Origin of the sequence: Rhizobium sp. AB2/73, from assembly GCF_020871915.1 — a bacterium.
GTDB lineage: Bacteria > Pseudomonadota > Alphaproteobacteria > Rhizobiales > Rhizobiaceae > Rhizobium > Rhizobium dioscoreae.
The window spans coordinates 562,079-618,472 of the sequence record NZ_CP067071.1 but is presented as its reverse complement, the minus strand read 5'-3'; the positions used below and the strand labels follow the sequence as shown (position 1 = coordinate 618,472).

Here is a 56,394-nt window from a genome sequence, read left to right as displayed (position 1 = left end):
CGCCCAGACGCCGAAGGTGAAATCGGAATAGTAGCTGGAGCGCTTGCCGTGGCCGCGCTGGGCGTACATCAGCACGGCATCGACATTATAGGGATCGCGCTTCCACTTGAACCATGGGCCTTTGGCGCGGCCTGCGAGATAGGCGCTGTCCCTGCGCTTGATCATCACGCCTTCGATCACCGGATCGGGCGGCGAGGAACGAAGGCGGTCGAGCTCCTCCCAGGAAGAGAAATCGACGAGTGGCGACAGATCGAAACGGTCGTGCGGTGCTGCTTCGATAATCTCCGTCAGCCGCTCGCGCCGATCGAGGAAACCGCGGGCGCGCACGTCCTCCGCGCCATCGAACAAAAGATCGTAGGCGCGGATGAAGGCCGGAAACTCGTCCAGCATCTTTGCCGTCACGGTCTTTCGGTTGAGGCGCTGCTGCAGATCGGAGAAGCTGCGTGTCGGGCTGTTGGAGCGAACGGTGCCGCCAACCAGCAACTCACCGTCCATGACGCCCTCGAAATTCATGGCGTCCACAACGTCGGGAAAGGCACCGGATATGTCATCGCCGGAACGCGAATAGAGCTTGCTCGTCTCCCCTGAGCGCGAAAGCTGGACGCGGATGCCATCCCATTTCCATTCGGCGGCGAAATCCCGTGGATCGAGCCCATCAAGATCGCCTGTTTCAACGGGATTGGCGAGCATGACGGAATGGAAGATTGCCGGTGTTGCCAATACCGGTTTGTCCGCCTTGCCTTCCAGCCAGCGGAAGAGGCTTTCATAGGGCGGCTGCAGTCCATGCCACAGCGTTTCGATTTCTGTGACATCCTTGCCGCTGAGTTCGGCCAGCGCTTGTTTGGCAAGCCGGGCCGAAACACCGATGCGCATGGCGCCGGTCGCGAGCTTCAGGAAGGCAAAGCGGCCCGACGTATCCAACCGATCCAACAGGTCGCGGACGAAGCTCCGCACTTCGGTCCGCCCAAGCGCATTCATGCGCCTGATAACCTCGCCGAGCTTCGGCTGCTCGCCGGCGGGACGCTCGATATCGCTCTCCTTGTCCCAGACCAGCGAGATCGTTTCGGCAAGATCGCCGACATAATCGTAGGAATAGCGGAACAGCACCTCGTCCATGCGCTCGAGAACGAGCTCGCGCAGCATCGCGGGCTTGACGTTGCGCACCTCGAGCGTGCCGGCGATGGCGGCCAGACCATAGCCGCGATCAGGATCGGGCGTATCGCGGAAATAATCGGTCAGCAGCTTCAGCTTGCCGTTGCGGCTCGGCGTCAGCACCAGGCGATCGAGAAGGTCGGCAAAGGCTTTCATCAATCGCCCTCGTCTTCATAGCCGATGAGATGCAACGGCTTGGCGGCGATGCCCTGCAGCTCGCACCAGCGCACCAGCGCCTCTTCGCGGCCGTGGGTGACCCAGACTTCGCTCGGCTTCAGATCGGAGATCGTCTCGGTCAATTCGGGCCAGTCGCAATGATCGGAGATTACAAGCGGCAGCTCGACACCGAGCTGCTTGGCGCGCTGACGCACCATCATCCAGCCGGAGGCGAAAGCCGGCAGAGGATCGTGAAAGCGCCGCGCCCAGCGATCCTGAAACGCGGAGGGCGGACCGACGACGACGGCGCCCTGAAAGATCGACTGATCGCGGGTTTCGATAGTGGCCGGCTTGAGTTCGCCGAGCGCGATGCCCTGACTGACATAATAGTTGCACAGGGTTTCGAGCGCACCGTGAATATAGATCGGCTTGTCATAGCTCGCATCGCGTAGCAGACGGATGACACGCTGCGCCTTGCCGAGCGCATAGGCGCCGATAAGATGCGTTCGCTCCGGAAACTGGCGAAGGGAGGCCAGGAGCTTGCGCGTTTCGGACATCGGATCGGGATGATGGAAGACCGGCAGCCCGAAAGTGGCCTCGGTGATGAACACATCGCAGGGAACCGGCACATAGGCTTCACAGGTCGGATCGGGCCGGCGCTTGTAATCGCCTGAGACCACGATGCGCAGTCCATCCTTCTCCACTGCGATCTGAGCCGAACCCAAGACGTGACCAGCGGGATGGAACTGCACCTTGACGCCATTGATCGTCACTTCCTCGCCGAAGGCAACCGCCTGCTCAGAGCCGGCAAAATCATCGCCATAGCGAATGCGCATGATATCGAGTGTCTGGCGGGTGGCGAGCACATGCGCGTGGCCGGAACGAGCGTGGTCCGAATGGCCATGCGTGATGAGTGCGCGAGCGACCGGCTGCACGGGGTCGATATGGAAGCCGCCGATCGGGCAGAACAAGCCCTCGGGCGCCGGATAAAGCAGTTGATCGGGTCTCATGACTTAGAAGGATAGCGCGATTTGCACGATTAGGTAGCGACGACAGCAGCTTTTTGATCGAATCCGCGCGTCAGTTGCCGATCCGGCAGATCGAAAACGAGGACATCCTCACAGTAGGGCTTCGCCTTTGCGACGACGACGCCGTTCGGAGCGACGATGGCGGTGCTGCCGTAGCTCACCCACCCATCCTCGTTGCTGCCAATCACATCCGATGCCATGACCCAGCATCCCGTATGCCTGGCGCATATCTGCAGGCTCGAAATGCACGGCCTATGCCATTTCTCCGCCTTATGGGGCCGAAGCATCAGGTTGACGGGATTGCAGATGAGGCCCGCTCCCTTTCGGGCCAAACGAGCTGCGGTATAGGGATATCGGAGATCGGCGCAGATATTGATGCCAAAGCGCCAATGGCCCTCCTGCCAGATCGGAAAATCCTTTCCCGGCGTGCAGCCGCTTTCGAGCGGGTGAGCCTTGGCATAGACGCCGGCTATCCGGTCGGACTTGACGACCATGGCGCTGTTGTAGAGCGCATCGCCTCTCTTCTCGAAGAGGCCAATAACCGCCGTCGTCCTGCTCGAGGCGAAACGAGCGACAAGCGCGTCCAAGCCGGGATCGTCGAGGGGAAGCGCGCGGCGTCTGGCGATGGCTTCGTTGTAGCTGTGTCCCTGCAGATAGCATTCTGGAAAGAGGGCGAGATCGATGCCCTGCCTTTCCGCCCAGGCGAGATCGCGCGCCAAAACCGCGGCCGCCTGCTCGACGGCGTCGAAAAGTGCCAGACGTTGAAAGGCCGCGATCCGCATGCGACAGGCGTAACATGCGCGGCGAGTCGCCCCTAGCGCAAATGGATCAGGTGCGGGTCATCGCCTCTACCGGACTGGTAAATGAAACAAAAAGAGGTCGAGGCTCTTGGCCGATCGAAAGCGTTTGAAGAACAGCTTCTGTATCAAAACGGCACAGATGGGCCTGGCATGATTTCTGCTTCGTAAGTGACGTTCCAGGAGTTCATAATGATCCAACGCCGCGCCTTTATCGCTTCCCTCGCCGCCTCGACAGCGGCTGGCGTGCTTGCGCCGCGCGTTTTCGCGACACCACTTGCCAAGATGGCCGGTGCTGAGCTGCGCGGTCCGATCGATGCCATTGCGCTGAAGACGACACCGGGCGCCAGCGATTTCAAGAGCGGCAAGCTGCAGGCGATGATCGACAATGCGGCGCGAAGCAACATGCCGCTTTTCCTACCACCGGGCACCTACAACATCTCAAATCTGACACTCCCCAATAATACGCGCATCACAGGCGTTCCCGGCGCCTCGCGGCTCATCTATAGCGGCGACGGCCATCTGATGAATGCGGACAAGGCCAGGCGTATCGAGCTTTCCGGCCTGGTTTTCGATGGCGGCAATCGCTGGCTCGCCGATTATGCGGGTGGCCTCCTGCAATTTACCGGCGTCGACGAAGTACTGATCGACAATTGCGAAATAACCGGGAGCCGCAAGCACGGACTGCAGCTGGAGCGCTGTGCCGGTCGGATCGAACGCAGCCGCATTTCCGGCGCCGCCGAGGCCGGCATCTATTCCGTCCAGTCAACCGGATTGACGGTGACAGGCAATCGCGTCGAGGATTGCGGCAATGGCGGCATCCTGATCCATCGTTGGGACAAGGCCGAGGATGGCAGCAGCGTCATCAACAACCGCATTGCCCGCATTCGCGCCAATGGCGGCGGCACCGGTCAGAACGGCAACGGCATCAATGTCTTCCGCGCCGATGGCGTGACGGTTTCCGACAATCAGATCGCCGAGTGTGCCTTCACCGCCATCCGCGCCAACTCGGCATCGAATGTGCAGATCTCGAACAATCAGTGTCTGCGCTCCGGCGAAACGGCTATCTACTGCGAATTCGAGTTCGTCGGCGCCACGATCAGCAACAATCTGGTCGACGGTGCTGCCAACGGCATTTCAGTCACCAATTTCGACAAGGGCGGAAGGCTCGCTTCGGTGACGGGCAACGTCATCCGCAATCTGTCGCTCATCGCCCCTTATGCGCAGGATGGCGGTTTCGGCATCGGTATCTCGGCCGAGGCCGATACGCTTGTCGCCGACAACGTCATCGAGAACGCGCCGCTCTGGGGCATGCGGCTCGGATGGGGTCCATATCTCCGCAATGTCGTTGCGACCGGCAACATCGTCAGACACGCCAGCATCGGTTGCGTCGTCTCCGTCGCCGACGGTGCCGGCTCGGCGGTGATTGCGGGCAATCTCTTCCAGGAAATGCGGCAAGCTGCGATCATGGGCTTTCGCTGGGACAAGCCGGCATCGGGCGACCTCATCAAAGGAAGCGCGCAGTTGCCGCAATTGACCATTGAGAACAACAGATTGGTTTAAACCGTTCGCCAGTTCGGCTGCCGCTTTTCGAAGAAGGCGGTGATGCCTTCCTTCGCCTCGTCGGTCTCCCAGGCATCTGCCAATTGCTCGACGACGTGATCGATCATGCTATCGGTAATCGGCTTGCCGACGGAGCGCGCCAAGGCCTTGGCACGAGCGGCAGCCTGCGGTGACGCTCCCAGGAAATGGCGGACCTCGGCTTCTACAGCCTCGTCCAGCGCCTCCTCCGCCACCACTCGTGACAGAAGGCCGGCAGCATGCGCCTGCCAGGCATCGATGATTTTGCCAGAGAGAAACAACGGGCGCGCATTCGCTTCGCCGATGCGCGCGACGACATAGGGACTGATCGTGGCCGGAATGATGCCGAGGCGCACCTCCGTCAGGCCGAAACGGGCCGTCGATGCCGATATCACCATGTCGCAGACGCTGAGGATGCCGATACCGCCGCCGAAAGCATTGCCCTGGACGCGGGCGATCAGCGGCTTCGGCAATTCGTTCAGCGCCTTGAACAGCATGGCAAGTCGCCGCGCCTCGGCCATGCGCCCATCCCGCGTAGCATCGAACTGGGCACGCATCCAACCGAGATCGCCGCCAGCGCAGAAACTTGCGCCCTCACCCGTGAGCACGACGACCCGGACCGCGCTGTCGTGGGCAAGGTCGTCCATTGCCGCTGTCAAGTCATCGATCATCTCCGCCGAAAGGGCATTGTGCTTTTCCGGGCGCGCCAGCGTCACATGGGCAACACCGCGCTCGTCGGTGGCGATGCGGATCGTCTGCGATATCATGAGGCACTCCTGAGGCTGCGGGCAAAGGCGGCGGCGCGGGCAAGCCTGTCCTCGTCGAGACCGGTCTCGAAACCCCGCGCCGATAAATAATCTTGAACAGAAACGGTATCGACATTGCCCTTGGCGCCGGGAGCGAAGGGACAACCGCCAAGGCCGCCGGCCGACGCATCGAATACCCTCAAGCCGCGCTCCAACGCGACGCCGATATTGTCGAGTGCGCGGCCGGACGTGTCATGAAAATGGCCGGCAAGGACTGCAGCGGGGAGTTCTCCGAGCACTGCGCCAAGCATCCGGTCGACGGCCTCGGGCGTGCCTTTGCCGATCGTGTCGCCAAGGCTGATCTCATAGCAACCAAGCGCACGCAACTGCCACGCGACGCTGACAACATTTTGCGGCGGCACCGCGCCCTCATAGGGGCACTCGACGACGCAGCTGACATAGCCGCGCAACGGAACGCCGCGATCCCGACTGGCGGCCGCCACCGGCCGAAAGCGCTCGATGCTCTCTGCGATCGAGCAGTTGATGTTGCGCATTGAGAAGGTTTCCGAGGCGGAGGCGAAGATCGCCACTTCATCGGCGCCAGCCGCAAGGGCCGCCTCGAAGCCCTGCATGTTGGGCACCAGCGCTGCGTAACGAACGCCTGGACGCCGCTCTATGCCGGCCATGACCGAAGTGGCATCCCCAAGCTGCGGCACCCATTTCGGGCTGACGAAGCTGGTGACTTCAATTCGCTCGAAACCACAATCCGAAAGCAGATTGACCAGCTCGATCTTGTGTTCGGTATCAACCTGCCGCTTCTCGTTCTGCAGCCCGTCACGCGGTGCCATCTCGACGATGGTGACGTGGTTGGAAGGCTTGTCGCTCATGCCGCATCCTCCGGGCGGAGTGACAGAAGCACGGCGCTTTCGCTGGTCTGATCCCCCTCGCCGACATACAGACCTTCGACGATGCCGTCGCGTGCCGCCGTCAGCGTCAGCTCCATCTTCATGGCCTCCATGACGATCAGCGCCTGGCCCCTCGCCACCGCGTCGCCCTCGCGCACACGTACGATCTTGACGAGGCCTGGCATCGGCGCAATGACGCGATCGCCTCCGCCGGCCGCCTCTTCTCCACCGTCGAGCAGATCGAGTCGATGGAAATGATGCGTCTGTCCATCGAGGAATAAAGTCACGCCTGACGATGTCTCGAAGATATCGACATGGGACTGCCGGCCGTCGATCTCGACGTGGCGGGAAAGGCCCTCGCCTGCGAGCAAGCGAACGAGAATGATGCGATCGTCAAAGGTGACGCTGAACAGCGACCGACTCTTTGCAGCCACGCGGCAATTCTGATGACCACCGGCAAAATGCAGCGTGACGGGACGGCTTGCTTCGCCCCAGAGCTGCCAAGGACCGAGCGACAGCCAAGGATCACTGCCATTGGCTTCTGCGAACCCACCCGCCTCCACAATGGCAGCAATGGCGAGGGCGGCATCGTCTGGCGGTTGCGCCGAGGTCAGCGCCTCCACGTCACGATCGATCAATCCCGTGTCCGGATGGCCGGCGGCGAAATCCGGCTGGCGGCTCAACCGGATAAGGAAATCGAGATTGGTGGTGGTTCCGGCAACCTGTGTCTGCTCGAGACCGTGCGTGAGCTTGGCAAGCGCCGCCGCCCGATCGGCCGCATGCACGGTCAGCTTGGCGATCAGTGGGTCGTAATGCGGGGTGATGCTGTCGCCCTCGCGCACGCCGGCATCGATGCGGACATCGCCTTCGGGAAACCGCAGATGGGAAAGCGTGCCGGTTGCCGGCAGGAAGCCGCGCGATGGGTCTTCGGCATAGATGCGGGCTTCGAAGGCCCAGCCGTTTATGGTGAGCTCAGCTTGCGTTTTCGGCAGCGGCTCGCCGCTCGCAACACGCAATTGCCATTCGACAAGATCGACTCCGGCGATTGCCTCTGTGACGGGATGCTCGACCTGTAGGCGGGTGTTCATCTCCATGAAGAAGAAGCGATCCGGCGACAGGCCGTCGGAGACATCGGCGATGAACTCAACGGTGCCGGCGCCGCGATAATCGATGGCGCGGGCGGCGCGAACCGCCGCTTCGCCCATGGCGCTGCGCATCTCCTCCGTCATGCCGGGCGCCGGTGCCTCCTCGATCACCTTCTGGTGCCGGCGCTGCAGGGAGCAATCGCGCTCGAAGAGGTGCACGGCATTGCCCTGGCTGTCTCCGAAGACCTGGATCTCGATATGGCGCGGCTTGACGAGATATTTTTCGATGAGCACGGCATCGTCGCCGAAAGCGGATTTCGCCTCGCGCTTCGCCGCCCCCAGCGAAGCCTCGAAATCCTCTGGCCGGTCGACGCGGCGCATGCCCTTGCCGCCGCCGCCGGCCCTCGCCTTGATAAGAACGGGAAAGCCGATGCCGTCGGCCTGCTCGGCAAGAAAGCCGGGCTCTTGCCTATCGCCATGATGGCCGGGAACAACGGGCACGCCGGCCCGCTCCATCAGCGCCTTGGCCGCATCCTTGAGCCCCATGGCCCGGATGGAGGCCGGCGACGGGCCGATGAAGACCAGACCGGCAGCTTCGACGGCCTCGGCAAAAGCTGCATTTTCCGAGAGAAAGCCGTAGCCCGGATGGATGGCCTCCGCGCCGGTTCGCTTTGCGGCTGCGATGATCTTTTCCTTCGAAAGATAGCTTTCGCTCGCTGCCGCCGGGCCGATATGGACGGCTTCGTCGGCCAGCACCACATGCAGCGCATCCCGATCGGCGTCGGAATAGATGGCGACCGTGCGGATGCCGAGGCGCCTCGCCGTGCGGATGACGCGGCAGGCGATTTCACCGCGATTGGCGATCAGTATCTTCGAAAACATCGGCGGACCCTATTGCGCGGCAATGACTTCGACTTCGAGCAGCCAGGCCGTATCGAAAATACCGGCGATCACGACAGTCATGGCCGGCGTGAGCGAGCCCAGATATTCGCTGCGGATCTCGCGGTTCTCCATCGTATGATGTCGATCGGCGAGAAAGGTGGTGACCTTGACGATATCGTCCTTCGTCATGCCGGCCGCCTTCAGCTGCGCATCGATGTTGTGCCAGACCTGGCGAGCCTGCGCCTTAAAACCCTCCGGCAAGGCATCGTCGACGTCGGTCGGTATCTGTCCGCTGATAAAAAGCAATCGTTCGAAATTCTCGAGCTTTACGGCTTGAGCATAGCCGCCGCGGGGCTGCGGCGCATTCTTGGCATTGATGGCATCGCGTTTCATCTCCGTCTCCTCACATCCTGAACAGACCGAAGCGTGTGTCTTCGATCGGCGCGTTGAGTGCTGCTGAAAGCGCAAGAGCCAGCACGTCGCGGCTCTTGCGCGGATCGATGATGCCATCGTCCCATAAGCGGGCCGAGGCATAGAGCGGATGGCTCTGGGTTTCGAACATCTTGAGTGTCGGCGCCTTGAAGGCGGCCTCTTCTTCCAGCGTCCAAGGCTTGCCGGCACGCGCCAGCGCCTCGCCGCGTACGGTGGCGAGCACGCCTGCCGCCTGCTCTCCGCCCATGACCGATATGCGGCTGTTGGGCCAGGTCCAGAGGAAACGCGGCGAATAGGCCCGACCCGCCATGCCGTAATTGCCGGCGCCGAAGGAGCCGCCGATCAGCATGGTGATCTTCGGAACCTTGGTCGTCGCCACAGCCGTCACCAGCTTGGCGCCATTCTTGGCGATCCCTTCCGTCTCGTATTTGCGGCCGACCATGAAGCCGGTGATGTTTTGCAGGAAGATCAGCGGGATCTTGCGCTGCGAGCAAAGCTCGACGAAATGCGCGCCCTTCAGCGCCGATTCCGAGAAGAGAACACCGTTGTTGGCGATGATGCCGACTGGGATGCCATGGATATGGGCGAAGCCGCAGACCAGCGTCGTGCCGTAGCGCGCCTTGAACTCATCCAGCCGGGAGCCGTCCACCATGCGGGCGATGACCTCGCGCACGTCATAGGGCGTGCGCAGATCCGAGGGGACGATGCCGAGAATATCCTCCGGATCGTAGAGCGGCGCCTCGGGCGTGCGACGCTCGACACTCTCGGGCTTGCGGCAATTGAGGTTGGCGACCGCTTGCCGGGCGAGTGCGAGCGCATGGGCATCGTCGCGCGCCAGATGATCGGCAACACCGGAAAGGCGCGTGTGGACATCACCGCCGCCTAGATCTTCGGCCGAGACAACCTCCCCCGTCGCCGCCTTGACGAGCGGCGGACCGGCGAGAAAGATCGTCCCCTGCTTTTCGACGATGATGGTTTCATCCGACATGGCCGGCACATAGGCGCCGCCCGCCGTGCAGGAGCCCATGACGACGGCGATCTGCGGGATGCCGGCCGCCGACATATTGGCTTGATTGTAGAAGATGCGGCCGAAATGATCGCGGTCGGGAAATACCTCGTCCTGGTTCGGCAAGTTGGCACCACCGGAATCGACGAGGTAGATGCAGGGGAGATTGTTTTCCGCCGCAATCTCCTGCGCGCGCAGATGCTTCTTCACCGTGATCGGATAATAAGTGCCACCTTTGACGGTGGCATCATTGCAGACGATCATGCAATCGCGACCGGAAACGCGGCCGATACCGGCGATCAACCCGGCTCCCGGTGCTTCGCCACCATAGAGACCGTGGGCTGCCGTCGCACCGATTTCCAAAAACGGGGTGGCAGGATCGATCAGGCCGGCGACACGATCGCGCGGCAGCATCTTGCCGCGGCTGACATGGCGCTCGCGCGCCTGCGCGCCGCCGCCTTCCGCCGCCTGCGACGCCGCAGCCTCAGCGACGCCGATCGCCTCCAGCATGGCGGCGCGATTGTCGCGGAAGCGATCCGTATGCGTCGATATCTCTGATTTCAGGACGGTCATTGACTTGGCCTATTTGCTACCATATTTTGATACCACTTGTTTGCCGTTGCGGAACAATCCATGAATTCAAAGCAGCGGCAGACGCTGGAAGCCATTTTCAGCAACCCGGTGAAGGCCACGATTAAATGGCAAGACATTGAGGCCCTGCTGGTGGCAATTGGCTGCGAGATGTCGGAAGGAAGCGGCTCGCGCGTTCGTTTTACGCTAAGCGGCCGAACATTGTTCATCCATCGGCCACATCCGAAGCCTGATACGAAGCAATATGTGGTGCGCACGGTCAGGGAGTTTCTGACAGATTTGGGAATAAAGCCATGAGATCTTACAAGGGATATACCGGTTCGGTGGAATTCGATGAGGATGACATGGTTTTTCATGGCAGAATCGTCGGCATCAGAGACATCGTGACTTTTGAAGCGGAAACGGCGCAAGAACTGGTGCAGGCCTTCCGCGACAGCGTCGATGACTACCTCGCATTCTGCGCGAAAAGATCGCAGGAACCCGATCGACCATTTTCGGGGAATCTTTCCCTGCGCATGACTCCGCGCCTGCATGAACAGGTCGTTCGCGCCGCAGGAAACAAGGCTCAGTCCGTCAATCAATGGATCACCGATACTTTGACGGAAGCCGCCTCTCGAGATGCAGAGTCGGCTTCCATGGTTGTGAAGGCATAGGCACGCGTCTTTAAATTCGTTGATGTCTCGATCTCGCAGTCAGGCCGTTTCGCCGAACAGCTCGCGGCCGATCAGCATGCGCCGGATTTCGGATGTGCCGGCACCGATCTCATAGAGCTTGGCGTCGCGCAGCAGCCGTCCAGCGGGATAATCATTGGTATAGCCGTTACCGCCGAGCGCCTGGATGCATTCGAGCGCCAGCGCCGTTGCCTTCTCGGCGGAATAGAGGATGCAGCCGGCCGCATCCTTGCGGGTCGTCTCGCCGCGATCACAGGCGGCGGCCACGGCATAGACATAGGCGCGGCAGGCATTCATGGTGACATACATATCGGCCAGCTTGCCCTGCATCAGCTGGAACTCGCCGATCGACTGACCGAACTGCTTACGCTCATGCATGTAAGGCAGCACCACATCCATGCAGGCCGCCATGATGCCGACGGGGCCACCGGAGAGGACCACGCGCTCGTAATCGAGACCCGACATCAGCACGCGCACGCCGCCATCGATGTGGCCGAGAACATTCTCCTCCGGAACCTCGCAATCGAGGAAGATCAGCTCCGAGGTGTTCGAGCCGCGCATGCCGAGCTTGTCGAGCTTCTGGCCGACTGAGAAGCCGGGAAAGCCTTTTTCGACGAGGAAGGCGGTAATCCCGCGCGGACCGGCATCCGGAGAGGTCTTGGCGTAGACGACGAGGACATCGGCATCCGGGCCATTGGTGATCCACATCTTGCTGCCGTTCAGCACATAGCGATGGCCGCGCTTTTCGGCATGCAGCTTCATGGAAACGACATCGGAGCCTGCACTCGGCTCCGACATGGCAAGAGCCCCCACATGCTCGCCGGATATCAGCTTCGGCAGGTAGCGCTCCTTCTGTGCCGCCGTGCCGTTGCGGTAGATCTGGTTGACGCAGAGGTTGGAATGAGCGCCGTAGCTCAGACCCACGGAAGCCGAAGCACGGCTGATCTCTTCCATGGCAACCGTGTGGGCGAGATAGCCGAGGCCGGCGCCGCCATAGGCTTCGTCAACCGTGATCCCGAGCACGCCGAGATCGCCCATCTCCCGCCACAGATGCATCGGGAAGCTGTTGTTGCGATCGATCTCGTCTGCAAAGGGTGCAATGCGATTGCTGGCAAAGCGGCGCACCTGCTCGCGCAGCGCATCGATGTCCTCACCCAGTGCGAAGTTCAATCCCCCAGAAAACATCCGGCTTCTCCTCCCGACCTTCCCGAACGTCCAATTTCTTTGAACGTATGTCTCGTTATGCCTGCTTCAAGTTTCCGCCGCCGGCGTCATGCCGCATCTGCGGGTACATGCTGCGCCTCCCGCGGCATTTCATAGGCTTTCAGTCTGTCCGCTATCCTCACCATGATCTTCCGGCGAGCCTCCTCCTTGACCGGGCCGAAGCCTCTTATCTCATCAAACAGCGAGAGAATGGCAAGGGCTTCTGCCTCGTTGTCGTGGCGCAGACCGGAAAGCACACGCCCGGCGATCTCTTCGTATTCGGCAATCAGGCGGCGTTCCGTTTGCCGCTCCGCCATGTAGCCGAAGGGATCGAAAGCGGTGCCTCGCAGCCGTTTCATCGGTGCAAGCATCCGCAGCAGCGGCAGGATCCAGGCGCCGAACTCGCGCTTTCTTGGTCGGCCGTTCGGATCCTTGCCGCCGAGGACGGGTGGGGCAAGATTAAGGGCCAGCTTGAAATCTCCCTCCATCTCCTCGCGCAATTGCGCTTCGAAAACAGGATCGGTGAGCAGCCGGGCAACCTCATATTCATCCTTGTAGGCCAGGACCCGCGCATAAGTGACGGCGACGGCAAAGGGCACCTTGTCCGAAAGCCGCTCTTTCGTCGCCAGAGCATTGGCCTGGGCGACGAAAGCACCATAGCGCTCGGCAAGGGCCGCATTCTGATAGGCGGTCAGATGCGCCTTGCGATGCCTGATGAGATCATCGAGACTCATGTCAGCCAGCGTCTTGCCGGCATCGGGCGCGATCATCAAGGCATGCACGGCCTGCGGATCATGCGCGAGAAGCCGGCCCCAATGAAACGCGGAGAGGCTCGCCTTGACGGCGACGCCGTTGAGCTCGATCGCCTTTTCGATCGCCTCCAACGACAACGGCAGCAGACCGCGCTGCCAGGCAAAACCGGTCAGCAGGATATTGGTCGAGATCGCATCGCCGGTGACCTCGGCCGCGACACGACCAAAATCGAGGAAGACGGACTTATCGCTGACAGTCTTTGCAATCGTATGCTGGATCGAACCGGTCCTGAAGTCGAAATCACGGTTGCGAACGAAATCGGCGACCGGCATGAGCCCGGTGTTGACGATGGCGGTCGTACGCGTCGTTGAGCAGAGCGTGACCGCATCCTTGGAGGCCCCAACCACTTCGTCCGCCGACAACAGCAAGTCCGCGCCGCCATTGACGATGCGCGAGGACGTGACGTCTGCCTGGTTGAGACCGATGCGCAGATGGCTCATGACGGCGCCGCCCTTCTGGGCGAGGCCTGCCATGTCAAGGATCATCGGCACCTTGCCATCCAGATGCGCGGCCATGCCAAGGATGGCTCCGATGGTCAGGATGCCCGTGCCGCCGACGCCGGCTATCGCGATGTTCCAGGGACGATCGGCGATGGCAGGAATTTCCGGCATCGGCACGTCGATGTCGGCATGATCAAGCGCCTTCCGCTTGCGGCGCTTGCCGCCATGAACCGTGACGAAGGAAGGACAAAAGCCTTTGACGCAGGAGAAATCCTTGTTGCAGCTCGACTGGTTGATCTGGCGCTTGCGGCCGAATTCCGTTTCCAGCGGCTCGACGGAGATGCAGTTCGACTGTACCGAGCAATCGCCGCACCCCTCGCAGACAGCCTTGTTGATGAAGACGCGCTTGGCCGGGTCCTCCATCAGTCCACGGCTGCGGCGACGGCGCTTCTCGGCGGCGCAGGTCTGGACATAGACGATCGCCGAACAGCCTTCGGTCTCGCGCAGCGTCAGCATCACCTGATCGATGTGGTCGCGATGCAGGACCTTGACGCCGGGCGCCAGCTCCGAAGCGCGATAGGCATCGGGATTGTCCGACAGCAGATAGATCGGCTTGACGCCCTCGTCATGCAGCTGCTTGGTGACCAGCTGCGGCGTCAGATGGCCGTCGATCTGCTGCCCGCCGGTCATCGCTACGGCATCGTTGTAGAGCAGCTTGTAGGTGACGTTGACCTTGGCGGCGACAGACTGGCGGACGGCAAGAATGCCGGAGTGGAAATAGGTACCGTCACCGAGATTGACGAACATATGCTTTTCGTCGGTGTAGCGGGCGATCGCCGTCCACGGCACGCCTTCACCGCCCATCTGGGTGAAAGTCTCGGTGTTGCGGTCCATCCAGGTGGCCATGTAATGGCAGCCGATGCCGGCGATGGCGCGGCTGCCTTCGGGAACGCGGGTGGACGTATTGTGCGGACAGCCCGAGCAGAAGAAGGGCGTCCGGTTCAGCGGCGCCACATAGCTGCGGCTGATCTGGCCGCGCTCGGCGAGATAGGCAAGCTTGGCGGCAATGCGATCGTGCAGGCCCTGATCGAGATCGAGCTTGACGATGCGCCCGGCGATGGCTCTCGCAACCGCGCCGACGGTCAGCGCCGAAGACAGGCTGAGATAGGGTTTGTCATGCTCGTCGAACTTGCCGACGATGCGCGGGCGTACATCGGCGCGCCAGTTGAAGAGCTGCTGTTTGATCTGGTTTTCGATGATTTCGCGACGCTCCTCGACGACAAGAACTTCGTCCAGCCCTTCCGAGAAATGACGCACGGCCTCCGGCTCCAACGGCCAGGGCATACGCACCTTCAAGATACGCAGGCCGATATCGGCCATTTCCCGCGGGCCGATCTCCAGCTCGCGCAGCGCCTGCAGCACATCCTCATAGGCCTTGCCAGAGGAGATGATGCCGAAGCGGGCATTGGGAACATCATGCGTGATTTCGTCGACGCGATTGGCGCGGGCGAAAGCGATGGCCGCATAGGCCTTGTAATTCTGCAGGCGATCGTCCTGCACCAGCGGCGGATCGGGCCAGCGCAGGTTGAGGCCGCCGGGAGGCAGTTCGAAATCCGTCGGCAAGACGAACTGCCGCTTTTCTCCCGATAGATCGACGGCCGCCGTCGTCTCGACTGTATCGGCAATGAATTTCATGCCGATCCAGCAGCCGGAATAACGCGACATGGCGATGCCGAGCAGGCCGTATTCGAGGAATTCGTGGATCGAAGAAGGATAGATGACCGGCATGACCGCCGACATGAACTCATGGTCGGTCTGGTGCGGAATGGTCGAGGATTTGGCGGAATGATCGTCGCCGGCAAAACAGAGGACCCCACCATGCCTGGAGGTGCCGGCGGCATTGCCGTGCTTCAGCACGTCACCGGAGCGGTCAACGCCGGGGCCTTTGCCGTACCAGATGCCGAGCACGCCGTCCTTGCGGGCGCCAGGAGAAAGGCCGACCTGCTGCGAACCCCAGACGGCCGTGGCTGCAAGGTCTTCATTGATTCCGGGCTGGAAGGTGACGTCATGCGCGTCGAGGTAAGTCCGGGCCTTCAGAAGCTGCTGGTCGTAGCCGCCGAGCGGCGAGCCGCGATAGCCTGAAATGAAGGTTGCCGTATTGAGCCCGGCGGCGCGGTCACGCCGCATCTGCGTCATGGGAAGCCGCACCAGCGCCTGCAGGCCGGTCATGAAAACGCGGCCATCCTCAGCGGTATATTTGTCGTCTAGCGAAACGCCGGTCGCAAGCATCTGCTCTCCTCCCGAGATCGCAGTTACCGATTGCCCATGTACCTTTCATCGGATGCCTCCTACCGCATCCGATGAAAGCCGTAACCGAACGGTAACATGCAGCGACGCTAATTTCTGAACGAAGGCTAGGCCTCGGCAGCATGATTTGCAAAGATTTAGACGGGCTGGCGGATATTTTCGTGCTTGCTCGGCGCTAGCCATCCGCCATCCATCACGAGCTTTCATCGCAGATATCAGCGGCAGGGTCTTTTACTCGCCCAAGCTGCCCAATAAGGTCGCGCCGACTCGAATCTGGGAGACCCATATGCTGACGATCTACGGTGTCTATCGCTCGCGCGCCTCGCGCAATTACTGGATGGCCGAGGAGCTCGGCCTTGAGTTCAAATCCGTGCCTGTCATCCAGGCCAGCCGGCTTGCCAATCCGCTCGCTGCCGATGCGCCAATCAACACGATGTCGCCGGAGTTTCTGGCGGTCAATCCGATGGGCATGATCCCCTGCATCAAGGATGGCGATCTCGCGATGCATGAGTCGCTCGCCATCAACCTCTATCTCGCACGCAAATATGGCGGCCCGCTGGCTGGCAAGACGGTAGAGGAAGAAGGACTGATGTCTATGTGGACGATGTGGGCGGCGACGGAAGTCGAACCCTATAGCGTCGCGCTGGTTCGCATCTATGACAATGCGCAGGAAAATAGCGACGCAGGCAAGGCCGGGATCGCAGTCGCCTGCCGCTCGCTGAAGAAACCACTCGACGTGCTCGAAAAGCACCTGCAAAACCAGGACTATCTCGTCGGCAATCGCTTTACCGCCGCCGACCTCAACCTGGCCGAAGTGCTGCGCTATGCTCAGACCGAGCAGGACTTGTTCGACGCTCGCCCGAAGATGAAGGCCTGGATCGAGCGTTGCCAGTCGCGCGACGCCTACAAGGCCATGCAGGCGACCCGCGGCAAGGAGCCGGTCTGACATTATTGGAAGAGACGCATGCTCTCTTCCATTTCCTCACGGATCCAGGCCTTGAAGGCGGTGACCTTCTTCGGCTCACGCACGCCTTCGGCCGTGACGAAATAATGGCCGAAGCCCGTCTTTACGCGGATGCCGAAGGGATCGACGAGGCATTTCTGCTGGAGGGCATAGGCAGCCAGCGTCTGCCAGGCGAGCATCACCCCTTGCCCCGCTATGGCCGCATCCAGACAGAGCGACGCGTCGTTGAAGATGTGACGCTCTTCCATGCAATGGCCCGGGAGCCCGGCCTCGCGCAGCCACACCTCCCAGCCGAACATCGCATGTCCGTCGATGACGGCGGGGACTTTCAGTATATCGGCAGGCTCCCGAAGCATGGCGGCAATCTGCGGCGTAACGACCGGGAACACCTCCTGGGCCAGTAGCAGCTCGGCCTTGACGCCGGGCCATTGCCCATTGCCGACCCGAATGCCGATATCGACATCCGACGTCGCGGGATTGATGAGCCGCGTGGTGGCATCGATGCGCAGCCGAATATCGGGATGACGGCTGGCGAAGCGATCGAGCCGGTGCACTAGCCAGCGCGCCGCAAAGACCGGTGCCACCGAAATGGTGAGGATGTTCTCATCCTTATGCTGCGCAAGCGCGATTGCCGCCGAAAGCGCCTGAAATCCCTCGCCCAGCCTTGCCAGCACCGCCAGTCCCGATGCCGTCACCGTCATCCCCTTAGGCGTCCGCTCGAACAGCGGCCGACCGAGTTGCGCCTCGGCCTTGATGACCTGCTGGCTGACCGCACCGACCGTCACGCCGAGTTCATCGGCGGCTGCCTGCAGCGAACCGAGGCGCCCGACCGCCTCCAGCGCGCGCAAGCCATTCAAGTGAACGTTGTTGAGGTTTCTCATTGTAGAATATCTATATCAGCATCCCCGCATTCTCAATTGCATCGCGCGCATATTCGCGCGATTATTGCACCATGAAATTGAAGACCGCCGTCGCTCGCTCGGCTGATTCCCTCATGGTTGCATCGATGCGAGCACCCAGGGAGGCATGCCATGTCGATCTTGAAGCTTTTCTTCAATCATCATCTCGAAGAAGATCGCAAATCGGACAGCGATCCGTTGCAGCATCCCATGCTTGCGGCCATGTCGCTGGAAGAATTGGCCGATCTGCCGCTGATGCCGGAAAACCTGGGGCGGCCTCTGGACAAGCGGACCATTCAGCCCAAGGAATGCGCATAAGAGAGTTAATCATGGCACTCAAACGCGCATGACATCGAACGTAGGTATGGACGCCATAGCAGAACGATTGCAGCGGCTGGTGGCGCAAGCCAGGCTGCTCGAGGTCGAACCTGGCCTTCATTATGACTGCCGGCCTTCAAAGTCGGCGGCAAGGCGTTCGTGACCGTCAAGAATAACGAGACCATCGTGCTGTCGCTGCCGGTCGACCGTAAGGAACAGCTGATGGAAATGGCGCCGGAGATCTATTTCCAGACGGATCACTATGTCGGCTGGCCATCACTACCGTTGCGCATCGCCGCGATCGGCGACGAGGAACTGGAGCTGCGCTTAGTCGAGGCGTGGCGATACCGCGCCCCGAAAAAACTTCTGGCAATGTTCGGCTGATCGATCAGCCCTGTTCGACGGCAAGCGCCTTCTGAACGGCCGGGCGCTCGAGCATACGCTGATAATGCGCGCTGACCTTGGGGAACTGCTTGATATCGACATTGTCTCCCGGCAGCCACTTCTCCATGGTAAAGAGATAGCCGTCTGCGACGGTATATTGCTCGCCCATCACCCAGGGGCCCTTCAGCATCTTATCCTCGATCAAGGCGAAGCTTTCGGTCATGGTCTGCGGCACCTTGGCCTTCATTGTCTCGATGGCGGCGGCATCGTCGGTCCAGCGGTAGCCACGTCCCTTGTGCGAATGATTCACATGAACGGTGGAGACGATGTAACTGTTGAAGGATTGCATCTGCGCGAATTCGAAGGGGTCGTCGAGCGGTGCCAGCTTCGCGGCCGGTGCGATCTGGGCGATATAGGCCATGATCGCGATATTCTCGGTAAGGACGCCACGATCGGTCACCAGGGCCGGAACGCGACCTTTGGGATTGATGGCCAGATAATCCGGCTGGCGCTGATCGCCGTTGGCGAGGTTGAGGCGTCGGGGCTCGTAGGCGAGGCCGGATTCTTCCAGGGCGATGAGACTGGCGAGCGCGCAGCTTCCGGGCGCATAATAGAATGTCAGCATGTTCCGTTCCTTAATTGAATTCTGCAAGGAAGCTAAAGCGAACCGGGCCGATACGGAAGTGGTTGATGCTGATGGGCGCTACAAAAGGTTTTGATCGATCACGCCGATATCCCCATCCCCATTGGCTGGCTCAATGGGGATGGGCGGTTGATCTCAGGCGCAGCCCGGCACGTCTTCCAGCCCGTACCAAACGGGAATGCCGCGCTCGCGGGCAATGCGGACATCATTATCGGCGCCCTTGGAATCACCCGGCAACCTGAGAACACCCTCGCAAAGCTGCAGCAGGCGGCCGGCTGTCGGATGGAAGATCTCTTCATAGAGATCGTCGCCGATGCTCTTGCCGCCGGCGGCATGCCAGACCGGCAGGGCGACCCATTCGCCGATCATCGGGAGATGGCCTGCCTTGAACAGGGCATAGGACGGCTCCTCAAGGCGCTTGAGGTTTTCGGCCATCTTCTTCGGATCATCGCCGGTGCCGGAGCGATAGGGTCCCGCAATCAGAATCAACATGTCATGCCTCCATTCTGAATACCTGCTTCCTGCAGGAATTTGCACGAATATGCGCATATTTTCTTGAATGTCGAATCGATTCTGATAAATTCATGATTATTCGTGATATATCGTGCAGAGCATCGACATGCTGACCAGCCAACGCAAAGCCCTCATCCTCGACAGATTGCGCCGGGACGGCCAAGTGATCGCCAAGGTTCTGGCCGACGAACTGGATCTGTCCGAAGACACGATCCGCCGGGATCTGCGGGAAATGGCAACGGAGAAGCTGCTGAAGCGCGTGCACGGCGGCGCATTGCCGCTGTCACCTGAGTTACCCGATTTCACCGCGCGGCAGGCGGTTTCATCCGATGCGAAGCGCCGGCTTGGTGCCTATGCAACCAAGATGATCCAGCCGGGCCAGACCGTATTTCTCGACGGCGGCACCACCAATGCCGAGATCGCCCGGCAGCTTCCGAAAGACCTTGCCGTCACCATCGTCACGCACAGCCCTACGATTGCTGGCGAGCTGGAGCATCATCCTTTGGCCGAGGTGATCCTGATCGGTGGTAAGCTCTATAAGCATTCGATGGTTGCGACGGGTGCTGCCGCCATGGCGGCCATCGCATCGATAAGGACCGACATCTTCTTTCTGGGCGTCACCGCCATCCATCCCGCCCGCGGCTTTTCGACCGGCGATTTCGAGGAGGCGGCCATCAAGCGGCATATCGCCCATTGCTCGGCAGACACCTACGTACTGGTGACAACCGAGAAGCTCGATGCGGCCTCTCCATGCCAGATCCTTCCATTGACAGGCGTCTCCGGCGTGGTCGTGCCGTCCGATATTCCGGAGGAGAGCCTGACACCCTATCGAGATATGGACGTGCCGATCTTCCTGGCCTGACCGGCGACCGGAGATCGGTATGTCTTGTCGTCGCCGCCGATCAAGCCTACCTGAATAGGCCCCAGAGGTTGTGATCGCCCATGAACGAACGACGCATTCATCAGCTCTTCGAAATCAGCGTCCTGTTGAAGGGCGCACATGCCCTGATCGAATGCCTCGGCGGCCTTGTGCTCGCGCTCGTCAGTACCGAGTCGATCCTTCGGCTGGCTAACCGGATCACTCAGCCCGAGCTGCTCGACGACCCGCATGATTTCATCGCGACCCATCTGCTCACATGGGCACAGGATTTCTCGGTCAGCACCAAGAATTTCTATGCCTATTACCTCTTGAGTCATGGGCTGGTGAAGGTACTGCTGGTCATCGGCCTGCTCCGGGGCAAGATGTGGGCCTATCCGGCATCGCTGGTCGCCCTGGGCGTTTTCATCGTCTACCAGCTTTATCGCTTCACCGACACGCATGGCATCGGGCTCATCATCCTGACCATCTTCGACCTCGTCGTCATGGTTCTCATCTGGCAGGAATACAAGGTCGTCCGACACCATGTACCAGCTCAGAAAATGAGCGGCTGAAGCGAAGAGTAACCTATGCCGTCAACGCCGCTGCCGGCCTGATATCGCCGACATGAATGCCGTTCCAGTTCTTGAAGGATCGGTCGGCCATCGCCATCAGGCCGGCATGAACCGCGCCGTCCTTCTCGAAGAAGCGGGCCAAGGTTGCGGCCACCATGACTTCGGCGGCACGGCTGTTGCCATCGTCGCATTTGAGCGCGATAGCAATGCCCTCCTCGGGGATAGCGGCGCAAAATACGCCCTCGGCGCCGGTCTTGGCGAAGATGCGGCCGGGGGCAATCTGCATCAGCCTGGTGCAGGCGCGGTCGGTGCCGGCAACGTAGAAGGGTTCGGCCATGCATGCCTCGAACAACCGGTGTGACGCCTTGGCGCGCAGCGGCTCCAGGCCAATGCCGGTCGCCATCTTGGCAAAGCCATGCGCCAGTCCCTTGAGCGGCACGGCATAGGTCGGTATCGAGCAGCCATCCGTGCCGCAATTGTCGTGCGCCAGAATAGCGCCGGTCAGGCTCTGCATCATCTCGCGGATCTGCTGCTGCAGCGGATGGTCATAGCCGACATAGCCCTTGGGATCGATGTCCTGATGACAGCAGGCGCAGACGAAGCCGGCATGCTTGCCGGAACAATTGTTATGCAGCGCCGTCGGCGTCTCAATGGTGCGGGCCTGACGGATTGTTGTTTTCAGGTCGGAGGACCAGTGCGCGCCGCATTCGAGCGTGCCGACATCGCGGCCGGCGCGGGCCAGCATCAAGGCGGCAAGTGCTACATGTTCATCCTCGCCATTGTGGGAGGAGCAGGCGAGCGCCAATTCCTTGTCACCGAAGCCATAAGCGTCGGCAGCACCGCTTTCGACCAGCGGCAGGGCCTGCATCGCCTTGCAGGCAGAGCGCGGAAAGACGCCGCTTTCGATATCGCCGAGCGAGAAGACCAACTTGCCACCGCCATCGACCGCAACGATGGAACCGCGATGGCGGCTCTCAACCAGATTGCCACGGGTGACTTCGACGCAGACGGGATTGGACATGAGGGACGCAGCCTTTGATTTTGCTAGACGGCCAGTGATAGCCGCTGCATTCTGCATTGCCAATCGCCGATGCCGGCGGGCAGCATCGAAAAGCGATCTCTCAGGCCGCGTCGCGGATCCTGTAGGCGCAACGCCGGGCGCCGAGCAGAATATGCTCCTCCCGTTCGACATCAGCGCCGAGCACCATGCGAAAAGTCTCCAGCTCCGATCGACAGAAGCCGGCACAGGCAGATGCGGCGGCGCAGATGGGACAATGGTTCTCCACCAGCACCAGCGAACCGTCATCGTCCTGCCAGTGATCGGCCATATAGCCTTCCTGGGTGCGGATGGCAGCAAGGCTCGCGACTCGTGAGGGCAGATCGGCCGTCAAATCGATTTCGCTGCGATAGCGCCGAAGCGTCTCCGTTTCGCGTGCCGAGATGACAGCATCGACGGCCCCCTGCCCCAGTTGGCTGGCCATGGTGGCAAGGAGGGTGGCGGTCAGATCTGCATGGCCATCGGGAAACTGCCGATTGCCGACCGCCGTCAGATGCCAGAACTGGCGCGGTCTGCCTCTGCCGACGGAAGCTTCCGCTACAGGCTCGACCAACCCTTCCTCCGCCATCTTCGTCAGCTGCTGACGGGCTGCTTCCGACGATATGCCGAGCGCATCGCCGACGGCCGCTGCCAGCTGCGGCCCGTCGGTTTTCAACAGGATCAGAATTCGATTGGCAGGTGACTGACGCATTTTTCCAAGTTTTCTCTTGTTTTAATCCGACAAGGATGTAATTTTCCAAATTATAACTTGGAAAATAATCAAGCGCTAGGGAAAATACCGAGGATTGCCCGATGTCCAGCATCGAAACCACCGCTCCCCTCAAATCAGTCTCAATCTTCACGCTGTTCTCGCCAAAACTTCTGCCCGCGACACTGATGCTGGGCGGAGGCGTCACGCTTTATGCCGTCGAATCCTACATCACCGCCACGATTGCGCCCTCGATCGTCCGCGATATCGGCGGCCTCGAATTGTTCTCGTGGATGACGACGCTTTTCGTCGCCGCAGGCGTGCTCGGCTCGATCACGGTTGCGACCCGGCCGAAGGGAATAGGCTTGCGTGCCGTCTATGTTGCAGCGGCGCTCATCTTCGGCGTCGGCAGCCTCGCTTGCGCCATCGCACCGACCATGCCGGTGCTGCTGATCGGTCGCGCCGTTCAGGGATACGGCTCCGGCATGCTGTCCGGCCTCGCCTATGCCTTCATTCGTTTCATCTATCCGGAACCCCTGTGGCGCAGGGCCTCTACGCTCTACGCTGCCATCTGGGGTGTAGCGACCGTGCTCGGGCCGACGCTCGGCGGCCTCTTCGCCGCAGGGAGCGCCTGGCGGGAGGCCTTTCTCATCCTCGTCCCGGTGGCTGTCCTCATGGCGCTCTCGGGGCGCTGGCTGCTGCCCGATGTCGCGGACGATCGGATCGACACCAGAACGCCGCTGATCCAGATCATACTTCTGATTGCCGCAGTTCTATTCGTGAGCATTGCCGGCACGATCGAAGATGGATCCTACAAGATGATGCTGATCGCAGCTTCGATCGTGCTCGTCGCAACGATGGCGCTGATCGAGCGCAAGAGCGAAGTGCGCCTCCTGCCCTATGGCGCCGTCATGCTCAGCAACCCCATCGCGCGGCTCTACCTGACGATATTCACGATGATGCTGGTGCTGACGAGCGACATCTATATCCCCTATTTCCTGCAGACGCTCCATGGCGTAACGCCGCTAGTCTCAGGCTATCTCGTGGCGCTGGTAGCGCTCGGCTGGACCATCGCGGCCTTCTTCAGCAACTCTTTCTCAGGTCGGCCAGCGGCCATCGCCATCGTCAGTGGCTGCATTCTGGAAACGGCCGCAACCGCATCGCTGATCCCGTTCCTGGCAACGAATACGCCCTTCGACACCATCGTCAGGTTCGCGCCGGCCGTGATCGCCATGTTCCTGATGGGATTCGGCGTCGGTCTCGGCTGGGCGCATCTTGTAACCAGGATCATTGGCATCGCCCGCAGGACCGAACAAGACAAGGCCTCGGCGGCGATCTCGATGACACAGTCGCTGGGCGGCGCATTCGGTGCAGCGCTCGCCGGCGTCATCGTCAATGGAGCGGGCCTGACCCATCCGGGTGGCATTGCCGGCGGCCTCTCTGCCGCAACATGGCTCTATGCGCTGATGGCCATACCCGGCCTTATCGCCGTCGTCCTGTCGCTGACGATCAAGCCAGCTGCAGCATGATCTTGCCGATGTGATCGCTGGTTTCCATCAATCGATGCGCCTCGACTACATCGTCGAAAGAAAAGGTCCGATAGATAACGGGGGCAACCGTGCCCTCGTCAAACAGCGGCCAGACTTGGGACAGGAGGTCGTCGCGGATGGCCCGCTTTTCCTCAGCCGTGCGCGGGCGCATAGTCGAACCGGTCACGGTCAGCCGCTTGACCATGATCGGCGCAAGGTTGGCCTTTTCCGCAACCGCGCCGCCAAGGAAAGCAATGATGGAAAGGCAGCCATCGCGGGCAAGCGAAGCGAGGTTCTTTTCCAGATAGGCGGCGCCGATCATGTCGAGGATGATATCGACGCCATGTTCCGTCTCGGCCTTGATGACCTCGGCGAAATCCTCTTCTTTATAATTGATCGCCCGCTTGGCGCCGAGCTTCTCGCAAGCCTCGCATTTTTCTTTCGATCCGGCGGTCGCATAAACGGTCGCGCCGAAAGCGCGGGCAAGCTGGATCGCCGTCGTGCCGATGCCGCTGGAGCCGCCGTGGATCAGCACGCTTTCGCCTTCGGTGAGGCCCGCCATTTGGAAGAGATTGGCCCAGACCGTAAAGAACGTCTCAGGGATGGCCGCAGCACGCACGGCGTCATAGCCGTTCGGGAAGCGCAACGCCTGGCCAGCGGGAAGAGCGCAATATTCGGCATAGCCGCCGCCATTGGCGAGGCCGCAAACCTTGTTGCCGATCGAAAACTCCGTCACGCCGGGCGCGACATCGACCACTTCGCCCGATATCTCAAGGCCCAGGATCGGGCTTGCATCCTTCGGCGGAGGATAGGTGCCCTGCCGTTGCGCCACATCCGGCCGATTGACGCCGGCGGCCTCGACACGGACCAGGATCTCGCCCGGCTTCAAGACCGGCAGAGGCTTTCGGGCGATTGTCATGACCTCTGGTCCGCCAAAGGACGGCAAATCCACGAAACGCATTTCAGACGGCAAGGGCATGGCGCTATCTCCTCTCCCAGCAAAGCAGTGGAGATAGTTTAGCGCAAAGCGCTTGAAAAGGACCGAGTGCCGGAGGGCGTCAATTCGTCTCGGCCAAGCCGAGGAATGCCACGCCCATGGCGCTTTCCTTTGCCTTCGCCTTGATACCCGCAATGGAGGTGCTGACCCGGCTGATATTGTCGATCACCAGCCCCTCCGGCAGTTGCAGGATGCCGATCGAGCAGCGCATCAGCGGGAACTCGGTCTCGGCGCCACTGCGGTCGTGGCCGCGAATGCGACCCGCGGCACGATCCTCCACCGAATAGAGCTCGCGGACGTCGGCGTGGAAATCGGCAAGCAGCCGGTCCAGAACCTCGCGAAGCTCCTGCATATTCCAGCCGGTGACACCGATGAAGAAATCGTCGCCGCCGACATGACCGAGGAAATGGCGCTCCGCAAAGAAATAGCGGCGCATCAGGGCCGCAAACAACGAGATGGCATGGTCGCCGAGATGGAAGCCATAGGCATCGTTGAACGGCTTGAAATTATCGAAGTCGCAATAACAGAAATGCCTGATTTCATCGCCATCTCGGCCGGCGCTCTGCATGAAGTCGTGGATCGCCCTGTTGCCGGGAAGGCCAGTCAGCGGGTTCTGGTCCTGCGCGATCTTGAGTTGCTTCTCGTTGATGACCTTGATGAGCGAGGCAGCGGAGACGATGCCGGCATAATGCGTGCCTTCGGTGACGATCAGGCAATCGCTGCTTTCCATGTTGGCGAAGATCGTCATCAGCGTGTCGGCATCGGAATCGAGCCCGACGATCGGCGCCATTTCGACGAAATGCGAGATCGACCGTTTATAGACCTTGTTCTTCAACAGGTCGCGGCCGAAAGGCTGATAGATATATTCCTTCAGCTGATACTCGTGGATGATGCCGCGCGGCTCGTCATTGGCATTGACGACCGGGAAATAGGCCCGGCGCGGATTGCGGCGAAAGAGCTCGAAGACACTGTCGATGCTGTCGCTTTCGCGGATGGTCGGCAGCACTTCGATCTGCTTGCGGATGAGGATTTCATCGAGCGACTGGCTGTTGCGGGCGACCTTACCGAGATCCTGCAGATGCGGAAAGCTCTGCTTCAGCTCGTTGACCAGCACCGTCGGACGGGCGATGAACCAGCCCTGGACGAGGTCGACGCCGAATTCGCGGCAGGTCACGAACTCCGCCTCAGTTTCGATGCCCTCCGCGATCACGCGCGTCCCGAGGACATGGGCGATATTGACGAGGTTCCTCAGGATATGGCGCTTGCGGGCGCTGCGGTCGATATCGACGATGAAATGCCGGTCGATCTTGAGATAGTCGACCGGATAATCGGACAACAACTTCATCTCGCCACGGCCGACGCCGAAATCATCGATCGCGAGCTTGAAGCCGGCATTGCGCATCTTGGCAACCAGCGCCGAAAACTCCGGCACGATGGTATTGTCGAAACGTTCGGAGAATTCGAAGCAGACGGAGGACGGCGCGATGCCGGCCTTTCTCATGTGCTGCAACAGGCCGTCGACCAAAGCCGTGCCCTGCGCAATCAGCCGGACATCCAGATTGAGGAAAAGTGTCGTGGTAGCAATATTGGGCAGGGTGGCAAACTTCGCCAGCGCGCGGCTCGTGACCATCTGCTCCAGCCCGAGAAGCTGGCCGGTGCGCTCGGCCTCATCGAGAATGTCGACCGGGCTGTCGAAACCGATGCGTTCCTGGCCGCGCATCAGGGATTCATAGCCGAAAACGGCGCCCGTACCGGCCTCCACGATCGGCTGGAATGCATTTTCGATGACGAGTTTGGCGAGAGTGACGATCTGGTCGCTGGCATATCGGCGCAATACGCCCGGTTCGACTGCGGCAGTCACGGACATGCCCATCTCCACTTGCGGATTCTAATCTAATTTATTTAAGTAAAACTTTGGATTTACCGCGTTTTCGACCCAAGATTGCGCCATAAAGCGTCAACGAAACCTTTCCCCTATGTGAAAGTTTCATGAATGGTAAAGCAATATTAACCATTCGCCGGGACGCGGACCCGGCGCACGGCAGCCGAGGGCTGCCGTGACGAGCGGGGCTCAGTGCTGATTGCTCGAGTGCCGCTCTGCTTCGTAATCGGCAAACATATCGGCGACGCAACGGCCGCTCTTTGCCGTCTCGCCGCCATCGTTGGCGGCACGTGGCACCTCGCAAATGTCACCGCGCTTGCGCGCCGCATCCCACATGCGAAGAGCTTCCCGCACGACTTCGCTGCTCGAGGCATAGGTGCCGGTGTCGACCGCTGCCCGGATGCCGGCAGCCTGAAGCGGAGAGATGGAAACCGTTACCATCGGCATGATATTCCTCCCTTGACGTTATCTAGCGGAAATTTGTCTGGAATCATGTTCCGCGGCTTCGACCAGTTTCTTCGAGCATGTCCCTCGACATGCGGACTTCCAGATGAAGATACTGCCGTTACATCAACGCAACGCCGTTCTGCCTGATATGGCAGAGGCGCAAAGAGTAACGCCGCTCACGCTTCTTGTCAAAAAGTAGCAGTGCGTTACCCCTTTTGGGAGATGCACTACCGCCTGAGCACGAGACCGAAGACCACCAGCGTCCAGCCCTGGAAGATCAGATCGAAAGCCAGGAAAAGGCCGAGGATCCAAAGGCTGTTGACCGGCCAGCCGAGAGCGATGGCGATGCCTGCAACGGCAGTCGCAAGACCGCTGATGACGATCCAAACCCAGCCGCGCTCAGGTTTCAGCTTGCGGCCGACCCAGACGCGGAACGTGCCGGCGATGAGGAGCGCGATGGCAAGGAACAGCGTCAATGCCTCGGAAGTCAACAGCGGATTGGCGAAGGCAAGGATACCGGCAACCGTATAGAGCAGGCCGCTCAACACCCAGAACAAGATATGCTCCCAACCCCTCACCTGAAAGGCATGGGCCAAATGCACGATACCGCCGATCAGCATCAGCATGCCGACATAATAGACGGAAGCCACCGTGGCGATGAACAGATTGCCAAGGGCGATGCCACCACAGATCAGCAGCAATATGCCAAGTCCGACAAACCAACCCCATTTGCCGCGCATCGCGGATGGGGGAACTTCATCAAGAATATCAACCATGACTGCACCTCCTCCTCTTCGGAAGTATGGCACAGAAATGCTGTGCGGAAAGAGGTTGCGGATTTTTCGCCAGGGAATGCCGGTCCCGTGATTTTTTTATTGATTGATCAGTCAATCAAAAATACACTCATCTTTAATCTTGGGGATTGACGCAATGCCGAAAGTCGGAATGGAGCCTGTGCGCCGCAAGGCGCTGGTGGATGCTGCGATGCGCGTGATCGGCGATCACGGCTCGCTTACGGTCACCATGTCCGAAATCGCCAAGCAGGCGGGCGTTTCCCCCGCCCTTGCGCATCATTACTTCGGCAGCAAGGAACAGCTGCTGATCGAAACCGTCCGCGTGCATCTACAGCGGCTGCGCGACAGCGTCGTGACGGCGCTCCGAGAGGCGAAAACGCCGCGCGAAAAGCTCTCCGCCGTGATCCGCGTCAGCTTCCAGGCCGATCAGTTCGCGCCGGAAACGATCGCCGCCTGGCTCGCCTTCTACGCCGAAGCGCAACGCTCGGAAGAGACGCGGCGCTTTCTCGTCATCTACGCACGCCGCCTGCACTCAAATCTCGTTGCCAATCTCAAGGCTCTGTGCCCGGCCGGCGACGCCGGGCGGATCGCCGAGGGTGCAGCTGCCATGATCGACGGGCTTTATATCCGCCAGGGCCTCAGATCCGCGCCGATCAGCACCGAGGCGTCGATCGCGCTGACGGAAGATTATCTGACGACCCACCTCAACGCGCTGAAAGGCTGAGACCATGCTGACCGTATGGGGCCGCAAATCGTCATCCAACGTGCAGGCGCTGATGTGGTGCATCGGCGAGCTCGGCCTTGCCTATGAGCGCATCGATGCCGGCTTTACCTATGGCGTCAATGACACGCCCGAATTCCTGGCGATGAACCCGAATGGCACCGTTCCGGTGCTGCGCGATGGTGATGACGAGCCGCTTTGGGAAACGGGCGCCATCCTGCGCTATCTCGCGACGCAATATGGCGAGGATGCCTTCTGGCCGAAGAGTGCGCGCCATCGCGCCCAGATCGATAAATGGGCCGAATGGGCGAAGATCAATATCGCCTTGAATTTCACTGGCCCGGTGTTCTGGCGCGCGGTGCGGACTGCCCCTGCCCTGCGTGATGAGAAGGCGATTGTTGCGGCTGTCGCAGCACTCGCTGCGAAGCTAGACATCGCCGAGTCGCAGTTCGGACGGCACCGCTTCCTTGCGGGCGATAATCTGACGCTCGCGGACATACAATTCGGGCACGTTCTCTATCGCTATTTCGACATCGACATCCAGCGCCCTGCCCATCCGCGGCTGCAGCGCTACTACGAAAACCTCACCGAGCGGCCTGCTTTCCAAGAGCATGTCATGGTGTCCTACGAAGAATTGAGGGTTCTATAATGCGCGCACAACCGAAAGCCTCGCATTTCATCGACGGAGAATATGTCGAGGACACCGACGGCACCCTTATCGAAAGCATCTATCCGGGGACCGGCGAAGTCATCGCCCGCCTGCACGCAGCGACGCCTGCCATCGTAGAAAAGGCGATCGCCAGTGCCAAGCGTGCGCAGCCGGAATGGGCGGCCATGAGCCCGACGGCGCGCGGTCGCATCCTGAAGCGGGCCGCCGAGATCATGCGCGAACGTAACCGCGAGCTTTCGGAACTGGAAACGCTGGATACCGGCAAGCCGATCCAGGAAACCATCGTCGCCGACCCCACGTCCGGCGCCGACAGTTTCGAATTCTTCGGCGGCATCGCGGCAGCCGGCCTCAACGGCTCCTATATCCCGCTCGGCGGCGATTTCGCCTATACCAAGCGGGTGCCGCTCGGCGTGTGCGTCGGCATCGGCGCATGGAACTACCCGCAGCAGATCGCTTGCTGGAAGGGTGCGCCGGCCCTCGTCGCCGGCAACGCCATGGTGTTCAAGCCTTCGGAAAACACGCCGCTCGGCGCGCTTAAGATCGCCGAAATCCTTATTGAGGCAGGCCTGCCGAAGGGCCTTTACAATGTCATCCAGGGCGACCGCGAAACCGGGCCTCTGCTCGTCAATCATCCTGATGTGGCGAAGGTTTCGCTGACCGGCTCGGTGCCGACGGGCCGCAAGGTGGCGGCTTCGGCGGCCGGTAACCTCAAACATGTCACCATGGAACTCGGCGGCAAGTCGCCGCTGATCGTCTTCGACGATGCCGATATCGACAGCGCCATCGGCGGCGCGATGCTCGGCAATTTCTATTCGACTGGCCAGGTCTGCTCGAACGGCACGCGCGTCTTCGTCTCCAGTAAGATCAAGTCCGAATTCCTGAAGCGCCTGAAGAGCCGTACAGACGCCATGCTCATCGGTGACCCGATGGACGAGGCGACGCAGATCGGCCCTATGGTCTCCTGGGCGCAGCGCGAAAAGGTGCTGTCCTACATCGAAAAAGGCAAGGCCGAAGGCGCAACGCTGCTGACCGGCGGCGGCATCCCGAACAATGTCTCCGGCGAAGGCTATTACATTCAGCCAACCGTGTTTGCCGACGTCACCGACGATATGACGATCGCCCGCGAGGAGATTTTCGGGCCAGTCATGTGCGTGCTCGACTTCGATGACGAGGCCGAGGTGATTGCCCGCGCCAACGCCACCGAATTCGGGCTTTCCGGCGGCGTCTTTACCGCCGACCTCACGCGCGCCCACCGCGTCGTCGACCAGCTCGAAGCCGGCACGCTCTGGATCAACACCTACAATCTCTGCCCGGTCGAAATTCCCTTCGGCGGCTCCAAGCAATCCGGCTTCGGCCGCGAGAATTCACTGGCCGCATTGGAGCATTATTCGGAACTGAAGACAGTCTATGTCGGCATGGGGCCGGTGCAGGCGCCTTATTGATCCACCTCCCCCTTGAGGGGAGAGGTCGCCGCATAGCGGCGGGTGGGGGTGACCAGCCGCAGCGCGTATAGCAGCAATCACCCCACCCCGGCCTGCGGCCGCCCCTCCTCCTCAAGGGGAGGGTGCATATCCTTCGATTTACGCCTGTTGCCACTTGGAGCATATCGTCATGCAAGCAGATTTCGTCATCGTTGGCTCAGGCTCAGCCGGCTCCGCCATGGCTTACCGCCTGTCGGAAGACGGCAAGCATTCGGTCATCGTTCTGGAATTCGGCGGCAGCGACTTCGGCCCATTCATCCAGATGCCGGCAGCCCTTGCCTGGCCGATGAGCATGGACCGTTACAATTGGGGCTATCTCTCCGAGCCGGAACCGCAGCTCAACAACCGACGCATCACCGCCCCGCGCGGCAAGGTGATCGGCGGCTCCTCCTCGATCAACGGCATGGTCTATGTGCGCGGCCATGCGGAAGACTTCAATCGCTGGGAGGAGCTGGGCGCGCAAGGCTGGGCCTATGCTGACGTGCTGCCCTACTTCAAGCGGATGGAGCATTCTCACGGCGGCGAAGAGGGGTGGCGCGGCACGGATGGCCCACTGCATGTGCGCCGGGGCGATGCCCGCAACCCATTGTTCCACGCCTTCATCGAAGCCGGCAAGCAGGCGGGCTTCGAGACGACGGAAGATTATAACGGCAGCAAGCAGGAAGGCTTCGGCCTAATGGAGCAGACGACGTGGATGGGCCGGCGCTGGTCTGCGGCGACAGCCTATCTCAAGCCTGCGCTGAAGCGGCCGAACGCGACGCTCATCCGCTGCTTCGCCCGCAAGATCGTCATCGAAAATGGCCGTGCGACGGGTGTCGAAGTCGAGCGGGACGGCAAGATCGAGATCATTAAGGCAAACCGCGAGGTGATCGTCTCCGCCTCCTCGTTCAATTCTCCGAAGCTGCTGATGCTATCCGGCATCGGGCCTGGGCAGCATCTGCGCGACATGGGGATCGAGGTGAAGGCCGACCGGCCGGGCGTCGGCGCCAACCTGCAGGACCATATGGAATTCTATTTCCAGCAGACCAGCCTGAAGCCGGTGTCGCTCTATTCCTGGCTTCCCTGGTACATGCAGGGGATTGCCGGCGCGCAATGGCTGTTCTTCAAGAAGGGCCTCGGCACCTCAAACCAGTTCGAGGCCTGCGCCTTCCTGCGCTCCGCGCCCGGCGTCAAACAGCCCGACATCCAGTATCACTTCCTTCCCGTCGCCATCAGCTATGACGGCAAGGCGGCCGCCAAGAGCCACGGCTTCCAGGTGCATGTCGGCTACAACTTATCGAAATCGCGCGGCAACGTCACGCTGCGCTCTTCCGACCCGAAGGCGGATCCCGTTATCCGCTTCAACTATATGAGCCATCCGGAAGACTGGGAGAAGTTCCGCCACTGCGTGCGCCTTACCCGCGAGATCTTCGGGCAGAAGGCCTTCGACGAATATCGTGGACCGGAAATCCAGCCCGGACCGAACGTTCAGACCGACGACGAGATCGACGCCTTCCTGCGCGAACATCTGGAAAGCGCCTATCACCCCTGCGGCACCTGCAAGATGGGTTCGAAAGACGATCCGATGGCGGTGGTCGATCCCGACACGCGCGTCATCGGCGTCGACGGCCTGCGTGTCGCCGACAGCTCGATCTTCCCGCATGTGACATATGGCAACCTGAACGGGCCTTCGATCATGACCGGCGAGAAGGCGGCCGACCACATTCTCGGCAAGCCGAGGCTGGCACGCTCGAACCAGGAGCCCTGGATCAATCCGCGGTGGGAGACCAGCGATCGGTAGGATGGGCGGGCATCAGTGGTAATCCTCCTCTCGCTGATGCCTGATCGCCAGTATTGTCACCGTCTCGCTGTCCTCGATTTCGAATAGAGCGACATAACCGGACGAGCCGAAAGGAATGAGGAGTTCGCGGAGAAATGCATTGTCCGCTGACGCTTTGCGGCAACTGAACGGAAAATTCTCCAGAAATTCCGTTGCCTTGGCGATCGCCTGACAGGCTTTTTCCGCAAGCTCGATGTCTCTTACCAGAAGATAGTCATAGAGTCGTTCGAGATCATCAAGCGCGCCTTTGGAGTAACGCACGGCAAAGGTCATTTTTGTCTAGACGCTTTTGCGGCTTCAAGTTTGCCCTTCAGCATTCCCAGCACGTCGTCAGCGCTGTGATACACGCCAGTTTTCCTCGCATCCTCCCGCGCAGCAAGACCGCGAGCGATGAATTCGGCCTTCGTTTGGCGGTGTTCAATCTGCGCACGCAGCGAGCTTTCCACAAATGCCGACAAGGTCTCGCCCTCTCGCAGCACGCTTTCAGCAGCGGCGCGCAAGGCGGGATCAACCCTCAAGGGCGGTATGGAAGCGGATTTCATTCATCGGCTCCTTTGCATTGCAACTGCAATACATTTTATTCGATCACTCGAAACGGTCAACACGTGGATTAAACCTTGGCCGCAAAGGGAAATTCTGTAAGAAAGATCGATATCGCAATTCTCCCTACGAGGTGTGCGGCCCGGAAAATGCCTCCAAAGGGCATGCGGGCCAGCATAACGGTACACGTCCCATGCCCCCTATCTACCGCAAGTCCAAGCTGCTCCGCCGTTCCCGCGTCATCTGGGGCTCATTCAATCTCTGGCGACCGCGTTTGGTGTTCTGGACGGGTGCTCTAGCGATCGGTGTTATCAGTGTCGGCTTTGCCAAGCTCGCCGATGTGGCGCAGCGGGCTTTTACCGGTGTGACGCAATCGGGCGAATGGATGTGGCTGCTGCCGCTCGCGCTGACGCCGCTCGGTTTCGTTTTATCGGCGTATCTGGCTGCGACGCTGTTTCCCAATTCGCAAGGGAGCGGCATTCCGCAGGCGATTGCCGCGCGACATCTGCATCATGAAGAGGATCGCACCAAGCTGTTGTCGCTGCGGCTCGCCTTCGGCAAGATCGTGCTGACTATATTGGGCCTTTTGAGCGGCGCCTCGATTGGCCGTGAGGGGCCGACGGTGCAGGTCGGCGCGTCCTTCATGCTGGCCGTTGCCCGCTTCGGCGGCATGGCGCAGGCGAAGGGGCTGATCCTTGCCGGCTCCGCCGCCGGCATCGCGGCCGCCTTCAACACGCCGCTTGCAGGTATCGTCTTTGCCATCGAGGAAATGAGCCGCACCTATGAGTCGCGCGCCAACGGTCTGGTTCTGACCGCCGTCATTCTTTCCGGCCTTGCCGCACTCGGCCTTTCCGGCAGCTATAATTATTTCGGCACGGCCGATGCGGCGCCGACGATGCTTCGGGACTGGATTGTCATGCTGATCTGCGGTGTCGGCGGTGGCGCACTCGGCGCCACCTTCAGCGGGCTGGCGCTTTATGCCGGCATTCGCATCCGTCGCTGGGCACAACCGCAGCCGCTGAAACGCATGCTGATCCTTGCCGGCCTCTGTGGTTTTATCGTTGCCGCCGTCGGCGTGCTCTCCGGCGGCCAAACCTTCGGCACCGGTTACGAGCAAGCCCGCGGCGCGGTGGAAGGACATGCCCTGCCCCTGCTCTTCTTCGTCGAGAAGCTGCTGGCAAGCTTCCTGTCGATGATATCAGGCATTCCCGGCGGCATCTTCGCCCCCTCACTTGCCGTCGGCGCCGGCTTCGGCAGCACGGTCGGCACGCTGATAGGCGGCGGCGTGGCGCTTGCGGCGATCCTCGGCATGGCCGGCTATTTCGCCGGCGTGGTGCAGGCGCCGATGACCGCCTTCGTCATCATCCTGGAAATGACGGGCGATCATCAGGCCGTTATCCCGATCATGGCTGTATCGATGATCGGCTATGTCACGTCACGGCTACTGTCGCGCGAGCCCTTGTATCATGGGCTGTCCCGTGTCTTCATCGCAGCAGCAATCCGCGCCCGGCGTGCCATGGAAAAGGAAGGCGGCGAGGAACATGCCACCCACTGAATGCCGAAGCTCTGCCGATGCCGGAGAAAGGCACATGGTAGGCCTTCCCGGCCTTGACCTGCCGGAGCATTTCCGCTTTCCTTCGAATCGCGAAAACGCTCTATCTTCTTATTTTTACGCAGTTCCGGACGCAAAACCGCTTCGCACTTTTGCTGGAACTGCTCTAAGCCATCAGCCTGGCGACTTCCGCGCCATCAGGCTGAGCGATGGCATCGGCTATGGTCGTAGAGAAGAGAACCTTGCGGGTCGCATCCGCCACCCGGGCAAAGACGTGGCGGATCTCGCAGTTCTGCTCACCGTCGCAGTCGTCGCAGCGACGATAGGCGGTGAGCGAGAGACAGGGTAGCGGCGCCAGCGGCCCATCGATGACCCGCAGGATTTCGCCGAAGGTGATCTCATCCGCCGGCTTGCGCAGGAGATAACCGCCCTGCTTGCCGCGACGGCTGATGACAATGCCCTGATGCTTCAGGTCGAGAAGGATCTGTTCGAGGAATTTCTTCGGGATCTTCTGCTGGGCGGCGATGTCGGAAATCATCATCGGCTCGCCCGCCTCGGATTGGGCCAAGGCAGACAGCGCCCGCAGCGCATATTTTGCTTTCTGAGTAATCATTTCGAACCGCTTCACACACACATGCGATACGTCCGGTCGAGCGATTCGGCCGGTCCGCTATAGAACTCCTCAGCCCTCGTCCCCGGGGCAATGTCGAAGCACTCACACCCTTGGCGCACGGCCAGGAAACGTTAGCAACCCAGACTTGTTGTCATTCTTCGTCGCTATGCCAATAGTTTAGCGCAAAATCCACCGCAGCGCATCATTTTGGGCATCACTTCCGATTTCCATTTGACAAGCTATGTGTAACTCTACTATTTCTATAGACATTAAAGCAAGCACTTAAACATGGTCAGTCATATCGAGTGCTTCCGAAGGGCCGCTCCGGCGGCAAAACGCCTCGGTTAACAGCCGAGGCGGTCGCTTTTCCTTATCGGTGCTGCTTCATGGAGATATTTACTCTCCAGCCGCTCCCTTTCGAAATCTATTTTTCTGTCCGCTGCCGTTACGAACTGCGATACTCCCGGCAACATCAGGACAGGATTCCCATGACTGCCATTACCTTTATTGAAGATGCCGCGACGCTCAACAGCCAGCTTGCATCGCTCGATCTTGCCGGCCGTCTGTCTCTCGTGGCCGGCCTCGGTGGCCGTACCGTGTTTACAACGTCGCTCGGGATCGAAGATCAGGTGATCACGGCGGAGATCGGCAATCACCGCCTGCCGATCGAAGTGGCAACCCTGCACACCGGCCGTCTCTTCCCGGAAACGCTCGCCCTGATCGACGAGACGGAAAGCCAATACGATATCAAGATCGTCCGCTACGAGCCGGAACAGGCCGATATCGACGCCTATGCCGCAAAATACGGTCTGAACGGTTTCTATGAGAGCGTCGAAGCCAGGCATGCCTGTTGCGGCGTGCGCAAGCTGAAGCCGCTTGCGCGAGCACTTTCGGGCGCCAGCATCTGGATCACCGGCCTGCGCCGCGGCCAGTCCGCCAACCGCGCCGATACGCCCTTCGCCGAATTCGACCCCGAGCGCAACCTGGTCAAGATCAACCCGCTTGCCGATTGGGATATCGACGCGATCCGAGCCTATGTCGCCGACAACAGCGTTCCGGTGAACCCGCTGCATGCACGCGGCTATCCCTCGATCGGCTGCGAACCCTGCACTCGTGCCATCAAGCCGGGCGAGCCCGAGCGCGCTGGCCGCTGGTGGTGGGAAAACGATGAAAAGCGCGAATGCGGCCTGCATGTCCACGAAGAAGGCACTGCCGCAACAGCACAATAATATGTCCGCCGGCTCCCGGGATCGATCCGAAGCGCGTTTCCTACGCCGCTGTTCAACCGGGAACCAACGCACCCATTCTCTCCGACCCAGTTTCGGTCGGGACATTTGAAAGTTCTGGAGTCATCAATGCCCGATAGCCGTCCGGATACGGAAATCTCCAATCCGCAAAGCGTAAAGCCGCCCCTCGATCCGCATCTGAAGGCGCTCGAAAACGAAGCGATTCATATCTTCCGTGAGGTTGCTGCCGAGTTCGAGCGTCCCGTCATGCTCTATTCGATCGGCAAGGATTCGTCGGTGCTGCTGCATCTGGCGCGCAAGGCCTTCTATCCCGGCCGCGTCCCCTTCCCGCTCCTGCATGTGAACACCGGCTGGAAATTCGCCGAGATGATCACCTTCCGCGACGAGATCGTGAAGAAGTACGATCTCGATCTGATCGAGCATATCAATCCGCGCGGCAAGGCGGAGAACATCACGCCCTTCACCTATGGCTCGGCCCGCTATACCGACATCATGAAGACGGAAGCGCTGCGCCATGCGCTCGATGCCGGCCAGTTCGACGCCGCTTTCGGCGGTGCTCGCCGCGACGAGGAAGCCTCGCGCGCCAAGGAACGCATCTATTCCTTCCGCACGCCGGACCATCGCTGGGATCCGCGCAATCAGCGCCCGGAACTCTGGAACATCTATAACGGCCAGATCCGCAGGGGCGAAAGCGTTCGCGTCTTCCCGCTCTCCAACTGGACCGAAGTGGATATCTGGCGCTACATCCAGGCCGAGGAAATCCCGATCGTGCCGCTCTATTTCGCGGCCAAGCGCCCGATCGTCGAGCGCGACGGCATGATGATCATGGCAGCAGATCCAAGGCTCGAGCTGCTGCCGGGCGAAACCAAGCGCGAGGAAGTGATCCGCTTCCGCACCCTCGGCTGCTTCCCATTGACCGGGGCCATCCGTTCCACTGCGACGACACTGGAAGACATTATTGCAGAGCTGGAAATCGCCACGGTTTCCGAACGGCAAGGCCGCGCTATCGACCGCGACCAGTCCGGCTCCATGGAAAAGAAGAAGCGTGAAGGATATTTCTGAGATGACCGCAAACGCCAACATCGTCACGATGCCTGTTGTTGGGCCTGCTGTTGGGTCTGCCGCCGAACCGGCCAAGGCTCTCCGCGATTCGCGCCCGCTTCGCCTGATTACCTGCGGCAGCGTCGATGACGGCAAGTCCACGCTGATCGGCCGCCTCCTGTGGGACACCAAGGCGGTCAAGGAAGACCAGGCCGCCACGCTGCAGCGCGATTCCACCGGCAAGCAGAACGATCTCGGCCTGCCCGACTTCGCGCTGCTGCTCGACGGTCTGCAGGCCGAGCGCGAACAGGGCATCACCATCGATGTCGCCTATCGCTATTTCTCGACCGACAAGCGTTCCTTCATCGTTGCCGACACGCCCGGCCACGAGCAATACACCCGCAACATGGCAACCGGTGCCTCGACCGCCGATCTCGCCGTGCTGCTGGTCGATGCACGCATGGGCATCCTCGAGCAGACCCGCCGCCATGCGACGATCGCGTCGCTGCTCGGCATCAGGCAGTTCGTGCTCGCCGTCAACAAGATCGACCTGACGAATTACGACCGCGCCGGTTTCGAGAAGATTTCCAACGACTTCCGCGAGTTTGCCTTGTCGCTCGGCGTCAAGCAGATCACCGCCATCCCGATGTCGGCGCTGAAGGGTGAAAACGTCGTCTATTCCGGCCAAGCCGCCATGCCGTGGTACACCGGTCCGACGCTGGTCGAAACGCTGGAACTGGCGACTGTTCGCTCGTCGCAGACGGTCGGCTTCCGACTTTCGGTGCAACGCGTCTCCCGCCCCGGCGAAAGCTTCCGCGGCTATCAGGGCACGGTTGCCGGCGGCTCGGTCAAGCCCGGCGATAGCGTCATGATCCTGCCCTCGGGCATGGTCGCCAATGTCTCGAAGATCGTCACCTTCGACCTCGTGCGCAACGCGGCGGTTGCCGGCGATGCCATCACCCTCGTTCTCGACCGCCAGGTGGACGTATCGCGCGGCGACATGATCGTCGCCATCGACAGCCAACCGCAGACGGGCCTTTCCTTCGATGCCCAGATCGTCGCGCTGCAGCCGGAAGGCATCGAACCCGGCAAGCGCTATTGGCTGAAGAGCGGCAGCCGCCGTCAGCGTGTTCAGGTTCAGCCGATTGCCCAACTCGAGCTGAAGACCGGCGCGTGGGCACCGGCGCAGGCGCTCTGGATGAACGCAATCGGCAAGGTTCGCCTGACCTTCGACGAGAGCGCCATCTTCGACCCCTACGAGCAGAACCGCTCGACGGGCTCCTTCATCCTCATCGATCCCGAAAGCAACAACACGGTCGCCGGCGGCATGATCACCGGCAAGCGCTCGGACGTTGGTGGCATCCACAAGGAAGGACAGCGTGTTCTCCTGTCGCTGCCGGCCGATCTCGCCGAGCAGATCATGGCAAGCGAACTCTTCGCCAGCCGCCGCGATGAAACGGACGTGCGCCGCGTCACCGCCGCGCAAGCCGCGGAAATCTGGGCGAACGCGGCAAGCGACATCTGATCGCTATCGCATGTAATGAGAGAAGGCGGCGGGCTCGGCTCCGCCGTCTTTTTCACTTGCCGCTTTGCGGCGGCAGCACGACCACAGTTGGTTAGATTGAAAGCAAATCACCACCTTTAACAGCAAGTCTCGGAGCAGTCCTTTCGCGGCTGCCAATCAACTCAATATCTCGCCAAGGGCCGCCAACAGCCGGTCGCATTCCTCATCCGTACCGATCGTGATACGCAGGAAATCGTCGATACGCTCCGCCGAGAACCGTCTTACCAGGATGTTTCTGCTTCGCAGCTCTGCGGCCAGTTCCGAGCCTGGCCGGCTCGGATGCCGCGCGAAAAGAAAATTGGTGGATGACGGGAGGACGTGAAAGCCCAGTTCTCTAAGGTCGACAGCCAGCCGTTCTCGGCTGGCGATGATCATGGCGCGATAGCGCTCGAACCAGTCCCGATCCTTCCAGGCCGCTATGGCACCTGCCTGCGCAAGCCGATCAAGAGGATAGGAATTGAAGCTGTCCTTGACCCTTTCCAGTGCCTCTATGAGCGGCCTTTGCCCGACGGCGAAGCCCACTCGCAAACCGGCAAGCCCACGCGACTTCGACAGGGTCTGAATGACAAGCAGATTCGGATATGTGCGGACGAATGGAACCGCGCTCTCGCCGCCGAAATCGACATAGGCTTCGTCGATAACAACGACCTGATCGGGATGATCCTTGAGGAGGCTTTCGATATCTGCCAGAGGCAGGCCGATCCCCGTGGGTGCATTGGGATTGGGCAGGATGATCGCGCCGCAGGGCTGGCGATAATCGTCAAGTCGGACGCGCATTTCGGCATCGACCGGAACCTGCCGGAACTCGATCCCATAGAGGCGGCAATAGGTGGGATAGAAGCTATAGGTAATATCGGGGAAAAGCAGGGGCTCTTCATGATTGAGCAGCGCCTGGAACGTATGGGCCAAAACCTCGTCCGATCCATTGCCGACGAAGACCTCGTCCTTATCGAGCCCGAAACTCTCGGCGATTGCGACGCGCAGTTCCCGCGCGGTCGGATCGGGATAGAGCCGAAGCGTATCGAACGTCGCTTTCGAGATCGCCTCCAGGGCAAGTGGCGAAGGACCGTAAGGGCTCTCATTGGTATTGAGTTTGGTTATTCCACCGGTCGTCGGCTGCTCGCCGGCGACATAGGGGATCAAGGAATGAACAATCGGGCTCCAGAAGCGGCTCATTGGGATTTCCAGATTAGGCTGCATAAGCCGCGGATCAGCGCGACAAATCTGCATGTGAAACCGACACCGTCGCAAAATCGAACTCCTGCGACAACTGCTTCCCAGGCAATTCCAGAAATTATTTCTCTGATCAAACAGACGCTATTTGAATCAGCGGCAAAACCTTTGGCCTAAGCCGCAGTCGTTGCCGGCAAAACATCGCAGCTTTTCGCGAAAAGCCTCTCGCTGAGGAAATCGACAAGAACTCGAACCTTGGGCGACATATGGCGGTTGGATGGCCAGAGCAGATGGAAATGGCCGGGTTCGTCGATGAAATCGCCGAGAACCGTTCTGAGCTTTCCTTCCGCAAGCGTACTGCGCACGAGGAAATCCGGCATGCAGCCGATGCCGAGGCCGGCAACGGTCGCGCCGCGCACCGCTTCCATATTGTTGCAGGAGAAGGCCGTTCGCATGCGCAGATCCGGCTCGCCTTCCGGCATGGTTAGAGGCCAAGCCAGCAGCTTACCGCTATTGGGAAAGCGAAATCTGACGGCCAGATGCTCGTTGAGATCACGCGGGCAATCGGGAATGCCGAAGCGATCGAGATAGCTGGGCGCGGCGCAGAGCAACATCTGAAACGGGCGCAAGGTGCGCGATATCAGCCGCGAATCCGGCAGATCGCCGCTGCGGATCGCGACATCGACCCCCTCCTCGATCATATCGACGATACGGTCGTTGAAATCGATGTCGAGCTCGACCTCGGGATAACGAGCAACGAATTCCGGCACGACGGGCAAGAGGAAGTGATAACTGACGATGGGCACGCTGACCCGCAGCCGCCCGCGCGGCACCGCGACCGCCTGCGCAAGCGAGGCTTGCGCATCGTCGAGATCGTCAAGCACGCGCCGGCAGCGCTCGTGAAAGAGCCGCCCTTCCTCGGTCAACCGAATGCTGCGCGTGGAACGCTGCAGCAACCGGACGCCAAGCTGATGCTCCAGATTGCTGACCGCCTTGCCGACAGCGGAGGCCGAAAGGCCGAGCACGCGTCCGGCAGCGGCAAAGCTGCCGAGATCCGCAGTGCGAACGAAAGCCGTCAATCCGCTTAAACGATCCATGGGCGCGCTCCATTCGAGAGTTTTCTTCCGGTATATATGGAGAAATAGGGCAATTATCATCCGATTGCAGCAAATATATCTTGCTCAGGTCATTTGAAGTGCAGGCGCGGGCCTTCGGCCAACATCACTCCCAGGGTTGCCTGTCGCTTCCTTCCTTGCTCGAACCCAACGGTAATCCGATGACCTCTCCCCAGACAAAGGTCGCAAGTCCGACCGAGAAATTCTTCGTCCTTGTCGCAGTCTGCTGCGCTGCAGCGGCGATGCCGCTGACATTCACCGGCCCAGCCGTCGCCCTGCCGGCCATCAGCCGCATGCTCGGCGGCAGCCCGATCGCGCTCAACTGGGTCACCAACGCCTTCATGCTGAGCTTCGGCAGTTGCCTGATGGCCTCGGGCGCGCTGGCAGACAGCTTTGGCCGCCGACGCATCTTTCTGACCGGCGTCGGTTGCTTCGCGCTGTTCTCAGCCGGATTGGCGCTGGCCAACAACATCGTCTGGTTCGATATACTGAGGGCACTGCAGGGTCTCGGCGCCGCAGCCGCCTTTTCCGGTGGGATGGCTTCGCTGGCTCAGGAGTTCGATGGGGCGGCAAGGATGCGTGCTTTCAGCATCGTCGGCTCCAGCTTCGGCGTAGGTCTCGCCTTTGGGCCGATCGCCTCCGGTCTGATGATCGATGCCTTCGGCTGGCCTTCCATCTTCATCCTCGTGGTTGCGCTGGCATTGCTCGCACTTGGCCTCGGCGCCTGTTTCCTGCGCGAATCCAAGGATCCCGATGCGACGGGGCTGGATTGGCCGGGCGCACTGAGCTTCACACTTGCCTTGACGCTCTTCACCTATGGCGTTCTGCGCGCGCCGGAAACCGGCTGGAGTGACCCGGTCGTCATCGCCCTGCTGGTCGGCGCCGCACTGTTCTTTCTCGCCTTCGCTATCATCGAGCGCGTTGTGAAGCGACCCATGCTGGATCTCAGCCTGTTTCGCTATCCGCGTTTCGTCGGCGTACAGCTTCTGGCGGCAGCACCCGCCTATGCCTTTGTCGTTTTGCTGATCCTGCTGCCCGTACGTTTCGTCGGCATCGAAGGCATGAGCGAGACCGCCGCCGGGCGGATGATGGTCGCGCTTTCGGCGCCGCTGCTCATCCTGCCGATCGTCGCCGGGCTCCTCACTCGCTGGTTCAGCCCCGCAACGATCTGCGGCACCGGCCTCATCATCTCGGCGACGGGCCTTTTCTGGCTTAGCGATTTTGCCGCCGGCTCGGCCCCATCCGCTCTTATCGGTCCGCTGCTGACGATCGGGGTCGGCATCAGCTTGCCCTGGGGCCTGATGGACGGGCTTGCCGTCAGCGTGGTCCCCAAGGAGCGGGCCGGCATGGCGACCGGCATTTTCAGCACCACCCGCGTCGCCGGCGAAGGGGTGGCGCTTGCCGTCGTCAGCGCCATCCTCTCCGCCTTCATTCAATCGAATCTCGGCGTATCCGCTGGTGAGCACGCAGCTATGGCTGCGCAGCAGCTAGTAACAGGCAATCTGACCGCCGCGGTGTCGACTGTGCCGGCAATCGGGCATGACACGCTTATTCTGGGTTATAGCAACGCCTTCGGCGCGCTCCTCTGGCTTCTGACTGCCATCACTGTCCTGACGGCGACCGTCGTCTTTTCCTTTCTCGGCCGTTCATCATCAACCGTTGCCGCAGACGATGAAGAGCAATTGGACGAGGATGAAGATGCGCTTCGCGTATCGAAAGCTTAAGCAGCATTGATGACTGTCCGGAAGGTAACGCGGCCAGTCCACTCACTGACGGCGGCACAGCAGGAAGGCGAATCGAAGGCCGAACACCTTAACGCGCCGCAACAGAATATTTCGAAACCACATAAAATGTGCGCGCTAGATTCGTGCGCCAACGATCTTCGCAGCGGCGTCAGGCTGGCGTTTGTATTCGCCGCTGCTATATCATATCCCCATGATATCAGACCGATTTTTGAAGATTATTGCCTGGACGTATATTGCGGCGCTTATCGGCGTAACGCTTGCTCATCTCAATTGGCAGGCCGCATTAGGCAATCCGTTTGACATCTTTCGCGCCGTTGCGCTCTGCGTAGCAGGCATGCTTGCCCGCCTCGCCTACCCGCAGTCCCCCTCCTTCACTTGTCTCCTGATGATCGGCAGCGTGCTGGCACTTTCCCTTTCGCATCTGTTGGCAAGCGGCAATTATGGTTCGCCGCTCGACATCATCGTCGGCATGACCAGCGGGCTCTGGGGCATCATGATCGGCTCTATATTGAGCAAACTCATCGTCTCAGCCTCGAAGCGACCAGCCTCATACTAACCGACCGGAAGAGCTGGCGATGGCCTGAATAGACACCCTTCGATTGCCGCCGAGGTGTGATAACAGCCGTCTACGCCATTAAAAGTGGCAACTGCATTCGGCCGAGTACGCCGCGATAAATATTATCAAATAATATTTGAATACTATAAAGAATGTTATTCTACCTCAAGATGACTATTGCGCAGCCAATATTATGCAGAACTTAGCATTTTGTTTGTGCATGTTGCATTCTTGCAACTTGAACTTAAATTTCACGAAAAAGTCATTCTCACAAAAATATATCATATAACTTTGCAGGAATTCGTCTTTAATGCGACCAGAAGCGGGTGGGGCCCGTTTCTCCCGAGTCGGGGTTTTTAAACAGGGATAGGGTTAAGGCACGTCGATTTTTCGGCGCGATTGCCTATGCCCAATCTATATTGGATTGGAGTTTTTATGAACATCAAGAGCCTTCTTCTCGGCTCCGCTGCTGCCCTGGCAGTAGTTTCTGGCGCTCAGGCAGCCGACGCTATCGTTGCTGCCGAGCCGGAACCGCTGGAATACGTTCGCATCTGCGACGCATATGGCGCTGGCTACTTCTTCATCCCGGGCAGCGAAACCTGCCTCAAGATCGGCGGCTATGTCCGTACCGAAGGCAAGTGGTACGACGCCTACAACCCAGCCAGCCACAATGGCACTCTCTGGCACACGCGTGCTCATCTGAGCCTCGACACTGCGACCGATACCGAATATGGCCCGCTGAAGACCAACACGGTCATCCGTTGGGACTGGCAGGATGGCGGCGCGACCACCACGAAGCTGCTGTTCGCAAACATCAGCCTCGGCGGTTTCCTCATCGGTAAAGCTGACTCCCAGTACAACTCGTATATCGGTTACGCTGGCGGCGTCATGAACGACGACGTGGTCAATGACGGCCCGTACGAACTCAACCAGTTGACCTACAACTACGACGCCGGCAACGGCTTCACGGCTGTGGTCTCGGTTGAAGACAGCAACTCCGGTTCGGGCGCCAAGGGTGCCAACGGCGAAGACAGCACCAACCACTACCTGCCCGACGTCGTTGCCGGTGCTGGCTACAAGGCTGGCAACTTCGGCTTCAAGATCGTCGGTGGTTATGACTCCATCGTCGAAGAAGGCGCCATCAAGGCTCGCGTCGATGCCGACTTCGGCGTCTTCAAGGCCTTCTTGATGGGCGGCTGGAACACCGATGGCGACAAGCTGAACAAGTATGCAAACGCCAATGGCGCCGGCCCTGCCAAGGGTATCGGCTGGGGCGACTGGGCTGTTTGGGGCGGCGTTACCGTTCCGATCGACGCAAAGCTGCAGGCGAACGCTCAGGTTGCCTACACCGACTCGAAGATCTTCGCCGCTACCGCGAACGTCAAGTGGAACCCGGTCAAGAACCTGCAGATCACGCCGGAAGTATCCTACACCAACTGGGACTCTATCAATCAGGACCAGTGGGCTGGCATTCTCCGCTTCCAGCGTAGCTTCTAAGACCACTTTACTGAGATCTGATCTGACTTGACCCCTGATCGGATGGGGATCGGCCTTACTTCCAGCGAAGTCGGGCCGATCCTTCCGAGACAGGGGTAAGTCATTTTTTCTGAAGGCCGGCTCTGCAGTATGCCGTCTGGAATCTCAATCTTCGTCATCGACACCAGGCATTTTTTATCGTAGAGACAGTCCATGTCTTTCGCTCATGCATATTCCGCACGATTTTATTCGTACCGCTGCTCTCAGCGGAGACGGGCCTGTGCGTAGTTAGAAAAGACACGACAGCAAAGACCCGAACAGCCGCTAGTTATACCTGGCGGCTTTTTTGTCGCCACGGTATGACCCCAAAAAGGAACCGATACCGTGTTGAATTCCACTGACGACTTGCGCATTGTCGAGATCACGGCGCTGACGCCGCCATCTCGGATCATCGATGAAATCCCCCGCGACGAGGCGGTGACAGCGACCGTCACCGGGGCGCGCAATGCTATTCATAACATCCTGCGCGACGACGACGACCGACTGATCGTCGTCATCGGCCCTTGCTCCATCCACGATCCAGTCGCAGCGCTCGATTACGCCGCGCGGCTGAAGGAGCAACGGGACCGCTTCGCCGATGATCTCGAAATCATCATGCGCGTGTATTTCGAGAAGCCACGCACGACGGTGGGCTGGAAGGGTCTAATCAACGACCCGCATCTCGACGGCAGCTACCGCATCGAGGAAGGCCTGCGCATCGCCCGCAAGCTGCTGTTCGACGTCAACGAAATCGGTCTGCCGGCAGGCTGCGAATATCTCGATACGATCACGCCGCAATATATTTCCGATCTGGTGAGCTGGGGCGCGATCGGCGCGAGGACGACCGAAAGCCAGGTGCATCGGCAGCTCGCATCCGGCCTCTCCTGCCCCGTCGGCTTCAAGAACGGCACGAATGGCGACGTGCGCATTGCGCTCGATGCGATCGTCGCGGCATCGCAGCCGCATCACTTCCCGGCCGTGACCAAGGAAGGTCTTGCCGCGATCGCCTCGACCCGCGGCAACGAGGATTGTCACATCATCCTGCGAGGCGGCAGAGAGCCCAATTATGACGCCGAAAGCGTGCAGGCGACAGCGGAACAGTCCATCAAGGCCGGGCTCGAGCCGCGTATCATCATCGACGCAAGCCACGCCAACAGCAGCAAGAACCCGGAAAACCAGCCGCTCGTCGTCACATCGGTCGCAGGGCAGGTTGCAGCCGGCGACCGGCGGATCAAGGGCATGATGATGGAGAGCAATCTGGTGGCCGGCCGCCAGGATCTCGTGCCGGGCAAGCCGCTCGTCTACGGGCAGAGCATCACCGATGGCTGCATCGACTGGCCGACCTCGGTGCGCACGCTGGAAGATCTGGGAAAGGCAGTACAGGCACGGCGACGGAAACGCTAGCACCAACTCCCATTCCGGAAATTGGCTTGGGTCAACTGCGTCGGTAGTGCGCGAGGCTCAGATAGTTTTTTCTGGGTCCGCGCACGCGCCACATCTCAGCCCACGCATCGGGCGTGCGAAAGAACAGGCGGCCCTGATAAAGATCAGCCCCACAGTGGTGGGTGACGCGCTGTGAGGCGCCCTCGCCGATGCGAATGAATTCCGAAAGATTGGGGAAACGCACGACGAGATCGCCGGCTGCTTGGTCGAGCCGGTAGGTACGGCTGCTTCTGAGCGTCGCATGGCCGCTTCGCGTATCGCCATGCTCCTCGAACTGGACAGGCGTGACGAACGCCTGCCCTTCAAATGTGACCAGGGAACGATTGGAGCGATCGATGATCCGCCGCTTCACCTCCCATGAGCCGAGGAAAGGGCTTAGCCGGCCAGCGCCGGCCGATCCCTTCATCAGGACGCCGCGCGCTGCGCTGCGTCGGGCTGCCGGCGCGGCAGTTTCCAGCCTGGCCGGATGAAGTGGCAGGTATAGCCGTTCGGATAGCGCTCCAGATAATCCTGGTGCTCCGGCTCTGCCTGCCAGAAATCGCCGACGGGGGCGACCTCAGTGACGACCTTGCCGGGCCAAAGGCCGGAAGCGTCGACATCGGCGATCGTATCCAGCGCGACCTGCTTCTGTTCTTCGCTGGTGTAGAAGATCGCCGAGCGATAGCTCAAGCCGACATCGTTGCCCTGGCGGTTGCGCGTGGTCGGATCGTGGATCTGGAAGAAGAATTCCAGCAGATCGCGATAGCTGATCTTCTGCGGATCGAAAATGATTTCGATCGCCTCGGCATGGGTGCCGTGATTGCGATAGGTGGCGTTGGGGACATCGCCGCCGCTATAGCCGACGCGCGTCGAGATGACGCCGTTGTAACGGCGGATGAGATCCTGCATGCCCCAGAAGCAACCGCCGGCGAGAACTGCGCGTTCCGTTGTCATCTTACATCCTCCACTTGATCGATATAGGCACCATAGCCCTCTGCTTCCATGCGGTCACGCGGCACGAAACGAAGCGAGGCGGAATTGATGCAATAACGCAGGCCGCCGCGATCGATCGGTCCGTCCGGGAAGACATGGCCGAGATGGCTGTCGCCATTGGCCGAGCGCACTTCGACGCGCACCATGCCATGCGACATGTCGGTCAACTCGCTGACATTGGCGGGTTCGATCGGCTTGGTGAAGCTCGGCCAGCCGCAGCCGGAGTCGAATTTGTCGGCGGAAGCAAAAAGCGGCTCGCCCGAGACGATATCGACATAGATACCCGGCTGCTTGTTATAGAGATATTCACCGGAGCCGGGACGTTCCGTGCCGCTCTGCTGCGTCACGCGATACTGCTCAGGGGTAAGCTTGGCGATGGCCTCTGCCGTCTTGCTGTATTTGCCCATTGTTGTTCTCCTTGCCCCTCGGCACGCCCTCCGAGCTTGGCCTGGTCCTGGGGACACGGAGAGGGTCGGATGAAGCTCGAGCAGCGCTGAGGGAGTGTTTGCAGGGCCAATATAGGTATCACGCGATCGATTTGCCATATCGATCACGACTGCGTGACACCCTGCCCTTCCTGCAGCTTAGCCATTTGCCTCGCTTGAGGCCGCATAAATCGCGGCGAGCGCCTCGATACCGGCCTGATCGTCACCATCGAAGCGGCCGGGCAGCGGGCTGTCGAGATCGATGACGCCGAAGACCTTCCCATCGCGGAAGAGCGGCACGACCAGCTCCGATCGCGAGGCCGCATCGCAGGCGATATGCCCGGGAAAGGCATGCACATCCTCGACGAGGACCGACTGCGCCCTTTCGACCGCTGTTCCGCAGACGCCGCGACCGACGGCAATGCGGACACAAGCGGGCTTGCCTTGAAACGGCCCCAACACAAGCTCGTCTTCCCTGTGAAGGAAATAAAAGCCCGCCCAATTCAGCTCCGGCAGCATCTGGAAGATCAGCGCCGAGGTATTGGCCGCATTGGCAATCCCATCACGCTCACCATCAAGCAAGGCCTTCAGCTGATCCGCAAGCTCTCGATAGAATTCGGGCTTGCTGTCGCGTTGGATCGCTTTTTCTACGAACATGGGTCTGTTCTTTCGAAGTTCTGTCACGAAGAGACTGTCAGTCCTTCTCATCGGGCGGGCAAGGCCAGCTGGACGGCGCCTTCAGCCAGGACGGCAATATAGTCGTATTATCTCCGCACGCTAGATTGATCTGCGCCTGCTGCAGACCGCTTGCCTTCGAAAGATCAAGACCCTCGATGCGCGTCAGATACATGAAGGCGCCGCTGAAGGAAGTCGATCCGTCCATCACTGCGCCGTTCAACGTCGCGCGCGACAGATTGGCGAAGGAGAAATTCGCGCCGGTCAGCACGGCCTTGTCGAAATCGGCACGGCCGAGCTCCGCCTTCTGAAAATCGGCGTTCTTCAGCTGCGCGCCGGCAAATTCGGCGCGCTGCAATTCGGCATTGGCAAAGGACGCGCCATTGGCGGAGGCATTGCTGAAATCGGAGCGATATGCCTCGATCTTTGCGAAGTTGGCGCCATCGGCCTTGGCATTCTTCAGCCAGGCACGCACCAGAGTCGCTTTCTCGAGATTGGCCGAGGTCAGATTGGTGTCGCTGAGATCGGTGCTGTCGAAATGCGCGCCGGCCAGATTGGCACCGTGAAGGTCGCTGCTCTGCAGCATGATATTGGTCTTGCTGCAGCCGCTCCAGTCCAGCCCAGGTCCGGCGACATTGCCGCAATCGGCGGCACGCAGGGCATTGCTGCTGGAACCCAAAAGAAATGCGGCGCTCAACGCCAGCACACTGAAGCCGGTAGCGATTCCCAATCTCTTCCCAACGGCCTTACTGCGCAAAGCGCTGTTGGTCTGCCGTCGCCCCATGATCGTCTCCCCAGCCAATCTGGCCACCCCGTCAACAAGATCCATTCCGTTACTCCGCTCCAGCACCTGCCAGCCGAACTCTCGCCTGAGTCGGATGCACGTCCCTCTTCCTTGTATATGGTGCTTCGGGCGACAAAAAGAGCCGGTTTTGTAAAAGCGTACCTGAGGCGCGGTTTGGATGTGAGCTTATGAAAGGGGAAATAGGCGACAGGCACCAGAAGGATTGCGGCAAAGCCTCATAGGCCCGTCCTTGAGGAGCGAGACGGCCTGATCGAAACGCCGCCATCAGGCATTGGCAAAACGCCGCCCGGCCTTGCAAGGCGAGCAGACTGCACTCTTAAATGGGAGATTTTTTCGGGAACAAGATCAGTGGCTTAAGCTGGTCGGAGTGGAGTGATTCGAACACTCGACCCCCACGTCCCGAACGTGGTGCGCTACCAGACTGCGCTACACTCCGTGACCAGCGGCGCTTCTATAGACCAGCCATTTTTGATGCACAAGCACCAAAATCAAAAAAAGCATCTGATTTTTGACGAAAAAATTACAACCGCATCTGCCTAGAAAACCGGCAGGAAACAGCGGCCGAAAATGCCGGCGTGCAAAAGACGCAACAGATCAGGTAAAATCCCGTTTGTACACGCTGATGGGAATTTTCTTTTGCCGGCTTTGGCGCTAAAGCCCTAAGCGGGACAGGTGGAAAATGCCGTGGGACAGCGGCCTTTCCGCAACCTTATGCGTGACAGAAGCTCAAGGACGACACGATGAATATCCGCATGATGACCGCGGCTGGACTGTTGCTGGCGCTGGCCGGTTGCAGCACCACGACGACAACAACGACAGCAGCCCTGCCGCTGCTTGCGAAGAACCCCGTTCAGGATCGCTGGCAGGGCCAGTCCGCAGGCCGCTTCTTCGCGGCTTACGGCCCGCCAATCTCAGATCGCGATGAAGGCGGCAATCGCGTCTACACCTGGCGTGGCGGCTACAAGAACGTCACCATCGTCAACAAGGACGGCAAGAAGACCGGCAAGCGCTCCCTCAGCTGCAAGGCCGACATCGTCACCAACCAGAGCTACGAAATCCGCTCGGTCAAAATCCTCGGCGACCAGCCCGGCGTCAGCGGCTCGTCCTACTGCGCCGAGCTTCTGGCGCCGCCGGAAAAGACTGAGAAAGCGAGCTGAGGCTGAAGCTTCATCACGAGGCAATGCCAGCAGGCGGCACGCAAGGGTCGCCTGTTGCGTTTTAAGGCTTTAGCCGTTTGCAGCGGCGAGTGCGGCGCAGCTTTTCGGCTTCGGCGCATCGGCAGCGGACACAAAGGTCTTGTCGACGGCATAGAGCTTGGCAAAGTTCGTTTCGGCAGCAAGCTTGACGCCTTGCGGAATAGCGCCGCCGAAACGGTCCTTGACATCGGCATTGACGAGCAGAACGAAGTCGAAGCGATGCCGCCAGTCCTTGAGATAGGGTGCAATGCCGCTGAATGCCGAAATCTCGTCGGGGCAATCCAGCAGGCTTACGGAGAACAGATTGCCTTCCGGCACTGCGATGTCGCTCCAGGGCGGCAACACGGTTAGCGGCTGCTTACCTCTGGCGGTGAAGATGGTCGGCACGAAGGCGTGGGCGTAAGGGACCGCCAGCGCGGGCAAATGTCGGAACGCATCCTGGTTCCAGGCGAAATAACGATGATCCGCAAGGCCGTGCTCGTTCTGCTGCCGCATGACCGGCAAGACGGCCGCTCCCTCGGGCACGGCCGCAAGCACAGTTCGAACGGCCGCGGCGTCGGCATCCCCCTGCCACCAGTTGAAGCCAATCCACGCGGCTCGACCGAACACGACCATCGAGAGCATCAGCATGACGAAAAAGGCCTGGTGGCGCGGCAGGCGCGGCAACGGGCAGATCATCACCATGGCCGCCAGCGCCGTCATGATCGGAAAACGCCAGCTGATCCAGCCGGTGCCGAGCACGTGACGCGGCGCAACGCAGGCCAGCAGCAGCAGACCGGCAGTCGCGATCGCCATGCCGGCATGAACTGACAGGCGGCGCGTGCGAGCCGCATAGCTGCAGACAAGGATCAGTGGGATCAGGAGCAGCATGTCGGCCAGCAGCGCATAACTCCACAGTGCAGACATGAGGTTGGCCAGGATCAGCACGAATGAATCGTTCCAGGATGCATCCAGGCCGCCGCCGCCATCCGGCAGGACAGGCTGGTAGAGGAATAGACAGATCGCCGGAAGGGTGCAGGCCAGCATCGCGATCAAAATCCTGCCGCACAGATGCAGGCATGCGCTGGGCGATCTCAAGACCGCCATCGTCGGCGAGAATTCGAGACCGCAGACGAGCGCCATATAGAAGCCTAGCGAAAAAATATGCATCACGGTCAGCAGCAGGCCGGCAAACAGGCGCCAGACGAACAGCATAGCCGGATTGCGAGACTGCAGCGCATGGTCGGCAGTCGCGAAAAGCAGCGCCATGCCGAGCCCGACCTGGAAATTGATAAAGCCGCCAATCAGTGTCGCGCACCAGGCGAAATACAATATGCCGATCTGCCAATAATAACCGCCGCCATGCAGCCGCCTATGCAGGGCGATCGCGCCAAGCGGCGGCAGCACGATCGCCAAAAAGAGGAAGCCGCGTGCCAGTAGCGAAACGCCGATCAGCGGCCCCAGCCAATAAGCGGCGAGATCGATGCCAACATTGGTAAAGGTCCTGTTCCAATCGAGCGCATAGATTTCGCGAAAGGGCGGCGTGTCGATGCCGCCGGCGAGCAGCCACATGCGGGCATAATGGTTGGGATAGTCGAGGATCGGCGGGAATTTGAAGACGGTGACGAAAATCGTGACAAGGACTAGAAAGACGGCAATCGCAAGACCCGGCTTCTGCCTGACGATGGCGGGGTCCGTATCGGCTGTTTCACGCATAGCCGCGGAAACAGCCCCGCCTTCCGATAACGGCAAACTCGCGAATGGTTGCGGCATCAGCGGACCACCCTTACCTGTTCCGCCTTGTCAGCTATTTCGCCGGTGCCGCTCAGGGCACGATCAAGCGCGTGCCGTTTGCCCGCCGCGTCCAGATCGGAAAAATCACTGGGCATCTCGATCGAACGGCCGCCCTGCAGCAGGCTCTCGATCATGAACATGGGCCGCCGCTTATTTTCCTGCACCAGGCGGCCGACATATTCGCCGATGATGCCGATGCAGATGAGCTGGATGGCGCTAAAGGCGGTGATGGCGGCCATGATGCTGGACCAGCCGACGATCGTTTCGCCGGCAAGCCAACGGATAAGCGTATAGACGAGCAGCAGAGCGGCACAGCCGGCGCTGGCAAGGCCGAGCCAGGTGCTGATGCGCAAGGGTACGGTGGAGAAGCTGGTGATGGCGTCCAGCGCGAAATTGATCATCTTGCGCAGCGGATATTTGGTCGTGCCGGCAAAGCGCGCATCGCGCTCATAAGGCACTGCCACCTGCGTGCCGCCGATCCAGCTCACCATGCCACGGATGAAGCGGTCACGCTCCGGCATCGCCAGCAGGATATCGACGACGCGCCGCCGCATCAGCCTGAAATCGCCGACATCGTGTGGGATCGCCACCGAGGCGAGCCGCGACAGCAGCCGGTAGAAGAGCGACGCCGAGGCGAGCTTGAACCAGCTCTCCCCCTGCCGGCGCACACGCTGGCCATAGACGACATTCGCGCCGCGATCCATGATCGGCATCATCAGCAGCAACAGTTCCGGCGGATCCTGCAGATCGGCATCGATCAGCAGCACCCGCTCGCCGCGCGAGGCGGCAAGGCCGGCGGTCGCCGCAAGCTGGTGACCGTGATTGCGCATCAGGCGCACGCCCAGCACCTGCGGCGTCTCCGCAGCAAGCGAGGCAATCACCTCCCAGGTGCCGTCGGTCGACCCGTCATCCACCAGGATGATCTCGAAAGCCTCGCCGGCAATCCCCCGCGCCGTCGCCACCGCCCGCCGGCAAAATTCGCCAAGCCCCTCCTCCTCATTGTGGCAGGGGGCAACGATGGAAAGCAGCAATTCGTGGGGAGCGTGGTTCATGATCGCCTGTATCGAGATGATGGCGAACAGGATGGAGAAAAATGGTCAAACAATATTTAAGTTGGAATAACGGAGGCCGCGACGGCAATTTCTTCAGACAATGTCTTTGATGTTGCAAAGACTATTGTTCAGCCCGCTGAGGATATTGAGTGTGGCTGGGGCGCCAGGATTCGAACCTGGGAATGCCGGTACCAAAAACCGGTGCCTTACCGCTTGGCGACGCCCCAACAGAGGAACTGGCTGTCATGCCAGCCAAATCGGCGTCTGATTAGCAAAGGTCGCATCGCGCTACAATGACTAAGTGATGCGCGGATGCATATTTCTGTGTGCTTTCTGCGCGGCTATGATAGGTCTTGCTGCACCGCATTTGAAGTGAAGAGGTCCGATGAGCCAGTTTCGCGCCCGCCCTCCGGCCATGCCTACCGTGCTTCTCGATGATGCCATCTGCCGCATTACGCGCTGGGATTTCGAGCCTGGCGCCGATACCGGGCATCATGTCCATGGCCTTGGCTATGTCGTGGTGCCGATGACGGATTGCCAGTTCTTGCTGGAGGAGCCCGGCGGTATCAGGCGTGTCGATATCGCCAAGGGCGCTGCCTACCGGCGCGAGGCGGGCGTGGAGCACAATGTCGTCAATGCCGGCACCGAGCCGATGTCATTCATCGAAATCGAATACAAGCAATCATGAGCACGCCTGACTTCGACCTCGCCTTCGAACCCGCCTATGGCCGCGCCATCTCCGTCGCGCCTGGCATCGAGCGGATGACGGTCAACAATCCCAGCGCCTTCACGTTCCACGGCACCAACAGCTACATCGTCGGCGGCTCTTCCGTGGCGGTCATCGATCCCGGCCCGGAGAATGACGCGCATTTCGCTGCCCTGATGGCAGCACTGAAAGGGCGCGAGGTCACGCATATCTTCGTCAGCCACAGCCACCGCGATCACTCGCCGCTGGCGAAAAGGCTGAAGGAGGCGACGGGGGCGCTGACCGTCGGCGAAGGGCCGCATCGGGCCGCGCGGCCGCTGCATCAGGGCGAGATCAATCCCTTTGCCGAAAGCTCCGACATGGAGTTTCAGCCGGATATCGTGCTCGCAGATGGTCAAAGCGTCTCGGGAGACGGTTGGACGATGACGGCGCTGCTGACGCCCGGCCATACGGCAAACCATGCGTGCTTCGCCCTCGACGGCACAGGCATTGTCTTCTCCGCCGATCATGTCATGGCCTGGGCGACCTCGATCGTTGCGCCTCCTGACGGATCGATGGCGGATTACATGGCCTCGCTGGAGCGGCTTCTCGCTCGCGACGACCGGCTGTTCCTGCCCGGACATGGCGGGCCGGTGCAGGAGCCTGCCTCCTTCATGCGCGGTCTCAGAACCCACCGCCGCATGCGCGAGCGCGCCGTACTGGAACGCATCAAGGCCGGCGACCGGCTGATCCCGGATATGGTGAAAGTCATCTATCGCGATACGGACCCGCGCCTGCATGGCGCGGCGGCACTTTCGGTGCTGGCGCATCTGGAGGATCTGGTGGAGAAGGGTCAGGTGGAGACAGATGGACCGCCGGCGCTGTTGGGGGCTTATCGCCCCGTCTGAGCCAGCTCAGCTTCCGGCGATGCCGAGCAGTTCGGCATCCAGTGCCTTCAGGTAGCCATCGGCCAGATCGGCGCTGACCCCGAGATCATCCTGACCGTAGCGGGAGGCAACACGGATATCGACGAGCGTCGTTTCCGCCTCCTCGCGAATGCGGATCAATATATCGCATGGCAGACCGAAGATGCGGGTTCGTACCTCGCCCTGCAGGATGACGTCGGTATTCTGACGGATGAGTTCCGCCACTCCATCACGGAAGGGACGTGGCGTCGGCACGGGAACGATGGCGGGCACACCGCCGGCGGCATTGTCATCCTGCGTCGGATTGACGGTCTGCGGGCGTGTACGACGTTTCGGCCTCACATTGCCATTCGGATCGGCCACATCGGCGCCTTCGGCCTTGACGACGGTGATGTGATAATCATGCGCAACCTTGCGCACCGCCTCCAGAACACGGTCGGCAGCGCCCTCGTAGCGGCGGCTGATCAAAGCGGGATAGGCATCGAACTGCGCCTCGCGTTCCTGCTGCGTCACCAGATGGCGCGGCGGCAGCCATAGCTGCCGCGCATCGGGCGTCGCCAGCCATTCCGGCGGATCGTTGAGGTCGGTCGAAATCTCGTAGATATGCGGGCGGGTCCAGTAGCGCTCGGCACCGAAGCCGAAAATGGCAAGCGGCAGGGCGGCATAGACGAGCGCCTTGACGGCGGAGACACCACCGATGGCGGCACTCTGCCAGAGCTGCGCAAGGCCCACCACCGCGAGCAGCACCG

General features: G+C 60.6%; 55 protein-coding genes, 2 tRNA genes and 1 pseudogene (2 of these 58 only partly in view). 24 read left to right on the top strand and 34 right to left on the bottom strand.

All coding sequences use genetic code 11. From position 1 onward, the window contains the following. The 3 genes in view from I8E17_RS03125 to I8E17_RS03115 are tightly spaced (at most 29 nt apart) and all read right to left on the bottom strand, a layout consistent with a single transcriptional unit that may run on beyond the window. Positions 1–1,308: the 5' portion of a cisplatin damage response ATP-dependent DNA ligase gene (locus I8E17_RS03125; protein ID WP_069613853.1), read on the bottom strand. Its footprint begins 330 nt before the window's first position; only the first 1,308 of its 1,638 coding nucleotides appear in the window; the start codon lies at positions 1,306–1,308; the stop codon falls past the left edge of the window. Further along, entirely contained in the window at positions 1,308–2,318 is a 1,011-nt protein-coding gene (locus tag I8E17_RS03120) for a ligase-associated DNA damage response exonuclease (RefSeq protein ID WP_069613852.1), read from the bottom strand. The genes I8E17_RS03125 and I8E17_RS03120 overlap by 1 nt, the downstream gene beginning before the upstream one ends. Before the next feature lie 29 nt (positions 2,319–2,347). Then, complete coding sequence (locus tag I8E17_RS03115) at positions 2,348–3,118, bottom strand: carbon-nitrogen hydrolase family protein (RefSeq protein WP_069613851.1); 771 nt, start codon at positions 3,116–3,118, stop codon at positions 2,348–2,350. 207 nt (positions 3,119–3,325) lie between these two features. Here I8E17_RS03115 and I8E17_RS03110 point away from each other — a divergent pair, with 207 nt between their 5' ends. Next, complete coding sequence (locus I8E17_RS03110; protein WP_113366905.1) at positions 3,326–4,696, top strand: TIGR03808 family TAT-translocated repetitive protein; 1,371 nt, start codon at positions 3,326–3,328, stop codon at positions 4,694–4,696. Here the strand turns inward: I8E17_RS03110 and I8E17_RS03105 are convergent. From I8E17_RS03105 to I8E17_RS03085, 5 genes are read right to left on the bottom strand one after another with little or no spacing between them, the layout of a single operon-like run. Next, positions 4,693–5,481, bottom strand: coding sequence for a crotonase/enoyl-CoA hydratase family protein (locus tag I8E17_RS03105; protein ID WP_069613849.1), 789 nt, complete (start codon positions 5,479–5,481; stop codon positions 4,693–4,695). The two genes, I8E17_RS03110 and I8E17_RS03105, sit on opposite strands and share 4 nt — an antisense overlap. Next, positions 5,478–6,347, bottom strand: coding sequence for a hydroxymethylglutaryl-CoA lyase (locus I8E17_RS03100; RefSeq protein ID WP_069613848.1), 870 nt, complete (start codon positions 6,345–6,347; stop codon positions 5,478–5,480). Before I8E17_RS03100 ends, I8E17_RS03105 begins: the two co-directional genes overlap by 4 nt. Continuing rightward, positions 6,344–8,332 (bottom strand): acetyl/propionyl/methylcrotonyl-CoA carboxylase subunit alpha, encoded by a 1,989-nt coding sequence (locus tag I8E17_RS03095; protein WP_069613847.1) that lies wholly within the window; start codon positions 8,330–8,332, stop codon positions 6,344–6,346. The genes I8E17_RS03100 and I8E17_RS03095 overlap by 4 nt, the downstream gene beginning before the upstream one ends. A 9-nt stretch (positions 8,333–8,341) precedes the next feature. After that, on the bottom strand, positions 8,342–8,725 hold the full coding sequence (locus I8E17_RS03090; RefSeq protein WP_069613846.1) for a RidA family protein: 384 nt from the start codon (positions 8,723–8,725) through the stop codon (positions 8,342–8,344). 10 nt (positions 8,726–8,735) lie between these two features. Next, positions 8,736–10,343 carry a carboxyl transferase domain-containing protein gene (locus tag I8E17_RS03085; protein WP_069613845.1) on the bottom strand — a complete coding sequence of 536 codons (1,608 nt, stop codon included), beginning with the start codon at positions 10,341–10,343 and terminating at the stop codon, positions 8,736–8,738. Positions 10,344–10,403: 60 nt separating this feature from the next. Here I8E17_RS03085 and I8E17_RS03080 point away from each other — a divergent pair, with 60 nt between their 5' ends. Next, on the top strand, positions 10,404–10,658 hold the full coding sequence (locus tag I8E17_RS03080; protein ID WP_069613844.1) for a type II toxin-antitoxin system HicA family toxin: 255 nt from the start codon (positions 10,404–10,406) through the stop codon (positions 10,656–10,658). Continuing rightward, on the top strand, positions 10,655–11,014 hold the full coding sequence (locus tag I8E17_RS03075; protein WP_069613843.1) for a type II toxin-antitoxin system HicB family antitoxin: 360 nt from the start codon (positions 10,655–10,657) through the stop codon (positions 11,012–11,014). Before I8E17_RS03080 ends, I8E17_RS03075 begins: the two co-directional genes overlap by 4 nt. A gap of 39 nt (positions 11,015–11,053) precedes the next feature. On the opposite strand, the gene I8E17_RS03070 is transcribed toward I8E17_RS03075, so the two are convergent. Together I8E17_RS03070 and I8E17_RS03065 are read right to left on the bottom strand one after the other, a co-directional pair. Next, a complete protein-coding gene (locus I8E17_RS03070) occupies positions 11,054–12,217 on the bottom strand; it encodes an isovaleryl-CoA dehydrogenase (RefSeq protein ID WP_069613842.1) in 1,164 nt (387 codons plus the stop codon). A gap of 86 nt (positions 12,218–12,303) precedes the next feature. Further along, positions 12,304–15,777, bottom strand: a complete 3,474-nt coding sequence (locus I8E17_RS03065) for an indolepyruvate ferredoxin oxidoreductase family protein (protein WP_069613841.1) — start codon at positions 15,775–15,777, stop codon at positions 12,304–12,306. Between the two features lie 304 nt (positions 15,778–16,081). Between I8E17_RS03065 and I8E17_RS03060 the strand changes: the two genes are divergently transcribed. Further along, entirely contained in the window at positions 16,082–16,741 is a 660-nt protein-coding gene (locus I8E17_RS03060) for a glutathione S-transferase family protein (RefSeq protein WP_069613840.1), read from the top strand. A 2-nt stretch (positions 16,742–16,743) separates the two neighbouring features. Here I8E17_RS03060 and I8E17_RS03055 read toward each other — a convergent pair whose 3' ends face one another. Beyond that, the gene (locus I8E17_RS03055; protein WP_069613839.1) at positions 16,744–17,640 is read right to left on the bottom strand and encodes a LysR substrate-binding domain-containing protein; all 897 of its coding nucleotides are present in this window, start codon (positions 17,638–17,640) and stop codon (positions 16,744–16,746) included. Positions 17,641–17,790: 150 nt separating this feature from the next. Here I8E17_RS03055 and I8E17_RS03050 point away from each other — a divergent pair, with 150 nt between their 5' ends. Beyond that, on the top strand, positions 17,791–17,976 hold the full coding sequence (locus tag I8E17_RS03050; RefSeq protein ID WP_069613838.1) for a hypothetical protein: 186 nt from the start codon (positions 17,791–17,793) through the stop codon (positions 17,974–17,976). 28 nt (positions 17,977–18,004) lie between these two features. Then, positions 18,005–18,360, top strand: a pseudogene (locus I8E17_RS03045) (MmcQ/YjbR family DNA-binding protein). Between the two features lie 4 nt (positions 18,361–18,364). Here I8E17_RS03045 and I8E17_RS03040 read toward each other — a convergent pair. After that, positions 18,365–18,985, bottom strand: a complete 621-nt coding sequence (locus tag I8E17_RS03040) for a glutathione S-transferase N-terminal domain-containing protein (RefSeq protein WP_069613837.1) — start codon at positions 18,983–18,985, stop codon at positions 18,365–18,367. A 153-nt stretch (positions 18,986–19,138) separates the two neighbouring features. Beyond that, positions 19,139–19,495, bottom strand: coding sequence for a DUF4406 domain-containing protein (locus I8E17_RS03035; protein WP_069613836.1), 357 nt, complete (start codon positions 19,493–19,495; stop codon positions 19,139–19,141). Between the two features lie 127 nt (positions 19,496–19,622). Here I8E17_RS03035 and I8E17_RS03030 point away from each other — a divergent pair, with 127 nt between their 5' ends. Beyond that, positions 19,623–20,378, top strand: coding sequence for a DeoR/GlpR family DNA-binding transcription regulator (locus I8E17_RS03030; RefSeq protein WP_069613876.1), 756 nt, complete (start codon positions 19,623–19,625; stop codon positions 20,376–20,378). 80 nt (positions 20,379–20,458) lie between these two features. Beyond that, the gene (locus I8E17_RS03025) at positions 20,459–20,947 is read left to right on the top strand and encodes a DUF2127 domain-containing protein (RefSeq protein WP_069613835.1); all 489 of its coding nucleotides are present in this window, start codon (positions 20,459–20,461) and stop codon (positions 20,945–20,947) included. Positions 20,948–20,960: 13 nt separating this feature from the next. Here the strand turns inward: I8E17_RS03025 and I8E17_RS03020 are convergent, their stop codons facing one another. Next, complete coding sequence (locus I8E17_RS03020) at positions 20,961–21,968, bottom strand: asparaginase (protein WP_069613834.1); 1,008 nt, start codon at positions 21,966–21,968, stop codon at positions 20,961–20,963. Positions 21,969–22,068: 100 nt separating this feature from the next. Next, positions 22,069–22,695, bottom strand: coding sequence for a metalloregulator ArsR/SmtB family transcription factor (locus I8E17_RS03015; protein ID WP_069613833.1), 627 nt, complete (start codon positions 22,693–22,695; stop codon positions 22,069–22,071). 101 nt (positions 22,696–22,796) lie between these two features. On the opposite strand from I8E17_RS03015, the gene I8E17_RS03010 reads away from it, so the two are divergent. After that, a complete protein-coding gene (locus tag I8E17_RS03010) occupies positions 22,797–24,221 on the top strand; it encodes an MFS transporter (RefSeq protein WP_113366904.1) in 1,425 nt (474 codons plus the stop codon). Here the strand turns inward: I8E17_RS03010 and I8E17_RS03005 are convergent. From I8E17_RS03005 to I8E17_RS02990, 4 genes are all read right to left on the bottom strand, one after another. Then, complete coding sequence (locus I8E17_RS03005; protein ID WP_069613831.1) at positions 24,202–25,200, bottom strand: NAD(P)H-quinone oxidoreductase; 999 nt, start codon at positions 25,198–25,200, stop codon at positions 24,202–24,204. The two genes, I8E17_RS03010 and I8E17_RS03005, sit on opposite strands and share 20 nt — an antisense overlap. 79 nt (positions 25,201–25,279) lie before the next feature. Further along, a complete protein-coding gene (locus I8E17_RS03000) occupies positions 25,280–27,085 on the bottom strand; it encodes an EAL domain-containing protein (RefSeq protein WP_069613830.1) in 1,806 nt (601 codons plus the stop codon). A gap of 204 nt (positions 27,086–27,289) precedes the next feature. Next, positions 27,290–27,547, bottom strand: coding sequence for a type II toxin-antitoxin system ParD family antitoxin (locus tag I8E17_RS02995; protein ID WP_069613829.1), 258 nt, complete (start codon positions 27,545–27,547; stop codon positions 27,290–27,292). A 227-nt stretch (positions 27,548–27,774) separates the two neighbouring features. After that, entirely contained in the window at positions 27,775–28,323 is a 549-nt protein-coding gene (locus tag I8E17_RS02990) for an HdeD family acid-resistance protein (RefSeq protein ID WP_069613828.1), read from the bottom strand. 154 nt (positions 28,324–28,477) lie between these two features. On the opposite strand from I8E17_RS02990, the gene betI reads away from it, so the two are divergent. The 4 genes from betI to betA all read left to right on the top strand — a co-directional run bounded on the left by betI (position 28,478) and on the right by betA (position 32,993). Next, a complete protein-coding gene (gene betI / locus I8E17_RS02985) occupies positions 28,478–29,065 on the top strand; it encodes a transcriptional regulator BetI (protein WP_069613827.1) in 588 nt (195 codons plus the stop codon). A 4-nt stretch (positions 29,066–29,069) separates the two neighbouring features. After that, a complete protein-coding gene (locus I8E17_RS02980) occupies positions 29,070–29,711 on the top strand; it encodes a glutathione S-transferase family protein (protein ID WP_069613826.1) in 642 nt (213 codons plus the stop codon). Beyond that, positions 29,711–31,174 carry a betaine-aldehyde dehydrogenase gene (gene betB, locus I8E17_RS02975; protein ID WP_069613825.1) on the top strand — a complete coding sequence of 488 codons (1,464 nt, stop codon included), beginning with the start codon at positions 29,711–29,713 and terminating at the stop codon, positions 31,172–31,174. The genes I8E17_RS02980 and betB overlap by 1 nt, the downstream gene beginning before the upstream one ends. Positions 31,175–31,343: 169 nt before the next feature. Continuing rightward, positions 31,344–32,993, top strand: a complete 1,650-nt coding sequence (betA, locus tag I8E17_RS02970; RefSeq protein ID WP_069613875.1) for a choline dehydrogenase — start codon at positions 31,344–31,346, stop codon at positions 32,991–32,993. Positions 32,994–33,005: 12 nt separating this feature from the next. Here the strand turns inward: betA and I8E17_RS02965 are convergent, their stop codons facing one another. Beyond that, a complete protein-coding gene (locus I8E17_RS02965; RefSeq protein ID WP_069613824.1) occupies positions 33,006–33,305 on the bottom strand; it encodes a type II toxin-antitoxin system RelE/ParE family toxin in 300 nt (99 codons plus the stop codon). Further along, a complete protein-coding gene (locus I8E17_RS02960) occupies positions 33,302–33,574 on the bottom strand; it encodes a YlcI/YnfO family protein (RefSeq protein ID WP_069613823.1) in 273 nt (90 codons plus the stop codon). Before I8E17_RS02960 ends, I8E17_RS02965 begins: the two co-directional genes overlap by 4 nt. Positions 33,575–33,765: 191 nt before the next feature. Here I8E17_RS02960 and I8E17_RS02955 point away from each other — a divergent pair, with 191 nt between their 5' ends. Then, entirely contained in the window at positions 33,766–35,127 is a 1,362-nt protein-coding gene (locus I8E17_RS02955) for a chloride channel protein (RefSeq protein ID WP_069613822.1), read from the top strand. Positions 35,128–35,290: 163 nt separating this feature from the next. Here I8E17_RS02955 and I8E17_RS02950 read toward each other — a convergent pair whose 3' ends face one another. Next, positions 35,291–35,737 (bottom strand): Rrf2 family transcriptional regulator, encoded by a 447-nt coding sequence (locus I8E17_RS02950; RefSeq protein WP_069613821.1) that lies wholly within the window; start codon positions 35,735–35,737, stop codon positions 35,291–35,293. Between the two features lie 488 nt (positions 35,738–36,225). Here I8E17_RS02950 and I8E17_RS02945 point away from each other — a divergent pair, with 488 nt between their 5' ends. From I8E17_RS02945 to cysN, 3 genes are all read left to right on the top strand, one after another. Continuing rightward, complete coding sequence (locus I8E17_RS02945) at positions 36,226–36,966, top strand: phosphoadenylyl-sulfate reductase (RefSeq protein WP_069613820.1); 741 nt, start codon at positions 36,226–36,228, stop codon at positions 36,964–36,966. A 126-nt stretch (positions 36,967–37,092) separates the two neighbouring features. Continuing rightward, complete coding sequence (cysD, locus tag I8E17_RS02940; protein ID WP_069613819.1) at positions 37,093–38,046, top strand: sulfate adenylyltransferase subunit CysD; 954 nt, start codon at positions 37,093–37,095, stop codon at positions 38,044–38,046. A 1-nt stretch (position 38,047) separates the two neighbouring features. Beyond that, positions 38,048–39,550 carry a sulfate adenylyltransferase subunit CysN gene (gene cysN, locus I8E17_RS02935; protein WP_069613818.1) on the top strand — a complete coding sequence of 501 codons (1,503 nt, stop codon included), beginning with the start codon at positions 38,048–38,050 and terminating at the stop codon, positions 39,548–39,550. A 156-nt stretch (positions 39,551–39,706) separates the two neighbouring features. Here cysN and hisC read toward each other — a convergent pair whose 3' ends face one another. Next, positions 39,707–40,765, bottom strand: coding sequence for a histidinol-phosphate transaminase (gene hisC / locus I8E17_RS02930; protein WP_069613817.1), 1,059 nt, complete (start codon positions 40,763–40,765; stop codon positions 39,707–39,709). A 170-nt stretch (positions 40,766–40,935) separates the two neighbouring features. Further along, positions 40,936–41,859 (bottom strand): LysR family transcriptional regulator, encoded by a 924-nt coding sequence (locus tag I8E17_RS02925; protein WP_069613816.1) that lies wholly within the window; start codon positions 41,857–41,859, stop codon positions 40,936–40,938. Positions 41,860–42,038: 179 nt separating this feature from the next. Between I8E17_RS02925 and I8E17_RS02920 the strand changes: the two genes are divergently transcribed. The 4 genes from I8E17_RS02920 (at position 42,039) to I8E17_RS02905 (ending at position 47,097) form a co-directional block, all read left to right on the top strand. Then, positions 42,039–43,601: an MFS transporter gene (locus tag I8E17_RS02920; protein ID WP_069613874.1), complete on the top strand. Its 1,563-nt coding sequence runs from the start codon at positions 42,039–42,041 to the stop codon at positions 43,599–43,601. 229 nt (positions 43,602–43,830) lie between these two features. Further along, positions 43,831–44,178 (top strand): hypothetical protein, encoded by a 348-nt coding sequence (locus tag I8E17_RS02915; protein ID WP_069613815.1) that lies wholly within the window; start codon positions 43,831–43,833, stop codon positions 44,176–44,178. A gap of 435 nt (positions 44,179–44,613) precedes the next feature. Then, complete coding sequence (locus tag I8E17_RS02910; RefSeq protein ID WP_069613814.1) at positions 44,614–45,675, top strand: porin; 1,062 nt, start codon at positions 44,614–44,616, stop codon at positions 45,673–45,675. Between the two features lie 363 nt (positions 45,676–46,038). Then, entirely contained in the window at positions 46,039–47,097 is a 1,059-nt protein-coding gene (locus I8E17_RS02905) for a 3-deoxy-7-phosphoheptulonate synthase (protein ID WP_069613813.1), read from the top strand. 31 nt (positions 47,098–47,128) lie between these two features. Here the strand turns inward: I8E17_RS02905 and I8E17_RS02900 are convergent, their stop codons facing one another. From I8E17_RS02900 to I8E17_RS02875, 6 genes are all read right to left on the bottom strand, one after another. Next, positions 47,129–47,542, bottom strand: coding sequence for a DUF6314 family protein (locus I8E17_RS02900; RefSeq protein ID WP_069613812.1), 414 nt, complete (start codon positions 47,540–47,542; stop codon positions 47,129–47,131). After that, positions 47,542–48,069 carry a peptide-methionine (S)-S-oxide reductase MsrA gene (gene msrA / locus I8E17_RS02895; RefSeq protein WP_069613811.1) on the bottom strand — a complete coding sequence of 176 codons (528 nt, stop codon included), beginning with the start codon at positions 48,067–48,069 and terminating at the stop codon, positions 47,542–47,544. The genes I8E17_RS02900 and msrA overlap by 1 nt, the downstream gene beginning before the upstream one ends. Next, positions 48,066–48,515 carry a peptide-methionine (R)-S-oxide reductase MsrB gene (msrB, locus tag I8E17_RS02890; RefSeq protein WP_069613810.1) on the bottom strand — a complete coding sequence of 150 codons (450 nt, stop codon included), beginning with the start codon at positions 48,513–48,515 and terminating at the stop codon, positions 48,066–48,068. Before msrB ends, msrA begins: the two co-directional genes overlap by 4 nt. 177 nt (positions 48,516–48,692) lie before the next feature. Then, a complete protein-coding gene (locus I8E17_RS02885; protein WP_069613809.1) occupies positions 48,693–49,190 on the bottom strand; it encodes a GAF domain-containing protein in 498 nt (165 codons plus the stop codon). A 37-nt stretch (positions 49,191–49,227) separates the two neighbouring features. Next, positions 49,228–49,938, bottom strand: a complete 711-nt coding sequence (locus I8E17_RS02880) for a pentapeptide repeat-containing protein (protein ID WP_112724068.1) — start codon at positions 49,936–49,938, stop codon at positions 49,228–49,230. A gap of 434 nt (positions 49,939–50,372) precedes the next feature. Beyond that, positions 50,373–50,449 (bottom strand) — tRNA-Pro (locus I8E17_RS02875). Positions 50,450–50,753: 304 nt separating this feature from the next. Here I8E17_RS02875 and I8E17_RS02870 point away from each other — a divergent pair. Continuing rightward, complete coding sequence (locus tag I8E17_RS02870) at positions 50,754–51,170, top strand: hypothetical protein (RefSeq protein WP_069613807.1); 417 nt, start codon at positions 50,754–50,756, stop codon at positions 51,168–51,170. A gap of 69 nt (positions 51,171–51,239) precedes the next feature. Here I8E17_RS02870 and I8E17_RS02865 read toward each other — a convergent pair whose 3' ends face one another. The 3 genes from I8E17_RS02865 to I8E17_RS02855 form a co-directional block, all read right to left on the bottom strand. Beyond that, positions 51,240–52,904 (bottom strand): hypothetical protein, encoded by a 1,665-nt coding sequence (locus I8E17_RS02865; protein WP_069613806.1) that lies wholly within the window; start codon positions 52,902–52,904, stop codon positions 51,240–51,242. A gap of 56 nt (positions 52,905–52,960) precedes the next feature. Continuing rightward, positions 52,961–54,034 (bottom strand): glycosyltransferase family 2 protein, encoded by a 1,074-nt coding sequence (locus I8E17_RS02860; protein WP_069613805.1) that lies wholly within the window; start codon positions 54,032–54,034, stop codon positions 52,961–52,963. A 152-nt stretch (positions 54,035–54,186) separates the two neighbouring features. Next, positions 54,187–54,261, bottom strand: a tRNA-Gln gene (locus I8E17_RS02855). A gap of 158 nt (positions 54,262–54,419) precedes the next feature. Between I8E17_RS02855 and I8E17_RS02850 the strand changes: the two genes are divergently transcribed. Continuing rightward, positions 54,420–54,722 (top strand): cupin domain-containing protein, encoded by a 303-nt coding sequence (locus I8E17_RS02850; RefSeq protein WP_069613798.1) that lies wholly within the window; start codon positions 54,420–54,422, stop codon positions 54,720–54,722. Further along, a complete protein-coding gene (locus I8E17_RS02845) occupies positions 54,719–55,627 on the top strand; it encodes an MBL fold metallo-hydrolase (protein WP_069613797.1) in 909 nt (302 codons plus the stop codon). Before I8E17_RS02850 ends, I8E17_RS02845 begins: the two co-directional genes overlap by 4 nt. Before the next feature lie 6 nt (positions 55,628–55,633). Here the strand turns inward: I8E17_RS02845 and I8E17_RS02840 are convergent, their stop codons facing one another. Next, positions 55,634–56,394, bottom strand: the 3' portion of a protein-coding gene (locus tag I8E17_RS02840) for a DUF1499 domain-containing protein (RefSeq protein WP_069613796.1). 172 nt of this gene lie beyond the right edge of the window; 761 of the gene's 933 nt are visible here — the last part of the coding sequence; its start codon lies off the right edge, out of view; its stop codon occupies positions 55,634–55,636.

Coding starts and splice junctions, on each gene's coding strand:
- I8E17_RS02995 (WP_069613829.1), bottom strand. CDS start 27,547: ATGCCGATGGTAACGGTTTCCATCTCTCCGCTTCAGGCTGCCGGCATC.
- hisC (WP_069613817.1), bottom strand. CDS start 40,765: ATGAGCCGCTTCTGGAGCCCGATTGTTCATTCCTTGATCCCCTATGTC.
- I8E17_RS03000 (WP_069613830.1), bottom strand. CDS start 27,085: ATGTCCGTGACTGCCGCAGTCGAACCGGGCGTATTGCGCCGATATGCC.
- betB (WP_069613825.1), top strand. CDS start 29,711: ATGCGCGCACAACCGAAAGCCTCGCATTTCATCGACGGAGAATATGTC.
- I8E17_RS03005 (WP_069613831.1), bottom strand. CDS start 25,200: ATGCCCTTGCCGTCTGAAATGCGTTTCGTGGATTTGCCGTCCTTTGGC.
- I8E17_RS03060 (WP_069613840.1), top strand. CDS start 16,082: ATGCTGACGATCTACGGTGTCTATCGCTCGCGCGCCTCGCGCAATTAC.
- I8E17_RS03090 (WP_069613846.1), bottom strand. CDS start 8,725: ATGAAACGCGATGCCATCAATGCCAAGAATGCGCCGCAGCCCCGCGGC.
- msrB (WP_069613810.1), bottom strand. CDS start 48,515: ATGGGCAAATACAGCAAGACGGCAGAGGCCATCGCCAAGCTTACCCCT.
- I8E17_RS03030 (WP_069613876.1), top strand. CDS start 19,623: ATGCTGACCAGCCAACGCAAAGCCCTCATCCTCGACAGATTGCGCCGG.
- betI (WP_069613827.1), top strand. CDS start 28,478: ATGCCGAAAGTCGGAATGGAGCCTGTGCGCCGCAAGGCGCTGGTGGAT.
- I8E17_RS03105 (WP_069613849.1), bottom strand. CDS start 5,481: ATGATATCGCAGACGATCCGCATCGCCACCGACGAGCGCGGTGTTGCC.
- I8E17_RS02955 (WP_069613822.1), top strand. CDS start 33,766: ATGCCCCCTATCTACCGCAAGTCCAAGCTGCTCCGCCGTTCCCGCGTC.
- I8E17_RS02865 (WP_069613806.1), bottom strand. CDS start 52,904: ATGCGTGAAACAGCCGATACGGACCCCGCCATCGTCAGGCAGAAGCCG.
- I8E17_RS03095 (WP_069613847.1), bottom strand. CDS start 8,332: ATGTTTTCGAAGATACTGATCGCCAATCGCGGTGAAATCGCCTGCCGC.
- I8E17_RS02965 (WP_069613824.1), bottom strand. CDS start 33,305: ATGACCTTTGCCGTGCGTTACTCCAAAGGCGCGCTTGATGATCTCGAA.
- I8E17_RS02870 (WP_069613807.1), top strand. CDS start 50,754: ATGAATATCCGCATGATGACCGCGGCTGGACTGTTGCTGGCGCTGGCC.
- I8E17_RS02845 (WP_069613797.1), top strand. CDS start 54,719: ATGAGCACGCCTGACTTCGACCTCGCCTTCGAACCCGCCTATGGCCGC.
- cysD (WP_069613819.1), top strand. CDS start 37,093: ATGCCCGATAGCCGTCCGGATACGGAAATCTCCAATCCGCAAAGCGTA.
- I8E17_RS03080 (WP_069613844.1), top strand. CDS start 10,404: ATGAATTCAAAGCAGCGGCAGACGCTGGAAGCCATTTTCAGCAACCCG.
- I8E17_RS03010 (WP_113366904.1), top strand. CDS start 22,797: ATGTCCAGCATCGAAACCACCGCTCCCCTCAAATCAGTCTCAATCTTC.
- I8E17_RS03050 (WP_069613838.1), top strand. CDS start 17,791: ATGTCGATCTTGAAGCTTTTCTTCAATCATCATCTCGAAGAAGATCGC.
- I8E17_RS03100 (WP_069613848.1), bottom strand. CDS start 6,347: ATGAGCGACAAGCCTTCCAACCACGTCACCATCGTCGAGATGGCACCG.
- I8E17_RS02860 (WP_069613805.1), bottom strand. CDS start 54,034: ATGAACCACGCTCCCCACGAATTGCTGCTTTCCATCGTTGCCCCCTGC.
- I8E17_RS03110 (WP_113366905.1), top strand. CDS start 3,326: ATGATCCAACGCCGCGCCTTTATCGCTTCCCTCGCCGCCTCGACAGCG.
- I8E17_RS02910 (WP_069613814.1), top strand. CDS start 44,614: ATGAACATCAAGAGCCTTCTTCTCGGCTCCGCTGCTGCCCTGGCAGTA.
- I8E17_RS02925 (WP_069613816.1), bottom strand. CDS start 41,859: ATGGATCGTTTAAGCGGATTGACGGCTTTCGTTCGCACTGCGGATCTC.
- I8E17_RS02850 (WP_069613798.1), top strand. CDS start 54,420: ATGAGCCAGTTTCGCGCCCGCCCTCCGGCCATGCCTACCGTGCTTCTC.
- I8E17_RS03025 (WP_069613835.1), top strand. CDS start 20,459: ATGAACGAACGACGCATTCATCAGCTCTTCGAAATCAGCGTCCTGTTG.
- I8E17_RS02945 (WP_069613820.1), top strand. CDS start 36,226: ATGACTGCCATTACCTTTATTGAAGATGCCGCGACGCTCAACAGCCAG.
- I8E17_RS03085 (WP_069613845.1), bottom strand. CDS start 10,343: ATGACCGTCCTGAAATCAGAGATATCGACGCATACGGATCGCTTCCGC.
- I8E17_RS03075 (WP_069613843.1), top strand. CDS start 10,655: ATGAGATCTTACAAGGGATATACCGGTTCGGTGGAATTCGATGAGGAT.
- I8E17_RS03015 (WP_069613833.1), bottom strand. CDS start 22,695: ATGCGTCAGTCACCTGCCAATCGAATTCTGATCCTGTTGAAAACCGAC.
- I8E17_RS03070 (WP_069613842.1), bottom strand. CDS start 12,217: ATGTTTTCTGGGGGATTGAACTTCGCACTGGGTGAGGACATCGATGCG.
- I8E17_RS02900 (WP_069613812.1), bottom strand. CDS start 47,542: ATGAAGGGATCGGCCGGCGCTGGCCGGCTAAGCCCTTTCCTCGGCTCA.
- I8E17_RS03040 (WP_069613837.1), bottom strand. CDS start 18,985: ATGCTGACATTCTATTATGCGCCCGGAAGCTGCGCGCTCGCCAGTCTC.
- cysN (WP_069613818.1), top strand. CDS start 38,048: ATGACCGCAAACGCCAACATCGTCACGATGCCTGTTGTTGGGCCTGCT.
- betA (WP_069613875.1), top strand. CDS start 31,344: ATGCAAGCAGATTTCGTCATCGTTGGCTCAGGCTCAGCCGGCTCCGCC.
- I8E17_RS02920 (WP_069613874.1), top strand. CDS start 42,039: ATGACCTCTCCCCAGACAAAGGTCGCAAGTCCGACCGAGAAATTCTTC.
- I8E17_RS02885 (WP_069613809.1), bottom strand. CDS start 49,190: ATGTTCGTAGAAAAAGCGATCCAACGCGACAGCAAGCCCGAATTCTAT.
- I8E17_RS03115 (WP_069613851.1), bottom strand. CDS start 3,118: ATGCGGATCGCGGCCTTTCAACGTCTGGCACTTTTCGACGCCGTCGAG.
- I8E17_RS02950 (WP_069613821.1), bottom strand. CDS start 35,737: ATGATTACTCAGAAAGCAAAATATGCGCTGCGGGCGCTGTCTGCCTTG.
- I8E17_RS03120 (WP_069613852.1), bottom strand. CDS start 2,318: ATGAGACCCGATCAACTGCTTTATCCGGCGCCCGAGGGCTTGTTCTGC.
- msrA (WP_069613811.1), bottom strand. CDS start 48,069: ATGACAACGGAACGCGCAGTTCTCGCCGGCGGTTGCTTCTGGGGCATG.
- I8E17_RS02980 (WP_069613826.1), top strand. CDS start 29,070: ATGCTGACCGTATGGGGCCGCAAATCGTCATCCAACGTGCAGGCGCTG.
- I8E17_RS02990 (WP_069613828.1), bottom strand. CDS start 28,323: ATGGTTGATATTCTTGATGAAGTTCCCCCATCCGCGATGCGCGGCAAA.
- I8E17_RS02960 (WP_069613823.1), bottom strand. CDS start 33,574: ATGAAATCCGCTTCCATACCGCCCTTGAGGGTTGATCCCGCCTTGCGC.
- I8E17_RS03035 (WP_069613836.1), bottom strand. CDS start 19,495: ATGTTGATTCTGATTGCGGGACCCTATCGCTCCGGCACCGGCGATGAT.
- I8E17_RS03020 (WP_069613834.1), bottom strand. CDS start 21,968: ATGTCCAATCCCGTCTGCGTCGAAGTCACCCGTGGCAATCTGGTTGAG.
- I8E17_RS03055 (WP_069613839.1), bottom strand. CDS start 17,640: ATGAGAAACCTCAACAACGTTCACTTGAATGGCTTGCGCGCGCTGGAG.
- I8E17_RS03065 (WP_069613841.1), bottom strand. CDS start 15,777: ATGCTTGCGACCGGCGTTTCGCTAGACGACAAATATACCGCTGAGGAT.